Origin of the sequence: Streptomyces sp. SA15, assembly GCF_002291145.1 — a bacterium.
In the GTDB taxonomy this organism is placed as follows: Bacteria; Actinomycetota; Actinomycetes; order Streptomycetales; family Streptomycetaceae; genus Streptomyces.
This window is the reverse complement of the sequence record NZ_NTGE01000133.1, coordinates 56,988-105,040: the sequence shown is the minus strand read 5'-3', so window position 1 is coordinate 105,040 and position 48,053 is coordinate 56,988. Positions and strand designations below refer to the sequence as shown.

At 70.7% G+C, this 48,053-nt stretch carries 42 protein-coding genes, 1 tRNA gene and 4 pseudogenes (1 of these 47 only partly in view); 23 read left to right on the top strand and 24 right to left on the bottom strand.

Going from position 1 to position 48,053, the window contains the following annotated elements; translation table 11 throughout:
• Positions 1-378: 378 nt before the first annotated feature.
• On the bottom strand, positions 379-1,083 hold the full coding sequence (locus CLM62_RS31650; protein ID WP_095753319.1) for a hypothetical protein: 705 nt from the start codon (positions 1,081-1,083) through the stop codon (positions 379-381).
• Positions 1,084-1,201: 118 nt separating this feature from the next.
• On the bottom strand, positions 1,202-3,262 hold the full coding sequence (locus CLM62_RS31645) for an MFS transporter (protein ID WP_095753318.1): 2,061 nt from the start codon (positions 3,260-3,262) through the stop codon (positions 1,202-1,204).
• Positions 3,263-4,321: 1,059 nt separating this feature from the next.
• Here CLM62_RS31645 and CLM62_RS50300 point away from each other — a divergent pair.
• The gene (locus tag CLM62_RS50300; protein ID WP_257004208.1) at positions 4,322-5,440 is read left to right on the top strand and encodes a peptidoglycan-binding protein; all 1,119 of its coding nucleotides are present in this window, start codon (positions 4,322-4,324) and stop codon (positions 5,438-5,440) included.
• Positions 5,441-5,551: 111 nt separating this feature from the next.
• On the opposite strand, the gene CLM62_RS31635 is transcribed toward CLM62_RS50300, so the two are convergent.
• Positions 5,552-6,211, bottom strand: coding sequence for an HAD family hydrolase (locus CLM62_RS31635; protein ID WP_095753316.1), 660 nt, complete (start codon positions 6,209-6,211; stop codon positions 5,552-5,554).
• Positions 6,212-6,391: 180 nt separating this feature from the next.
• Positions 6,392-6,973: a TMEM165/GDT1 family protein gene (locus CLM62_RS31630; protein ID WP_095753315.1), complete on the bottom strand. Its 582-nt coding sequence runs from the start codon at positions 6,971-6,973 to the stop codon at positions 6,392-6,394.
• A gap of 414 nt (positions 6,974-7,387) precedes the next feature.
• On the opposite strand from CLM62_RS31630, the gene CLM62_RS31625 reads away from it, so the two are divergent.
• The 5 genes from CLM62_RS31625 to CLM62_RS31600 all read left to right on the top strand — a co-directional run bounded on the left by CLM62_RS31625 (position 7,388) and on the right by CLM62_RS31600 (position 13,550).
• On the top strand, positions 7,388-8,032 hold the full coding sequence (locus CLM62_RS31625; protein ID WP_095753314.1) for an HNH endonuclease family protein: 645 nt from the start codon (positions 7,388-7,390) through the stop codon (positions 8,030-8,032).
• Between the two features lie 239 nt (positions 8,033-8,271).
• Entirely contained in the window at positions 8,272-10,029 is a 1,758-nt protein-coding gene (locus tag CLM62_RS31615) for an alkaline phosphatase D family protein (RefSeq protein ID WP_095753313.1), read from the top strand.
• Between the two features lie 200 nt (positions 10,030-10,229).
• Entirely contained in the window at positions 10,230-12,119 is a 1,890-nt protein-coding gene (locus CLM62_RS31610) for an FAD/NAD(P)-binding protein (RefSeq protein WP_257004205.1), read from the top strand.
• 90 nt (positions 12,120-12,209) lie between these two features.
• Positions 12,210-12,662, top strand: coding sequence for a DoxX family protein (locus CLM62_RS31605; protein WP_095753311.1), 453 nt, complete (start codon positions 12,210-12,212; stop codon positions 12,660-12,662).
• Between the two features lie 279 nt (positions 12,663-12,941).
• A complete protein-coding gene (locus tag CLM62_RS31600; protein ID WP_179382301.1) occupies positions 12,942-13,550 on the top strand; it encodes a VTT domain-containing protein in 609 nt (202 codons plus the stop codon).
• Positions 13,551-13,701: 151 nt separating this feature from the next.
• Here the strand turns inward: CLM62_RS31600 and CLM62_RS31595 are convergent, their stop codons facing one another.
• Entirely contained in the window at positions 13,702-13,932 is a 231-nt protein-coding gene (locus CLM62_RS31595; RefSeq protein WP_095753309.1) for a DUF2277 domain-containing protein, read from the bottom strand.
• Positions 13,933-14,137: 205 nt separating this feature from the next.
• Between CLM62_RS31595 and CLM62_RS31590 the strand changes: the two genes are divergently transcribed.
• Entirely contained in the window at positions 14,138-15,049 is a 912-nt protein-coding gene (locus tag CLM62_RS31590; protein WP_095753308.1) for a ketopantoate reductase family protein, read from the top strand.
• Between the two features lie 13 nt (positions 15,050-15,062).
• On the opposite strand, the pseudogene CLM62_RS31585 reads toward CLM62_RS31590, so the two are convergent.
• Positions 15,063-15,389, bottom strand: a pseudogene (locus CLM62_RS31585) (response regulator transcription factor); the annotation flags it as partial.
• Between CLM62_RS31585 and CLM62_RS31580 the strand changes: the two are divergent.
• Positions 15,380-15,691: pseudogene (locus CLM62_RS31580) on the top strand (alpha/beta fold hydrolase); the annotation flags it as partial. The pseudogenes CLM62_RS31585 and CLM62_RS31580 sit on opposite strands and share 10 nt — an antisense overlap.
• A gap of 31 nt (positions 15,692-15,722) precedes the next feature.
• Here CLM62_RS31580 and CLM62_RS31575 read toward each other — a convergent pair.
• Entirely contained in the window at positions 15,723-16,094 is a 372-nt protein-coding gene (locus tag CLM62_RS31575; protein WP_095753307.1) for a hypothetical protein, read from the bottom strand.
• Positions 16,095-16,494: 400 nt separating this feature from the next.
• Between CLM62_RS31575 and CLM62_RS31570 the strand changes: the two genes are divergently transcribed.
• Positions 16,495-17,835: an MFS transporter gene (locus tag CLM62_RS31570; protein ID WP_095753306.1), complete on the top strand. Its 1,341-nt coding sequence runs from the start codon at positions 16,495-16,497 to the stop codon at positions 17,833-17,835.
• A 405-nt stretch (positions 17,836-18,240) separates the two neighbouring features.
• Positions 18,241-18,594 carry a hypothetical protein gene (locus CLM62_RS31560; RefSeq protein ID WP_095753305.1) on the top strand — a complete coding sequence of 118 codons (354 nt, stop codon included), beginning with the start codon at positions 18,241-18,243 and terminating at the stop codon, positions 18,592-18,594.
• A gap of 45 nt (positions 18,595-18,639) precedes the next feature.
• Here the strand turns inward: CLM62_RS31560 and CLM62_RS31555 are convergent.
• Positions 18,640-18,711 (bottom strand) — tRNA-Val (locus CLM62_RS31555).
• Positions 18,712-18,789: 78 nt separating this feature from the next.
• Between CLM62_RS31555 and CLM62_RS31550 the strand changes: the two are divergent.
• The 3 genes and pseudogenes from CLM62_RS31550 to CLM62_RS31540 form a co-directional block, all read left to right on the top strand.
• Positions 18,790-19,330 (top strand): annotated as a pseudogene (locus tag CLM62_RS31550) (DUF4097 family beta strand repeat-containing protein); the annotation flags it as partial.
• A 74-nt stretch (positions 19,331-19,404) separates the two neighbouring features.
• Complete coding sequence (locus CLM62_RS31545) at positions 19,405-20,787, top strand: hypothetical protein (RefSeq protein WP_095753304.1); 1,383 nt, start codon at positions 19,405-19,407, stop codon at positions 20,785-20,787.
• Positions 20,788-20,889: 102 nt separating this feature from the next.
• The gene (locus CLM62_RS31540) at positions 20,890-21,117 is read left to right on the top strand and encodes a zinc ribbon domain-containing protein (RefSeq protein ID WP_095753303.1); all 228 of its coding nucleotides are present in this window, start codon (positions 20,890-20,892) and stop codon (positions 21,115-21,117) included.
• Positions 21,118-21,151: 34 nt separating this feature from the next.
• On the opposite strand, the gene CLM62_RS31535 is transcribed toward CLM62_RS31540, so the two are convergent.
• Positions 21,152-21,796, bottom strand: a complete 645-nt coding sequence (locus CLM62_RS31535) for a response regulator transcription factor (protein ID WP_172629395.1) — start codon at positions 21,794-21,796, stop codon at positions 21,152-21,154.
• Positions 21,787-22,929, bottom strand: coding sequence for a histidine kinase (locus tag CLM62_RS31530; protein ID WP_095753302.1), 1,143 nt, complete (start codon positions 22,927-22,929; stop codon positions 21,787-21,789). The genes CLM62_RS31535 and CLM62_RS31530 overlap by 10 nt, the downstream gene beginning before the upstream one ends.
• 132 nt (positions 22,930-23,061) lie before the next feature.
• Here CLM62_RS31530 and CLM62_RS31525 point away from each other — a divergent pair, with 132 nt between their 5' ends.
• A complete protein-coding gene (locus CLM62_RS31525) occupies positions 23,062-23,742 on the top strand; it encodes a DedA family protein (RefSeq protein WP_179382299.1) in 681 nt (226 codons plus the stop codon).
• 37 nt (positions 23,743-23,779) lie between these two features.
• Here the strand turns inward: CLM62_RS31525 and CLM62_RS31520 are convergent, their stop codons facing one another.
• The 3 genes from CLM62_RS31520 to CLM62_RS31510 all read right to left on the bottom strand — a co-directional run bounded on the left by CLM62_RS31520 (position 23,780) and on the right by CLM62_RS31510 (position 28,322).
• Positions 23,780-24,595, bottom strand: a complete 816-nt coding sequence (locus CLM62_RS31520; protein ID WP_095753300.1) for an HAD family hydrolase — start codon at positions 24,593-24,595, stop codon at positions 23,780-23,782.
• Complete coding sequence (locus tag CLM62_RS31515; protein ID WP_095753299.1) at positions 24,595-27,063, bottom strand: phosphoribosyltransferase; 2,469 nt, start codon at positions 27,061-27,063, stop codon at positions 24,595-24,597. Before CLM62_RS31515 ends, CLM62_RS31520 begins: the two co-directional genes overlap by 1 nt.
• Before the next feature lie 65 nt (positions 27,064-27,128).
• Positions 27,129-28,322, bottom strand: a complete 1,194-nt coding sequence (locus tag CLM62_RS31510) for an HpcH/HpaI aldolase/citrate lyase family protein (RefSeq protein ID WP_095753298.1) — start codon at positions 28,320-28,322, stop codon at positions 27,129-27,131.
• A gap of 229 nt (positions 28,323-28,551) precedes the next feature.
• Between CLM62_RS31510 and CLM62_RS31505 the strand changes: the two genes are divergently transcribed.
• Complete coding sequence (locus CLM62_RS31505; RefSeq protein ID WP_095753297.1) at positions 28,552-29,415, top strand: TerD family protein; 864 nt, start codon at positions 28,552-28,554, stop codon at positions 29,413-29,415.
• A gap of 45 nt (positions 29,416-29,460) precedes the next feature.
• Here the strand turns inward: CLM62_RS31505 and CLM62_RS31500 are convergent, their stop codons facing one another.
• From CLM62_RS31500 to CLM62_RS31475, 6 genes are all read right to left on the bottom strand, one after another.
• Complete coding sequence (locus tag CLM62_RS31500) at positions 29,461-30,198, bottom strand: Tellurium resistance (RefSeq protein ID WP_095753296.1); 738 nt, start codon at positions 30,196-30,198, stop codon at positions 29,461-29,463.
• A 96-nt stretch (positions 30,199-30,294) separates the two neighbouring features.
• Entirely contained in the window at positions 30,295-31,443 is a 1,149-nt protein-coding gene (locus CLM62_RS31495; RefSeq protein WP_095753295.1) for a DUF475 domain-containing protein, read from the bottom strand.
• Between the two features lie 60 nt (positions 31,444-31,503).
• Positions 31,504-32,079, bottom strand: a complete 576-nt coding sequence (locus CLM62_RS31490) for a TerD family protein (protein ID WP_095753294.1) — start codon at positions 32,077-32,079, stop codon at positions 31,504-31,506.
• Between the two features lie 115 nt (positions 32,080-32,194).
• Positions 32,195-32,770, bottom strand: coding sequence for a TerD family protein (locus CLM62_RS31485; protein ID WP_095753293.1), 576 nt, complete (start codon positions 32,768-32,770; stop codon positions 32,195-32,197).
• A 113-nt stretch (positions 32,771-32,883) separates the two neighbouring features.
• A complete protein-coding gene (locus tag CLM62_RS31480) occupies positions 32,884-33,342 on the bottom strand; it encodes a peroxiredoxin (protein WP_095753292.1) in 459 nt (152 codons plus the stop codon).
• Between the two features lie 126 nt (positions 33,343-33,468).
• Entirely contained in the window at positions 33,469-33,909 is a 441-nt protein-coding gene (locus CLM62_RS31475; RefSeq protein WP_172629393.1) for a DUF3052 domain-containing protein, read from the bottom strand.
• 375 nt (positions 33,910-34,284) lie between these two features.
• On the opposite strand from CLM62_RS31475, the gene aceE reads away from it, so the two are divergent.
• Positions 34,285-37,032 (top strand): pyruvate dehydrogenase (acetyl-transferring), homodimeric type, encoded by a 2,748-nt coding sequence (aceE, locus tag CLM62_RS31470; RefSeq protein WP_095753290.1) that lies wholly within the window; start codon positions 34,285-34,287, stop codon positions 37,030-37,032.
• Between the two features lie 107 nt (positions 37,033-37,139).
• Entirely contained in the window at positions 37,140-37,877 is a 738-nt protein-coding gene (locus CLM62_RS31465; protein ID WP_095753289.1) for a potassium channel family protein, read from the top strand.
• Positions 37,878-37,943: 66 nt separating this feature from the next.
• Here the strand turns inward: CLM62_RS31465 and CLM62_RS31460 are convergent, their stop codons facing one another.
• Both CLM62_RS31460 and CLM62_RS31455 read right to left on the bottom strand, forming a co-directional pair.
• On the bottom strand, positions 37,944-38,252 hold the full coding sequence (locus CLM62_RS31460; protein ID WP_095753288.1) for a small hydrophobic protein: 309 nt from the start codon (positions 38,250-38,252) through the stop codon (positions 37,944-37,946).
• A 304-nt stretch (positions 38,253-38,556) separates the two neighbouring features.
• Positions 38,557-40,180: pseudogene (locus CLM62_RS31455) on the bottom strand (MFS transporter); the annotation flags it as partial.
• A gap of 132 nt (positions 40,181-40,312) precedes the next feature.
• Between CLM62_RS31455 and CLM62_RS31450 the strand changes: the two are divergent.
• From CLM62_RS31450 to CLM62_RS31440, 3 genes are all read left to right on the top strand, one after another.
• The gene (locus CLM62_RS31450) at positions 40,313-40,954 is read left to right on the top strand and encodes a TetR family transcriptional regulator (RefSeq protein WP_095753286.1); all 642 of its coding nucleotides are present in this window, start codon (positions 40,313-40,315) and stop codon (positions 40,952-40,954) included.
• Positions 40,955-41,036: 82 nt separating this feature from the next.
• Positions 41,037-42,254 carry an alpha/beta hydrolase gene (locus CLM62_RS31445; protein ID WP_095753285.1) on the top strand — a complete coding sequence of 406 codons (1,218 nt, stop codon included), beginning with the start codon at positions 41,037-41,039 and terminating at the stop codon, positions 42,252-42,254.
• Between the two features lie 57 nt (positions 42,255-42,311).
• Positions 42,312-43,175 carry a DUF4429 domain-containing protein gene (locus CLM62_RS31440; RefSeq protein ID WP_095753325.1) on the top strand — a complete coding sequence of 288 codons (864 nt, stop codon included), beginning with the start codon at positions 42,312-42,314 and terminating at the stop codon, positions 43,173-43,175.
• A 7-nt stretch (positions 43,176-43,182) separates the two neighbouring features.
• Here the strand turns inward: CLM62_RS31440 and CLM62_RS31435 are convergent, their stop codons facing one another.
• Positions 43,183-44,199, bottom strand: coding sequence for an aldo/keto reductase (locus tag CLM62_RS31435; protein ID WP_095753284.1), 1,017 nt, complete (start codon positions 44,197-44,199; stop codon positions 43,183-43,185).
• Entirely contained in the window at positions 44,199-44,660 is a 462-nt protein-coding gene (locus tag CLM62_RS31430; RefSeq protein ID WP_095753283.1) for a MerR family transcriptional regulator, read from the bottom strand. Before CLM62_RS31430 ends, CLM62_RS31435 begins: the two co-directional genes overlap by 1 nt.
• A gap of 97 nt (positions 44,661-44,757) precedes the next feature.
• Between CLM62_RS31430 and CLM62_RS31425 the strand changes: the two genes are divergently transcribed.
• Positions 44,758-45,231: a GNAT family N-acetyltransferase gene (locus CLM62_RS31425; protein ID WP_095753282.1), complete on the top strand. Its 474-nt coding sequence runs from the start codon at positions 44,758-44,760 to the stop codon at positions 45,229-45,231.
• Between the two features lie 18 nt (positions 45,232-45,249).
• Positions 45,250-46,071 (top strand): serine hydrolase, encoded by an 822-nt coding sequence (locus CLM62_RS31420; protein WP_095753281.1) that lies wholly within the window; start codon positions 45,250-45,252, stop codon positions 46,069-46,071.
• Positions 46,072-46,236: 165 nt separating this feature from the next.
• On the opposite strand, the gene CLM62_RS31410 is transcribed toward CLM62_RS31420, so the two are convergent.
• Positions 46,237-46,911: a pirin family protein gene (locus tag CLM62_RS31410; protein ID WP_095753324.1), complete on the bottom strand. Its 675-nt coding sequence runs from the start codon at positions 46,909-46,911 to the stop codon at positions 46,237-46,239.
• 73 nt (positions 46,912-46,984) lie between these two features.
• Here CLM62_RS31410 and CLM62_RS31405 point away from each other — a divergent pair, with 73 nt between their 5' ends.
• Positions 46,985-48,053: the 5' portion of a CdaR family transcriptional regulator gene (locus CLM62_RS31405; protein WP_095753280.1), read on the top strand. The gene runs 137 nt beyond the window's last position; the window shows 1,069 of its 1,206 coding nt (coding positions 1-1,069); the start codon lies at positions 46,985-46,987; its stop codon lies off the right edge, out of view.

The window sequence follows — 48,053 nt, the reverse complement described above, 5'->3', positions numbered from 1 at the left end:
ACCGTCGCCGGGTCGCTCGTCGGGGGGACGCCGGTCGCCGGGCCACCCGTCGCGGGACCGCCCGTCGCGGGACCGCCCGTCGCGGGACCGCCCGATGCGGGACCGCCCGTCGCGGGACCGCCCGTCGCGGCGTCGGGGGGACGCCGGTCGCCGGGCCACCCGTCGCGGGACCGCCCGTCGCGGGACCGCCCGTCGCGGGACCGCCCGATGCGGGACCGCCCGTCGCGGGACCGCCCGTCGCGGGACCGCCCGATGCGGGACCGCCCATCGTCCGGTCACGGTCCGGAACCGCCCCGGGAACCGTCGTATCGCCCCTCGACTTGCCCTCGCGCGAGGTGCCCTCGGCGCCCGGGCCCGTCGTCGCGTCCGTCATGTCGCTCAACTCCCCTTGGCGTGACGCCGGTTGAAGCCCCACGGCATGTGGTGGGTGCGGGCGTGCGAGGGGCCGCCGTGGGACCGTACGGCCGGCTTGACGACGGACGTCCGGGACTCCGCCCGGTGCCGGGCCGGGCTCACCAGGTCCTCGAACAGGGCCCGCGCCTCGACCATGGCCTCGCGCATCTCCTCGGTGCCGGCCCGGCCGTCGGCGGCCTGACCTCCGTCCCCGCCCACGCCCACGCCCGCGCGGGCGACACGGTGCACGCGCCGATAGCCGTGCACATGGTCCGCGTGGTGCACGGACAGCGCGGCGAGCTGCTCCTCGTACTGCCCGCCGTCCGGGAAGCCCCGCGCACCGGCCAGCTCGGCGAGCAGCCGGTCCGCCTCGGCCACGGCCTCGCGCGGCGAGTCGACGAAGCGCTCCTGGGCGGCCGTCCAGCGGGCCTCGTACTGCTCACGCTGCCCCGGTTCCAGCGACCGCTCGCGCAGCGATCCGTGCCGCTCCAGGCGCTCGGCGAGCTCGCGCTCGGCGGCCTTGGCGTCCCCGTCGTGCCGGGCCACGGCCCGGTCGTACTCGGGCCCGAAGCGTCGCTTCAGGTTCTGGCCGCCGGGCCCACGCCGGGCCCGCAGGGTCATCAGGACAGCCGCGGCGATGACGACGACCGCCACGATCACGATCAGAGCGATGATCACGCCAGTGGACATGAATGCCTTCCGGGTTCTCGACCCAACCGACTCCGTACGAGCCGGTGCCCCGATCGGGTAGCCGGGGCGGGCCCGCTCAAACGGGGCCAGTACGCCGAGCACTGGTTCCGCGAGCGGCTCAGCTGAGGCGTGGCACCGTGCGCTCTTCGTGCGGGCGTTCCGCGGTCGAGCCGCACAGCTCGTCGTTCAGCTCCTTCACCAGCTGGATCAGGTCGGTGGGGCGGTCCGGGCCCCACCAGTCGCCGAGGAGCTCGGCCAGGGACTCCTCGCGGGTCCGTGCGAGGCGTTCGGCGACCTCGCGGCCCTGTTCGGTCAGGACGAGGTCGAGGCCCTCGCGGAGGGCGAGGTGGCGTTCCTCGAGCTGGCGGGCGGCCTCCATGACGACGGTCAGCGGGACGGTGCTGTGCTCGGCGAGTACGCCCGGCTCGACCTGGCCGTACTTCTTGATCCGCAGCAGCAGCCAGCTCGCGGCGGGCAGGAGGTCGTAGCCCGCCCGCTCGGTGATCGTGCGGTAGATCTCGCGCCGGCCCTCCCGTGTGCCGAGCACGGACAGCGCCCGGCACACCTCGTCGTACGACGACCGCTCCACCGGGTTGCTGGCGAGCGTCTCGGTGACGTCGGGCGCGGTGACCGAGCCGCGCAGCCGGTCCTCCTTCAGGAACCAGGCCAGTACGAAGCCGAGGAGGGCGACGGGAGCGGCGTACAGGAACACGTCGGTGATGGACGAGGCGTACGCCTGTACGGCCGGCGGGCGCAGCGCGGGCGGCAGGGCGGCGATGCCCCGCGGGTCGGCCTCCAGGGCGTCCACCGAGACTCCGGGCGGCAGTTGGGTGCCCCGGAAGGCGTCGGCCAGTTTCTCGCCGAGGCGGCCCGCGAAGATCGTGCCGAAGATGGCGACGCCGAAGGAGGCGCCGATGGACCGGAAGAAGGTCGCGCCGGAGGTGGCGACGCCGAGATCCTCGTACGAGACGGCGTTCTGCACGATGAGGACCAGGACCTGCATCACGAGGCCGAGTCCGAGGCCGAAGACGAAGAAGTAGCTGCTCATCTCGGCGGTGGAGCTGTACCCGTCGAGTTGGTGGAGGAGGAGCAGACCGAACGTGGTGACCCCCGTGCCCACGACCGGGAACACCTTCCAGCGGCCGGTACGGCTGACGATCTGCCCGGAGACGGTCGACGCCAGCAGCAGACCGAGCACCATCGGCAGCATGTGCACACCGGACAGGGTGGGGCTCACGTTCTGGACGACCTGGAGGAACGTCGGCAGATAGGTCATCGCGCCGAACATCGCGAAGCCGACGACGAAGCTGATGACGGCGGAGAGTGTGAAGGTGCGGACGCGGAACAGCTTGAGGGGCAGGACGGGTTCGGCCGCCCGCCGCTCGACGGCCACGAACACGACGGCGAGTACGACACCCAGGACCGCGAGGCCCACGATCTGCGGCGAGCCCCAGTTCCATGTCGTGCCGCCCAGGGAGGCCACGAGCACCAGGCTGGTGGCGACGGACGCGATGAGGAACGTACCGAGGTAGTCGATGACGTGCCGCATGGACTTGCGTGGGATGCGCAGGACGGTCGCGATCACGGCGAGGGCGACGACGCCGACGGGCAGGTTGACGTAGAAGACCCAGCGCCAGCTCACATGCTGAGTGAACAGCCCGCCGAGGAGCGGGCCGAGGACGCTGGTCGCCCCGAAGACGGCACCGAACAGCCCTTGATAGCGCCCGCGTTCGCGCGGCGGCACGAGGTCGCCGACGATCGCCATCGACAGCACCATCAACCCGCCGCCGCCGAGGCCCTGGATGGCTCGGAAGCCGATGAGCTGGGGCATGTTCTGAGCGGCGCCGCACAGCGCCGAGCCGACGAGGAAGATCACGATCGCGATCTGGAACAGCGTCTTGCGTCCGTACTGGTCGCCCAGCTTCCCCCACAGCGGGGTCGCGGCGGTCGAGGCCAGCAGATACGCGGTGACCACCCAGGACAGGTGCTCCATGCCGCCGAGTTCGCTGACGATGGTGGGCAACGCGGTCGACACGATGGTCTGATCGAGGGCGGCGAGCAGCATCCCGAGGAGCAGGGCGCCGATCGAGACGAGAACGTTGCCGGGCACGTGCTCGTCCCGCGCGTCTCGCACCTGTCCGGTCACACCATGCGTCATACCGTGTGCGTCCTCGGCCATGAAGACCTCCCGCCGGTCTCGTTACAACCTCCATCGTGATCGGTGTGACCAGTTATGGCCTGTTGAGTCCTTTTGGAAGCCGGCGTTCCGGGGGCGCGCGGGAGACTGTGTGGAGGAGATCTGCATAATCTCTGGAGTTCGCGGGGGGATGTTCGCGAGGGGAGGGACGAACGCGTGACCGAGCCGAAGGGACACCTGTGCCCGGAGTGCGGCGCACCAAGGGGGGCGGACAACACCCCGTCGTGCGCCTGCGGCCGACGAGCGTCCGACGCCCTGCGCGACGCGCGCACGGCGGAGGCGGCCGCGGCGGAGGACTTCGATCCACTGCGGATACGGCCGTATGTGGAGTTGGCGGCGCCGGCTGAGGGGGAGGACCTGAGGGTCGAGGGCGGCGGGGCCGATCCGGGGGGTGCGGGGCGCGCGGCTGGTTCGGTGGCTGGGGGGCGCTCTGGTGACCCGGCGGGTGAGGGTCTGTCGGCTGACCCGGCGGGTGAGGGTCTGTCGGCTGACCGGGTGGGTGAAGGGGGCGCGGCCGGCCCGGCTGGTGGGGAACGCGGGGCCAACCCGATGACTGGGGGAGGCCCGGCTGACACGGCGGTTGAGGGACGCGCTGTCGACCCGGCGGCCGCGGGACGCCCGGCTGACCCGACGGCCGCGGGACGCCCGGCTGACCCGGCGATGGGTGGGCGCCCGGCCGATCCGACGACCACGGGACGCCCGGCCAACCCGACGATTGAGGGACGCTCAACTGACCAGGCGACTGGGGGTGGAGGCGCCGATCCGGCGCCGGAGGGCAACGGGAGCGGCCCGACACCCGCAGGCAACGGACCCGGCCGGACGGCCGACAGCAACCGGCACATCCAGCTGCCCGGAGTGGGCGAGGCCCATCAGGCTCCGGGCGGGACCGGAGTGGTCGGCGCGCTCGACGTGCCGCCGGCCGAGGCCACCATGCCGCTGCGCGCCGTCGATCCCGGCGCACCGCGTGCCGCATCGCCCTCCGCACGGCGTACCGCGGCCCACGTAGCGTCGCCTGCGGCGCCGCCCGCTGCAACGCCTGATGTGGACGCCACCGTCGCGCTTCCCCGCGTAGAGGGCACCGACACGCGTCCCGCTGCGGACGCCACCGCCCAGCTCCCCACCACGCACGCGCCCACCGCCCATCACCACACCGACGCGCATCGCGCCACCGACCCCACTACGGCGCTCCCTGTCACGGACGCGACCTCCTCACGCCCTGGCACGGACGCCACCACGGCGCTCCCCGCTGCGGACACCACCGCCCAGCTCCCCACCACGCACGCGCCCGCCGCACACCCCACCACCCGCCCCAGCCCGGACACCGCTTCCACGCACCCCGGCACGGAGGCCACCACCGCGCTCCCCGCCATCGACGCGACCTCCGTGCTCCCGACCCCCCTGGCACCCCCGGCGGCCGGGCCCAACGCCACCGGCCTGCCTCTCTTCGAGGCGGCCGGTGGCACCGGCGCCGCCGGATCCGCGTCCACCGCCTCCGGACTCACCGTCTCCGGACCCACCGGGCACGACGAGCGACCCCGGCGCCGACGCCGTACCGCCCTGCTCGGCGTCGGTGGAGCCGTCGTCGCGGTGGTGGCGGCCGCCGGGCTGGCGAGTGGGCTGTTCTCCTACGAGACCCCGTCGCGGGAAGGCGCACCGCCGGAGGACGTACGGGCGGCCATCCCGGCCCCCTCGACCAGCGCGGCGTCCGTGTCCCCGTCCCAGGAGACCCCGTCCGCACCGCCGACGTCCGCCTCTCCGTCCCCGTCCGCCAGCACCAGCCCGTCACCCTCCGCATCACCGTCGGTGTCCGCGACCAGCGCCTCGCCGACCCCCACCCGGTCGGCCGAACCGACGCAGACCCCGACCAGCTCCCCCGGCGGCGGCCCCGAGGCAGGCGGCGGTTCGGCGGAGGGCGCCGAGGACGGCCGCCAGGGCGCTCCCGTCCTGCGCCGCGGCGACCAAGGCCCCGAAGTCACCGAACTCCAGCAGCGCCTGCGTCAGCTGTACCTCTACAACGGCGAGATCGACGGGAACTTCAGCACCCAGGTCGAGGACGCCCTGCGCAACTACCAGTGGTCCCGTGGCGTAGGCACCGACAACCTCGGGGTGTACGACCACCCGACCCGCACCAGGCTCGAGTCGGAGACGAAGGAGCCGTAGGAAACGCCGTAGGAAACCTGGCGCCCCCAGGGCCTGTTGCGAAAGTCCCGCCTGCCCACGACGCTCTAGGGGCGGACGACGGAACTTTCGCAACAGGCCCTACCTGCGCACCTAGCCGACATACACCCGCATCGTCCCGTCCCCCAAAGCCTCCACCCGCACCTCCCGCAGATCCCCCACCAGCGCGTCCGGCCCATGGAAACCGGCCCTCGCCCCGACCCCCACCACCCGCATCCCCGCCGCGCGCCCCGCCTCGATGCCCGCGCCCGAGTCCTCGAAGACCACGCAGTCGGCGGGCGTGACGCCCAGTTCGGCGGCGCCCTTGAGGAAGCCCTCGGGGTCCGGCTTGCTCGCGCCGACGGACTCGGCGGTGACGCGGACGTCGGGCAGGCCGAGGCCCGCCGCAGCCATCCGCGCCGTGGACAGCGGGACGTCGGCGGAGGTGACGAGCGCGTGCGGCAGCCCGCGCAGGGAGGCGAGGAACTCCGGCGCACCGGGCACCGCGACGACGCCCTCCATGTCGGCCGTCTCCTCGGCCAGCATGCGCGCGTTGTCCGCGTAGTTCTGCTCCATGGGCCGGCCGGGCAGCAGCAGCGCCATCGAGGCGTACCCCTGCCGGCCGTGGACGACCTTCATGACCTCGTCGCTGTCCAGCCCGTGCTGCTCGGCCCAGCGCCGCCAGATCCGTTCGACCACGGCATCGGAATTGACGAGGGTGCCGTCCATGTCCAGCAGGAGGGCGCGGGCGGTGAGCACGGCGGTGGCCGTCATCGGCAGCTCCAAGGCGCGAGAACAAGGGGTACAGGTGGCCCTCGTAGGAACAAGGTGGTCCCGCCCGCCGGTCAGGGAAAACGGGCGGGGCCACTTTGTTCCCTCACGGTACAAAACCGGGCCGCATTACGCCACCGTCTCCCGGAACAGTTCACTCACCGTTCAGCTCAGCCGGCGGACTCAACCACTGACGGCCTCCCACAGGCTCCACACCCCGAGCCCCAGCATCAACAGCGCCGCGACCTTGGTGATGAGCCGCAACGGCACCTTCTTCATCAGCGCCTTTCCACCGACGATGCCGAGCCCGGCCACCGCCCACAGCGCCAGCACCGCGCCGAGGCCGACGGAGAGCGGGTCGTCGTAACGGGCCGCGAGGTTCGCCGTCATGATCTGCGTGAGGTCGCCGAATTCCGCGACCAGGATGAGCATGAACCCCGCCCCGGCGACCTTCCAGAAGGACTGGTTCTCCGGCCCCCGGATCTCCTCTTCGCCCTCGTCCTTCTTCATCAGCAGCATCGCGGAGCCGCCCAGGAAGAGCACACCCGTCAGCGCGTGCACGATCTGCTGCGGCAGCAGCGTCAGCACGCTGCCGGCCGCGACGGCGAGGGCGACGTGCAGCGCGAAGGCGGCGGCGACGCCGGCGAAGACGTACGAGGCGCGATAGCGGGTGCCGAGGACGAGCCCGGCGAGCGCGGTTTTGTCCGGCAGTTCGGCGAGGAAGACGACGCCGAAGACGAGCGCCGTCACGCTGAAGCTGATCAAGGGTTCCTCAATCGGTAAGGGGCTGCCCCACCGAGAGTCTCCGCGAAGTCTCCACGACCGCCTTTGCGACACCTCGGCACGGCAGCACACTCGGCGCCCGTGCCGTACGGCACGGGCGTGCACTGCTTGCCGAAGGTCTCGCTGGCCGATCCGTAAAAGGATCCGCCTCCGGGCGCCGGCTCAGGCGAGCTGAGCAGTATGTCGACGGTCCGGCGAAGAGCTACTCCCCTTCTGCGCCGTCCATCGTACGGGAAGCCCCGCGCCGGAAGCCGTACCGGAACCCACACCGCCCGAACACTTGTCGTGTCATGTACGCGTCATTACCTTCTAACCCCACGCACACCTCCCCGCAACACGGCCCGGCGAGCATTCCCTCGCTCGCACCGCAACGCCCCACACCCCAAGGGAGTTCGCATGCCGAAGTTCTACGCGCGTCGACGGTTCAGCATACTGGCGGCGCTCACCGGAGTCATGGCCTCGGTCGCGGTTTTCAACAGCCCGACCGCCTCCGCCGCCCTCCCCACCCCGGTCAGCGCCACCACCGCCCGCACCTACCTCGCCTCGCTCACCGTGGCGACCGAGGACCGCACCGGCTACAACCGTGACCTCTTCCCGCACTGGATCACCCAGTCCGGCGCCTGCAACACCCGCGAGGTCGTCCTCAAGCGCGACGGCACGAACGTCGTCCAGGACTCCTCCTGCGCCGCCACCAGCGGCAGCTGGTACTCCGTGTACGACGGCGCCACCTGGACCGCCGCCTCCGACGTCGACATCGACCACCTCGTCCCGCTCGCCGAGGCCTGGGACTCCGGCGCCGACAGCTGGACCACCTCCCGCCGCCAGTCCTTCGCCAACGACCTGACCCGCCCGCAGCTCATCGCCGTCACCGACAACGTCAACCAGGCCAAGGGCGACCAGGACCCGGCCACCTGGATGCCGTCGCGCACCACCTACCGCTGCACCTACGTGCGCGCCTGGGTCCAGGTGAAGTACTACTACGACCTCTCGGTCGACTCGGCCGAGAAGAGCGCGCTCACGAACTACCTCGCGAGCTGCTGACCCACCCGCTTTCGCCAACTGTTGATCTCAGGTTCCGCAAACCGTGACCTGCGGAACCTCCCCGCTCACCTCCGTCGTTCCGTACCGTACGGGGCGATGGCGGAGGGTGAGCCGAAGGGGCGCGCCGGTGTCGAGACGGCGAACGCGCGGAGGCCCGAAGGGCTGAGCACGTTCGCCGTCTCGACACCGGCTGAGGCGCCCCGGAGGGGAACCCGACCAGAGAAAGGGCGGGTGATCACGTGGCGGAACTGCGCCTGGGACCACTGCTGAGATACGCGGACGGCTCGTCCGCGACCGTCTGGGTCGAGACGAGCCGTCCGTGCGCCACCGAGGTGCGCTGCGCGGACGGCGCCGGCGGCGAGATGCGCACCTTCCAGGTCGAGGGCCATCACTACGCCCTCGTCCCGGTGACCGGCCTCACCCCGGGCACGACACAGTCGTACGAGGTCTTCCTCGACGGCACGCGCGTGTGGCCGCTGCCCGACTCGCCGTTCCCCGACTCCGTCATCCGCACCCCGGCCGACGGCGACCCCGTCCGCGTCGCCTTCGGCTCCTGCCGCTGGGCCGCCCCGCCGGCCGACGAGAAGGACCCGGTCGGCCCAGACGCCCTGGACACCCTCGCGGCCAGGATCGCCGCCGACCCCGGTGGCGAACGGCCGGACGTCCTGCTGCTGCTGGGCGACCAGGTGTACGCCGACGAGACCTCCAACGCCACCCGCCGCTGGCTGGCCGCCCGCCGCGACCTGAGCGACCCGCCGGGCAGCGAGGTGGCGGACTACGAGGAGTACACCCGCCTCTATTACGAGTCCTGGCTCGACCCCGAGGTCCGCTGGCTGCTGTCCACCGTGCCCAGCTGCATGATCTTCGACGACCACGACGTCATAGACGACTGGAACACCTCCGCCGCCTGGCTCGCCGACATGCGGGCCACGGACTGGTGGCAGGAGCGGCTGCTGAGCGGCCTGATGTCGTACTGGGTGCACCAGCACCTGGGCAACCTCTCGCCGGATGAGCTGGCGGCGGATCCGCTGTACGCGGCCGTGCGCGAGACGCCTGACGGCACGGACGCGGTGCGCGCCTTCGCCGCCGGAGCCGACGCCGACCCGGCCTCGGTCCGCTGGAGCTACCGCCGCGACTTCGGCCGCGTCCGCCTGCTGATGGTGGACACCCGGGCGGCCCGCGTCCTCGACGAGGAGAGCCGCTCGATGCTCCACCCGGGCGAGGCCGAGTGGCTGCGCGAGCAGGCGCTGGACAAGCCCGGATCGTACGACCACCTCCTCATCGGCACCTCTCTGCCCTGGCTGCTGCCGCACCTGGTGCACGACGCCGAGGCGTGGAACGCGGCGCTGTGCAGGGGCGAGAAGGGCGCCCGCTGGGCCCGCTTCGGGGAGGATCTGCGGCGGCGGGCCGACCTGGAGCACTGGGCCGCCTTCCCGGCGTCCTTCGACGCGCTGGCGGCGCTGCTCGCCGAGGCCGGCACGGGGCCGGACGCGCCGGCGACGGTGCTCGTGCTGTCCGGGGACGTGCATCACGCGTACGTGGCCGAGCCGAAGTGGCCTGCCGGTTCGGCATCCGGTTCTTCTTCCGGTTCTTCTTCCGGCTCGGCATCCGGCTCGGCTTCCGGTTCTTCTTCCGGCTCGGCATCCGGCTCGTCTTCCGGCTCGTCTTCCCGGCCGCCTTCCGGGCCGCCGGACGCCCGCGTCCTCCAGCTGACCTGCTCCCCCGTCCACAACTCCATCCCCCTGTCGATCCGGCTCGGCTTCCGCTTCGGCTGGAGCGCGGTGGCCCGCGCCCTCGGCCGGCGCTTCGCCGGGCACGGCGGCTGTCCGAAGCCGCCGGTCGACTGGCGCCGGACGGGCGGGCCCTGGTTCGGCAACCAGCTCATGACACTGACGCTGCGGGGGCGTTCGGCCCGGCTGCGGCTGGATCAGGCGCGCGAGGTCCGGGACGGGAAGCCGCGGCTGGTGACGGTCACGGAGTCCGATCTCGTCCCGTAATCCGCCTGTTGGGTCCGTTTGTTGCGCCCGTGACACGAGATGCTCGTGACGCGTCCCACAGTCCTGGTCCCCCGGTCTCGGCTCCCCCCACTCCCGACGGCATGATGAGGCGGACCGTCCGCTTCCCGTGGGCGGTCTGCCGCCCCCCTCGGCCACCAGCCGGCTCCGCCACGCGCCCCCCACGCCCGGGAGTAACACCCTTGCCCGCACCGACCACGGACCACGTGCCCGTCTCCGTCGCCCTGGTCGGCGCCGGCCCCCGTGGCACCAGCGTTCTGGAACGCCTCTGCGCCTCCGCGCCGGAGCTCCTCCCGCCCGGCGTACGACTGACGGTCCACGTCGTCGACCCGGCACCGCCCGGCCCCGGCCGCGTCTGGCGCACCGCTCAGTCGCCCGAGTTGCTGATGAACACCGTGGCCTCGCAGGTGACCCTGTTCACCGACGACAGCGTGGACTGCTCGGGCCCGATCCGGCCGGGCCCGAGCCTGTACGAGTGGGCGGCCGGCGCGCTGGGCGCGGACGCGTACCCGACCCGCGCGCACTACGGCCGGTACCTGGAGTGGGTGTTCGCGCGGACGGTGCGCGAGGCGCCGCCCGCCGTGCGCGTCGAGACGCACGCGGCACGGGCCGTACGGCTCGACGACGGCCCCGACGGCCGCCAGTCGATCGCCCTCGACGACGGCCGCACCCTGCCCGGCCTGTCCGCGGTCGTCCTCGCCCAGGGCCATCTGCCGGTGGTCGCGGACACCACCGGGCGGCGGCTCGCCGCGTACGCCGAACGCCACGGCCTGTGCTACGTCCCGCCCGCCAACCCGGCCGACGTCGACCTGACCGCCGTACCGCCGGGCGAATCGGTCCTGCTGCGCGGCCTGGGCCTCAACTTCTTCGACCACACGGCCCTGTTGACCACCGGCCGCGGCGGCCGTTTCGTCGACGGCGGCCCGGGCCTGCGTTACCTGTCCTCCGGCCGCGAGCCGCGCCTGTACGCCGGTTCACGGCGCGGCATCCCGTACCAGGCGCGCGGCGACAACGCGAAGGGCCCCTACGGCCGTCACCTCCCGCTCGTCCTCACCGACGAGGTGATCGCCCGCTTCCGCAAACGCGCCGACTCGGGCGAGGCCCCGGACTTCCTCGCGGAGATATGGCCGTTGGTGGCGAAGGAGGTGGAGACGGTCTACTACGAGGCGCTGGTCCGGGCTCCCGGCTTCAGGGACCGGTTCCTGGCCACCGCGCACGGCAGCGTTCAGGAGGCCGCCGTACTGGACGAGTTCGGCGTGCCGAGGGCCGACCGCTGGTCGTGGGACCGGATGTCCCGCCCGTACGCGGGGCAGGACTTCGCCGGCCCGGACGCCTGGCGGGACTGGCTGCTGGCGCATTTGCGCGAGGACGCCGCCCAGGCCGCCCTCGGCAATGTCGCCGGTCCGTTGAAGGCGGCCCTGGACGTGCTGCGGGACCTGCGCAACGAGTTGCGGCAGATCGTCGATCACGGCGGGCTGGCGGGTGCCTCCCACCGGGATCATCTGGACCGCTGGTACACCCCGCTCAACGCCTTCCTGTCCATCGGCCCGCCCCGGCGGCGCGTCGAGGAGCTGGTCGCGCTGGTGGAGGCGGGTGTGGTGGAGGTGCTCGGGCCCGGTCTTGAGGTCCGCGAGGAGGACGGGGCGTGGGTGGCGCACTCCCCCGACGTGCCGGGCTCCGCCGTACGCGTGACGACGCTCATAGAGGCGCGGCTTCCGGAACCGGATCTGCGGCGGACGGCCGACGATCTGCTCGCCGGGCTGCTGAAGACCGGCCAGTGCCGGCCGCACACCGTGGACGGGTACGAAACAGGCGGACTGGACGTGACGGAGCGGCCGTACCGTCTGGTCGACCGTCAAGGCCGCGCGCATCCAAGGCGGTTCGCCTTCGGGGTGCCCACGGAAGGCGTGCACTGGGTGACCGCGGCGGGGGCCAGGCCAGGTGTGGATTCGGTCACGCTTTCGGACGCGGATGCGGTGGCGAGAGCGGCTCTACGTGCGGCGGCGGCTGAAACGGAAGGGCAAGGAGAGGCAAACCAGTGGCCAAATGTTGAACTTGAAAGCATTGGTTAGGGACACCTAACGTGGGTGGCTCACTCGGTTCTGTCCCCAGACCGGTCCACCACCCCACGGACCGGCCCATCCGAAGGAGTACCCCCCACCATGACCGCACGCCTCAACAGCGCCCAGCCATACGCGCTCGGCCTGTTCCGGATCGTGATCGGCCTGCTCTTCGTCTGCCACGGGGCCGCCAAGCTGTTCGGTGTCCTCGGGGGCGCCGACGGTAACGGCGGCACGGTCGACACCGGTACCTGGCCCAGCTGGTACGCGGGTGTGATCGAGCTGGTCGGCGGCTCGTTAGTGCTGCTGGGTCTGGGCACGCGGGCCGCCGCGTTCATCTGCTCGGGCTCGATGGCGTACGCGTACTTCAAGATGCACCAGACCAACGCGCTGTGGCCCATGGAGAACGGCGGCGAGTCCGCGGCGATGTACTGCTGGGCCTTCCTGCTGCTGGTCTTCACCGGCTCCGGAGCCCTCGGCGTGGACCAGTTGCTCGCCAAGCGCTCCACGGCGACGGAGAAGCGGGCGGCGGAACACAGGCCGGTGGCGGCCTGATCCACGGCCGCCCCGCGCCGTTCTCGTGACGGCTTGGGTCTCATGACGGCTTGGGCCTCATGACGGCTTGGGCCTCATGGCGGCTTGGGCCTCATGACGGCTTCGGCCGGGTGAACATGCCGTGCCGAACACACGAGCCCCCCGTGAATCTCCTGCCACACCCCACGCGTACGCTGTATGGCTGTTATGGGCCGCTCCTGCCGCTCTCCCGCGACATCGCGGCAAGGCCGGGTTCCGGCGGCCACGGGGGATCACGGGGAGCTTGCGGTGCTGGAAAGTATGGAGAGTGTGGGGCTGCTGACCGGCAGCCCCTGGATCTACGCGGCGGTGGCCCTCTCGGTCCTCCTCGACGTTTTCGTGCCGGTGCTGCCCAGCGGCGTCCTGGTCATCACGGCCGCCACGGCGGCGGCCGCGGGTTCCGGTGCGGCGACCGGCCAGGTCCCGAACGAGGTCCCCGACATCCTGGCCCTCATACTCTGCGCGACCACCGCGTCCGTGCTGGGCGACCTGGTGGCGTACCGCCTGGCCTGGCGCGGCGGGGCCCGCCTGGACCGCGCGATCGCCCGTTCCCGTCGGCTGACCACCGCGCAGGAACGTCTCGGCACGGCCCTCGCCCGCGGTGGCGGCGCGCTGGTCGTCCTGGCCCGCTTCGCCCCGGCCGGCCGCTCGGTCGTCTCCCTCGGCGCCGGCGCCGCCCACCGCCGCGCCCGCGACTTCCTCCCCTGGTCCGCCCTGGCAGGCCTCTCCTGGGCCGCCTACAGCGTCGCCCTCGGTTACTTCGGCGCCCAGTGGCTGGGCACGACGTGGCTGGCGACAGGGGTGTCGGTACTGGCGCTGTTCGGGGCTGGGGCGGGGGCGGCGTATGTGATGCGCCGGCAACCTGCCTAGCCCGCGGGCAGTCGTGCCTCCCCAGTGCCTTAGGGGCCTGGGGGACCTCCATGGGCGGCGCCCGTTCCAAAGAGGGCGGCACCCCGCAAGCGCCGGGCTGCGCGAACACCCCCCAGCACCAACGCCAGGCCACCGCGAACCCCGCCCCGCGCTACCCGGCCTTACGCCCAGCCACCCCCCGCACCTCCAGCCCGGCCAGCAACTCAGCCGTAGCCTCCGCGATCACGTCCACGGCCCGGTCGAACACCTCCTGGTTGTGCGCGGCCGGCGCCCGAAAGCCGGACACCTTCCGCACGTACTGCAGGGCAGCGGCCCGAATCTCTTCCTCCGTCGCCTCCTCGGGCAACACAGGCGGACGAAGCGTCTTGATACTGCGGCACATACGACCAGTCTCGCTCCCAGCGGCGAAGACCGCCTGGGAATACCCCCAACCGTCCGCGCAATTGTTCCGAGCATGACCACCAAGACCACCGCCCAAGATCTGCGTCAGCGGCGGCAGCGGGCTTCCGTCACCCTCTGACGCCCTGCGATGATCTTCCCCGAGGCGGCCACCGTCCCGGGGCCGACCGACGAGAGGAACCCGCATCATGGCGTCCGACGCGTACGACGAACTCACCGTGGCCGTCCTCGGCCCCGGCGGCACCGGCGGCCTGCTCGCCGCACTCCTGTCCCGGGCCGGGCACCGGGTGATCTGCCTGGCCGGCGACGAGACGGCCCAGGCCCTGCGCACGGACGGAATCCGGGTCCGCAGCGGGCAGTTCGGCGACTTCACGGCCCGCGTCGAGGCGGACACCGCGCTGCGCGAGCCGGTGGACGCCTGCCTGGTCGCGGTCAAGCACACCTCCCTCGACGCCGCCCTCGACCGACTCCCGCCCGAGACCCTCGGCGACGGTCTGGTCGTACCGCTCCTGAACGGTGTCGAACACCCGGCGACCCTGCGCGCCCGCTACCGCCCGGACCGCGTCGCCCCCGCCGTCATCCGCGTCGAGTCGACGCGTGTCGCGCCGGGGGTGATCGAGCACGGCAGTCCCTTCGCCGAGGTCGACCTGGCCGGCGACGACGTGCCCAAGGAGCGCCTCGACGCCCTGGCGCAGGCGCTCACGGCCGCCGGTCCGACCACCCGCGTGCTGGCCGACGAGTCGGCGGCGCTGTGGGCGAAGATGTCGTTCCTCGCTCCCTTCGCGCTCTTGACGACCCGTCACGGACTCCCGCTGGGAGACGTACGCACGCACCACCGCGAGGAGTTGACGACCCTGGTGGAGGAGACGGCGGCGGTGAGCGCCGCGTGCGGCGGCCCGGCGGACCCGGCCCAGGCGCTCGCCCGCTACGACGCCTTCCCGCCGCAGATGAAGTCGTCGATGCAGCGCGACGCGGAAGCCGGCCGCCCGCTCGAACTGGACGCGATCGGCGGCGCGTTGCTGCGCGCGGCGGCGCGACACGGGGTGGACGTGCCCGTGACGGCCCGCCTGATGAGGGAGTTGACGGACGCCGGGCACTGACGCTCCGCGTGCCCTACCCGGCGCGTGTCGGTCGGACGAGGCCGGTCTGGTAGGCGATGACGACGAGTTGGGCGCGGTCGCGGGCGCCCAGCTTGGTCAGAGCGCGCTGGATGTGGGTGCGGACCGTCAGCACGCTGAGGACGAGTTGCCCGGCGATCTCGTCGTTGGACTTTCCCTCGGCGGCCAGGGCGGTGACCTGTCGTTCGCGCGGGGTGAGGTCGTTCAGGCGCTCCGGGGGTGCCAGGAGGGCGCCGGGCGCCGGCGCGGTGAGGAAACGGGTGATGAGGGCGCGGGTGGCGCCGGGTGAGAGGAGGGCTTCTCCGGCGGCACGTCTACGCAGGGGAGTTCGAGCGCACGGGACTCACCGGCGCGCTCAACCGCTACCGCGCCATGGACCACGACTGGAAGGACCTCGCCGGTTTCGCCGGCGCCCCCGTCACCCAGCCGTCCCTGTTCCTGGGCGGAGCCCTGGACGCCTCGACGACCTGGCTCTCCGACGCGATCGCCGCCTTCCCGACGACCCTGCCCGGCCTGCGCGCCTCGCACATCCTCGAAGGCTGCGGCCACTGGATCCAGCAGGAACGCCCCGAGGAGGTCAACCGCCACCTGCTCGACTGGCTGACCTCCCTGCCGACCGTCTGAGCACCGCCGCCCGTGTCCCGACGGGCGGCTCTCAGTACTTGGTGGGGAACAAGGCGAGCCTGGCCTTGCTGCCGGAGACCCACTTCACCCAGATCTTCAGGTTGTTGAACTTGACCGTGCCACCCGGACTGGTGCTGCCGCTCAGATACCCTCCGCCCGTGGTGGTGGCCGACATCTTCACGGCTCCGGAGCTGATGTGCGTGATCTTCAGCTTCCCGAACCCGAACTTGCGGCTGTCGACCTTGATGGTCTTGGGCGCCGACACAGTGCCCTCGCACCGCCCGTCGTAGCAGGGTCTCTGGGCGGCATGCGCCACCGGCGTCATCAGGCCGAACCCCAGTGCGCCCGCCATGGTCAGCGTCGTGGCGGTCGTCGCGGCTCGCCTGCGCATACCCGTACTCATCAGTTGGACCTCCTGTTGTGGGGGATTCCCGCCCGGCATTGGTAACCCGCCGGTCCCGGGACCGCTCCCGTGGCGGCAGGCTGTCCTGTGCCACCGAACCTTGAGCGCATGCCGGCGAAGTTTGAGTGGCGTTGAGTCACTTCGGCCGTCCGCCCCGGCATCAATCGTCTTTCCTGCCCGGCCGCCGAAGGCTAGTGTTCGGGTGCAGCGAGTGACCCACGAGGAGTTGCAGACATGCCCGGTCGTCCGAGCGCGCGTTGACGTTGTAGGCCGTGATCGGCCTGTCATCGCGTGCTGCCCTTGATGTTGCGGCACAGCGAGCCTTCCCCTGCCTGAATCGCGGGCGCACCTGGTGTGCGCCGGGTGATGGGCCTCGTCGTCGGCAATCCAAGGGATCTTCGTGCCGTCCGCTTCCTCCGCCGTATCCGATTCCAGTCGATCTGTTCCGCCAAGTCTGTGGCGGGATCGCGACTTCCGCAGACTTTGGGTGGGTCAGACGGCCTCCCAACTCGGCGAACACACCACTCTGATCGTTCTCCCGCTCTTCGCCGTCCTGACGCTCAACGCCGGCGCCGGCGAGTTGGGCGTCCTCCGCGCGGTGGGGCAGGCGCCGCTGCTGTTGCTCTCGCTCTTCGTCGGCGCGTGGGTGGACCGGTGGCGGACCCGCACGGTGATGGTGGTGACGGACGCCGGCCGGACCCTGATACTGGGCGCCGCCGCCGTGGCCGGTCTCCTCGGGTGGCTCGGTCTGCCCGCGCTGCTCGTGGTCGCCTTCGCCGTCGGGGCGCTGTCCGTGTTCTTCGACGTGGCCTATCAGGCGTCTGTCGTACGACTGGTGAAACGCGATCAGTTACTGCGGGGCAACAGCGCGCTCGAGGGCAGCCGGTCCGCGGCGCAGATCGGCGGGCCCGCCCTCGGCGGTGCGTCGGTGTCACTGCTGTCGGCGCCGATCGCTGCTGCCTTGAGCGCGTCGTTTTTCGCGCTGTCGTTCCTGTCGATCCGGCGGATCCGTCGGACCGAATCGATCCCGGAGCGCTCGGAACGTCCCCCGCGGGTATGGCGGCGGATCCATGAGGGCCTCCGCTTTGTCGTCGGCGACACCTCGCTGCGGACCGTGTGCCTCGCCTCGGCGGCCTTCCAATTCTCCTTGGCGGCCATGATGACCGTCTATCTGCTCTTCCTGCCGCGGGAACTGCACTTGTCCGGCACCACCGTCGGGCTGGCGCTCGCGGCGACGGGGCCGGGCGCGCTGCTGGGCGCGATGCTGGCCGCCCGCCTGCCGAGCCGGTTCGGATACGGCCCGGTGCTCGTGTCCGCGGCCGCACTCGGCGACGGCGTGTTCCTGTGTGTGCCCGCGCTGCACGGCTCCTCTGCGGTGACGGTTCCCGCGCTCCTGGTGATCAACTTCGTGTTCGGGACCGCCGGCCAGTTGGTGAATGTCACGGTCATGGCGGTGCGGCAGGCCGTCACTCCGGATGACATGCAAGGCCGCACGGCCGCGACGATCACGTTTGTCGGCATGGGGATGGCCCCGCTCGGCTCGCTGCTCGGCGGGTTTCTCGCGATGGAGTGGGGGCTGCGCACCAGCCTCCTGGTGACGGCCGCAGGCATGATGTTGTCCCCGGTGGTGATGGCTTTGTCCCCGCTCGCCCGCCTGGGACGGGCGCTTCCGGCCCTCGCAGAACCCGCCGGCGACCCACGACGCGCAGTCCAGCGGCGCCGGGCAGCAGGGCACCGCTGAGCCGGCGGCAGCCCTTCGCCCTCCATTCCTGACTGCCGACGCCCCCGTCGAGCAGGGCAAGTGCGGCGTGTGGCTGTGTCACCGGGGCGATATCGGCGGCCGTCAGCTTGCCCTCGTAAGCCAGCTGCACAGCGGTCTCCTCACCGAGTCCAGCCAGTGCAACCGCCTGCGCATGGCTGAGGTCCTCGCGGCTGGCGAGCGTTGAGGCGACATCGGCGTCCGCGATCTCGTTCAGCCGGTTGACCAGCTCTGCCGGCAGCGCCGGGCTGGCGGCGAGCCCGCACAGGACATGGTTCGCAGGAGCATCCTGCCCGGAGGGTGATCGAAGTCGCTCAGTCACACCCGTTCGCATGAACCACCGGAAGGAACTCGCCACCCAAATTCGAACAGGCGTAGCATTGCGCCGTGGCTACGACCTATGACTTTCCGAGTGACCTCCTCGCCGGTCAGGAGGAGCTGCATCAGGTCCGGGCCGAGCTGTCGGCCCTGCTCAAGCGGCTCCCCTGGTCGGTCGAGCCGCTGGACGGTTTCAGTGACGCGGGCGGCTGGCGCAAGGTGGAGCGCCCCGCATCCCCCGGCTGGACGGCCGACGAACAGGCCGAGGTGGAGAAGCTGCGGCAGCGCGAGCACGAACTCGCGATCTTCGTCAGCGGCCACCGCTTCTGGACGGAGGTCGCGACGGCGGAGCGCGTGGACGCCCGGATGCGGCTGAAGCACGCGCACGAGGCTCGAGAGCAATCGGAGGAAGCGAAGTCCTGAACCGAGAAGACCCCGGCCACGATCGGCCGGGGTCTTCTCCTGGTGTGGGCGCGGACGGTTTCGAACCGCCGACATCCTGCTTGTAAGGCAGGCGCTCTACCCCTGAGCTACGCACCCGAGACAAGTCGACAGCCTACCTTGCCCGGGACAGTGCCCCGCAAACCCGTATCGCGGGCCGAGTGCGGGGGTTGACCCCGGTGGTCGGTCGCCGTCGCCAAGGACCCGAAGGTGACCTGGTCGATGAAGGGCGGCCGGCTCGTCCTGCGGATGACGTGCTCCGGCGTGGTCGTCGACTGCGCGGCCAAGCACCGGAACGACGTGCCACGCGGTGTCGCAGTGAAAGTCGAGGACGGTGACGGCAGCGTGCGCGCGGGGCTTCGAGTCGCCGCTGAGCATCCGTACGGGCGACGGCTCCGTCCGCGTCACCGACTCCACCGGCCCGCTGGAGCTGCGTACCGGCGACGGGTCCGTGCGCACCGAGGTCTCCTCGCGCCGGGTCCGCACCCCCACCGGGGACGGTTCGGTGCACCTCGAACTCGGCGCCGTACCGGACCTTGTGGAGTCGCGCAGCGGCGACGGATCGGTGACCGTCGCACTGCCCCGGGCCACTTACCGCGTGACGACCGAGACCGGCGACGGCGTGCAGGACGTGTCCGTGCCCCGGGACGACTCCAGCTCCCACGTGGTGTCCGCCCGGAGCGGCGACGGCAAAGTCATGGTCCGAACAGCGAACTGACCGGCCCGTGTGTTCGTCCTTAACCGGTGGGAGAATGACAACCGGGCAGGACGACCACAGCACGGGAGAGGGATGTGACGGCGACACCATCGCAGCCGTACTCGCCGTTGGTGCCGCGCGCACCCCGCTCCGTGCGCCCCGCGCTCCGCGACACCCTCACCCTGATCGGCCTGCCGCTCGTCGTCGCGCTCGCGCTGCCCGCCGCCTTCGCCGGTGGCGGCACCCGGCGCTGGTTCGGCGGGCGCGCGGAGAGCCAGCGGGCCGAGGCGCAGGCCGCGAAGGACGCCGCCGCGGCCGCCTTCTATGAGCTCGACACCGCTCAGCGGGATCTGCGGATCTCGATAGAGACCATCACGGCCGTCGACGACTCCCCCGCCGCCCGGCGCGCGGTCGCCGACTTCCAGGCGCTGGGGCAGCGGATCGACGAGGCCAGTCACCGCTACATCCAGGCCGTCGACGCGCACGACCTCGACCGGGACGACCTGGAGGCCTCGGCCGCCGCGCAGGCGCGCACCGCCCTCACCGGGGCCAAGGAGGAGCTGGGGCGGGTCAAGCAGGACCTGGACCGGTTCACGGCCGGGCTCGGGTCGCTGCTCGGCAAGGCCGAGACCCAGCTGGCCCGGCTCGCCCCGGCGGTCGAACGGGCCAGGCAGGGGCTGCTCGCCGCGTCGAACGCCCTCGATGCCGTACGAGGATCGGGTCTGAAGGCGGACGATCTCGCCGCCCGCCTCGCCGCCCTCGCGCCCGAACTGACCAAGCTGAACCAGGGCGCCGGAGCGCACGGCGTCCCCCAGACGCTGGAGCGTGCCGAGCGGGTCGCACGGGAGGCCGAGGCGGTCCGCGTGGAGGCCGAACGGCTGCCGGAGCGGGCCGCCGAGATCGACCACCGGCTCGTCTCCCTGCGCACCCGCGCCCAGGCGCTCACCACCCGCGCCGGCCAGGTCGAGCCGGTGCTGAGCGAACTGCGGCGACGGTTCACTGTGGCCTGCTGGCAGGATCTCCAGCATGTGCCGGAGCAGGCCGCGGAGAGCGTCGCGCAGGCCGAGGTGAAGCTGCGCGAGGCACAGGCCGCACGTGACGAGCAGCGGTGGCCGGACTCGACCGCCCTGCTGTCGACGGTGCGGGCACTGCTGAACACGACCGACGAGTCCGTCTCCGCCGCCGGGGACCGGCTGCGCCGGCTGAACGCCGTGCAGAAGGACCCGCAGCAGGAGGTCGACCGCACCCGCTTCGCCATCCGGGACGCCCAGCGACTGGCCATGGCCGGCCGCAACACCCCCGACCCCCGCCACGCCCGCCCGCTGGACGACGCGGTCGCCCGCCTCGACCGCGCGATCGGCACGCTGGACGGCCGCCACCCCGACTACTGGCACTTCCTGACGGAGACGGAAGCGGTACGGCAGGCGGTGGCCCGGGTCGTGACCCAGATCCGCGAGGAGCGCGGCGCCGGGCACTGACCGGCACCGGCACCCGTCCTACGGTGCCACTGGCCTACGACGGCAGTGGCCCACGGCAGCGGAAGCCTACGAAGGACCGCGCACGCCGGTTAACCTGTGCGCATGCCTCGCTACGAGTACCGCTGCCGGACCTGCGGCGACACCTTCGAACTGAGCCGTCCGATGGCGGAGTCCTCCGCCCCCGCCGACTGCCCCTCGGGCCACGACGACACGGTGAAGCTCCTGTCGACGGTGGCGGTCGGCGGCTCGGCCTCCGCGTCGGCCCCGGCCCCGGCGCCCCGGGCGGGTGGCGGCGGGGGCGGCTGCTGCGGCGGGGGGTGCTGCGGCTGACGGCCGACGGCCGCCCGCCTCGTCTCCTCCTGGTTCAGCTGCCCAGGTAGCGCAGCACGGCCAGCACCCTGCGCGAGTAGCCCTCACCCCCTGCCAGCTCCAGCTTGTCGAAGATCGCGTTGATGTGTTTCTCGACCCCGCTCTGCGAGATGTGCAGCCGCCGCGCGATCGCCGCGTTCGTGTGTCCCTGCGCCATCTCGGCCAGCACGTCCCGCTCCCGCGCGGTGAGCCGGCCGAGCAGGTCGGTGTGCGTGGTGCGGCCGAGCAGCTGTCGTACGACCTCGGGGTCGAAGGCGGCGCGTCCGCGGGCCACACGTTCCAACGCGTCCAGGAACTCGTCGACTTGGACCACCCGGTCCTTGAGCAGATAGCCCACCCCTTCCGAGTCGCCGGTCAGCAACTCCGTCGTGTAACGCTTCTCCACGTACTGCGACAGCACCAGCACACCGACCCCCGGCCAGCGCTCGCGGATCTCCAGGGCCGCGCGCAGTCCTTCGTCGCTGTGCGTGGGCGGCATCCGCACGTCGGCGACGACCACGTCCGGCCGGTCCTCGGCGACAGCCTTCAGCAGCAGCTCGGCGTTGCCGACGGCGGCGATCACCTCGTGTCCCTCCTCCGCGAGCAGGCGGACGAGGCCTTCTCTCAGCAGGGTCGAGTCCTCGGCCAGGATCACGCGCATGGCAGCTCCGCGGTCACTACGGTGGGCCCGCCCGGCGGGCTGGTCACATCGAGGCGGCCGTCGAGGGCGGCGACGCGCCGGGCGAGCCCGAACAGCCCGCTGCCCCCGGCGTTCGCCCCGCCGTGGCCGTCGTCCTCGACACACACGTACACGAACGCGTCCTCCGCTCCCACGGCCACGGTTATCCGGCTCGCCGCCGCGTGCTTGACCGCGTTCGTGACGGCTTCGCAGACGACGAAGTACGCGACCGTCGCCACGGCCCGCTCCGGCTCCGCGGTGAGGTCGTACTCCACCCGTACCGGCACCGACGTCCGCTCGGCGACCGTCTCCAGCGCCGCCCGCAGGCCGGCCTCGTCCAGCGTCGTCGGATAGATCCGCCAGGCCACCTCGCGCAGCTCGTCCAGGGCCCGGCCGCTCTCCTCGTGTGCCTGTCTCAGCAGCCGGTCCAGCCGGTCGGGGTCCTGGCTGCGCCGGGCGCGGCCGATGAGCATGCCGAGGGCGACGAGACGCTGCTGCACGCCGTCGTGCAGGTCGCGCTCGATGCGGCGCCGCTCGTCGTGCACCGCGTCGACCACCGCCGCCCGGCTCGCGGACAGCTCCTCGATCCGCCGCTCCAGTTCCTCCTGGTGGCGGGGGCCGAGGAGACGGCGCGCCAACCGCCCCTCCAGCTCGGCGACTCCGTATATCCCCTGCACGGCGAGGAACAGCAGGAAGAGTCCGCCGAGGCTGGTGACGGTGATGGCCCAGGGGTACCGGACGTCACCCGGCAGCAGCCATGCGTACGTCCACAGGGAGCCGTACGCGAGGCCGACCGCCACCGACAGCATCACGACCGCGCCCAGGAGGCCCAGGGCCCAGCGACAGGCCACGTACCGCAGGGCCTGCACGTCCTGGTACGGGGGCGTGACGTGGACCCGCAGCCAGATCCTCAGCCGGGCGCGCTCCAGGTCCGCCAGTCTTCGCGCGCCCGCGAGAAAGAGGGGGAGCACGGCGCGACGGCCGGACGGCCAGGCCGCGACGGGCGCCAGGGCCAGGCCGGCCAGGAGGGTGAAGGGCAGCTCGACGGCCGCCGTGGCGGCTCCCATGATGAGCCCCACCGCGCACCGCGTCCCACGTCGTGCCATATCTCGCATGATCGCGAGGCTAGCCGGGCGGAAGGTGCGTGCACACTGCGGAAAACCGCAATTCCCGACTGAGGTGAACCGCAACGGACCGTGCGGTTTTCCTCAGGGATTCTTCAGCCGCGATTTTCTACCGTGATCGACATGACAGCCATCGCAGCGCGGACGGCCGCGGCCGGGGACCCGGCACCGCAGTGGATCAACTCCCTCATGGACACGCTGGGCGCGCCCGGCGCCGGTATCGCCATCGCCCTGGAGAACCTCTTCCCTCCCCTGCCCAGCGAGGTGATCCTGCCGCTCGCGGGATTCGCCGCGAGCACCGGGCAGATGAGCCTGCTCGCCGCCCTGCTGTGGACGACCGCCGGTTCGGTGATCGGCGCACTCGCGCTGTACGGAGTCGGTGCGCTGCTCGGCCGTGACCGTACGGTGGCGATAGCGGGCCGGCTGCCACTGGTGAAGGTCTCGGACATGGAGAAGACGGAGGCGTGGTTCCTGCGGCACGGGACCAAGGCGGTGTTCTTCGGCCGGATGATCCCCATCTTCCGCAGCCTGATATCGGTGCCGGCGGGCGTGGAGCGGATGCGCCTGAGCGTGTTCCTCGGCCTGACCACGCTGGGCAGTGCGATCTGGAACACGGCGTTCGTGATGGCGGGTTACGCGCTGGGCGACAACTGGCCCGAGGTCACGCACATCGTCTCCACCTACTCGAAGGTGGTCCTCGTCGTGGCCGCCCTGGCGGTCCTGGCGTTCGTCCTGATACGGGTGCTGCGGCGGCCGGGGGCGGGCCGCCGCAGGCGGGAGCGGGACATGAGCCCACACCCGTAGACCAGAAGTCGACAGGTGCGGGCACCGACCCGGCCGCTCAGGCCACCCCCTGCCGCACCACGCGCAGGAACTCCCGCAGGATCCGCTCCCCCGCCAGCACTCCCCGCTCGGGCAGGGCGCTGATCGCCGGAGCGGTCCAGCCGACGTCCGCGAGTTCGCCGTGGCCCGGGCGCCAGCCCTGGTCCGCGGCGAGGAGCAGGTCGGCGTCGAGGAGGGAGTCGCCGGCGGCCAGGGTGAGGTCGGCGCCGGTGCGGCGGGCGACCTCGTGCATGGCCGCGCTCTTGGTGAGCGGCTTGGGGACGGCGTAGAGCTTGCGGCCCTGGAGGGAGACCGTCCAGCCCCGGTTCTCCGCCCAGACCGCGAGTTCCTTCACCCAGTCCTCGGGGAGCAGTTCCCGTTCGACGACCAGGTAGGCGAAGAGGTCCTCGGCGATCCGGTGCTTGCGGACCCAGAGCGGGTCGGCCGTCGTCATCAGGTGCTCGCGCACCTCGTCCAGCGGCGCGCACTCGTCGGCCAGCCGGGCCGTCACCCGGGCGTGCCAGTCGAGGTCGGACACGCCGTCCACCAGGAGGTGACCGCCGTTCGCGCAGATCGCGTACTTGGGCTCCAGGCCCGGGAGGCTGATGCGCTGGTACTGCTTGCGGGTCCGGGTCGTCGTCGGCACGAAGACCGCCGCGTCGCCGAGGTCCGTGAGCAGTGCGGCCGCCGTCTCCGTCAGGTACGACAGGGGCTTGCTCTCGTGCACCTCGACGCACAGCAGCCGGGGCGCCCGCGCGTCCGGCATGGTCAGCGCGAGGGCCGCGGAGGAGTAGATGAGCGTACGGTCGAGGTCGCTGGCCACCAGTACCGGCATCAGACGGTCACCGCCTTGCCGTCGGCGCCGGTCGCGCCCCGGGTGTACTTGGGGTGGATCAACCCGACGCAGGTGTAGGGGAGTTCGGTGACCTCTTCCACCGGGACACCTCTCTGTTCGGCCAGCAGGCGGACGTGGTCCAGGTCGGCGCCCGCTCCGGCGCGAGCCAGGATCTTCCACGGCACGCGGCGCAGCAGCACGCGCGTGGTCTCGCCGACGCCGGGCTTGACGAGGTTGACGTCGTGGATGCCGTACTCCTCGCTGATGCGTTCGACGGCCGCCCAGCCCTCCCAGGTCGGGGCGCGCTCGCCGGACAGCAGTTCCTTGGCCTGTGCGTCGACCGCGTCCTCGACCTCCGGGAAGCGGGCGGACACCGCGTCGAGGAACGCCACGGACACGTCCGTGCCGGCGAGTTCGCGGTAGAACTTCGCGCCGTGGAAGTCGTGGGGCCCCACCAGGTCGGCGCGGAGCACCGTGCGCGATATCAGGCCGGACACCGTCGAGTTGAGGCAGGCGGAGGGGATGAGGAAGTCCTCGCGGGTGCCGTAGGTGCGGACGCAGGAGCCAGGGTCGGCGAGGACCGCGATCTCCGGATCGAAGCCGGTGATGCCGTCGGAGGCTTCGAACTCCTCGAGAGCGTCGGCGAGTTCTCGGGTGATGGCGCCCTTGCCGGTCCAGCCGTCGACGAAGACGACGTCCCGCGGGTCGTGGTGGCCGGCGAGCCAGCGCAGCGCGTTGGCGTCGATGCCGCGGCCGCGCACGATCGACACGGCGTAGTGCGGCAGGTCGAGGCCGTGCCGGTACTGGGCCCAGCGGCGCATCAGGATGCCGATGGGGGTGCCCGCGCGGGCCAGCGACACCAGGACGGGCCGGGGAGACCGCTCGGCGAGCACGAGCTCGGTGACCGCGCCGACCGCCTGCGCCAGCCGTGCCGCCGAATCGTCCAGCGCGGCGTGGAAGAGCGCCTGGTACTGCTCGCTGGGCTGGTACTCCACCGGCAGCGACTCCGCGTAGTGCGCGCCGCCGCTCTGGATGGCCTCCTCGCGCTCCTCGGTCGGCGCCTCCAGCGTCACGTCCGAGAGGTCCTGGAGCAGCCAGCCGACCTCTTCGGGCGCGTACGAGGAGAAGGCGGGGCCGCGCAGGGGCTCGGGCAGCATGGGGAGGGGCCTTTCGGGGGCGTACAGCGGCTCGGGGACGTATGACGGGACGACCGCCAGGACGACCTGCGGGGTGTGGGCGGCCAGTTGGGCGAGCAGTCCGTCGGGCGCGTGCAGCGCGGGGGTGTCCGCGACCGAGTCGACCACGGCGACGACCGCGTCGAAGCCGCCGCCGGCGACGTTGTAGGCGTAGCGCTCGCCGGGGCCGTCGGCCGGGTCGTCGTGCGCGGGGAAGACGAGGCGGCTGCGTATCGCGTAGCCGGGGTCGTCGACGGCGAGGACGGGTGAGCGGGTGGTGGTGGAGTAGCACACCTCGGCGCCGACGGTGTCAGCGGTGTCTGCGAGCTGCTCCAGCGCGCGGGCCAGCCGCAGCGGGGCGTACATCAGCTCCTCGAAGCCGAGGACGAGCACGCGCCGGGCGCCCGGGGGCAGCGCCTCCGCGAGCCGGGCGGCCATGGCGGGGAGGGCGCCCTCCAGACGCTCGCGGTGGGCGGGCGTGAAGCCGTGCCGTCCGCCGTCGGGCAGCCCACGGGGCCAGCGCAGCTCGACTCGGGCCATCTGCCCGTAGGACCGGGTGGAGGGCATCGGCGGGGACTCGTGCCGGGCCACCAGTTCCTGCCCCTTCTCCAGCACGCCCTCCGGGAGCCGTACGGTCCCCGAGGCGGCCGCCACCAGGTCCACGCGGGCGCCGATCTCCCGCGCGAACTCCTCCAGCCGGCCCGCGTCCGCTGCCGAGCGCATGTCGACGAGGGCAACGACCACGTACCGGCGTCGCGGATAGCGCTCGTGCAGGGCACGAATGGTGTTCAGGACCGTGTTTCCGGTGGAGAACTCGTCGTCGACCAGGACCAGCGGCCCGTCGCCGACCAGCAGCGCCGGGTCCTGAGGCAGCAGCAGGTGGGAGGTGGCGTGCGAGTGGGACTCCTCGAAACCGCCCGCCGTCGCCACACCGGGGACCGGGCGGCGGGTGGAGTGCAGGTAGGGGGCGAGGCCCAGGCCGTCGGCGACGGAGTGACCGAGGCCGGTGGCGGTCTCGGCATAGCCGAGGACGACCGCCGTACGGGCCTCGTCGGTGCCCAGCAGGTCGCGGACGCGGCGGCCGAGGGCGAAGCCGTGGCCGTAGACCACGGACGGCGACTGCGGTACGTGCTTGCCGAGCACGTTCGAGACGAGCAGGTGCGCCCGCTTGGGGTTGCGGCGCAGCGCGAGCCCCAGCAGGTCGGTCAGCTCGTCGTCGCCCACCAGCTCGACGCCGAGCCGTTCGGCGACCCAGCTGCCGGACCAGACCCCGTTGTTCACTGCGTAGTTCATGCGTCCCTTGGTATTCAGCGGGTATTGAGCGCCATTCGGCGACGGTCGCCCATGTTCGGCGATGTTCAGTCGGGGATTCCGGCGGCGAGCAGCTCCACGAAGCCGATGTCCTCGTTCGCCACGCCGAAAACCTCGGCGCGCAGCATGGTCCGCTCGGCCCATGCGCGATGCGGCTTCACTTCATTCATTTTGTTCGTGTAGGCCGACCTGAGCACACCCCCGCCGCAGCGTTCGGGCCGCAGGATGTCCTGGGCGTCGCTGAACTCCTCGTGACTGACCACCGACAGTGCGTGCACCGGCAGCACGTGGGAGGGGTGGATGCAGGTCTTGCCGAGCAGGCCGTTGGCCTGGTCGAGGGTGATCTCGCGCAGCAGCCCGTCCATGGAGTGCTCGATGAGCGCCTCGCGCAGTTCCTCCGCCTGCCCCTCCAGGAAGGGGCTGCGGCGCAGCTGGGGCTTGAACATACGTTCCTGCACGCGGAAGTACTCCCAGACCGGCCCGGTCACCGTGAAGCCGGTGCCGTCGGCCCGTCCCAGCATGTTCACCACGTCGGCGATCACGGAGGCGACGATCTGGACGTCGTAGGCGGTCATGTCGGGGGCTCTGCGCAGGCCGTACGAGGAGCAGAAGTCGGTCACGCCGAGGCGCAGGGCCAGCACCCGCTCGCGGTACTTGTCGATGGCGCGGAAGATGCCCTCGAGGGTTTCCACGCGCGACTCGCGGTACAGCAGCTCGGGCGACTCCAGCACCGGCATGGCGAACAGCCGCCGCCCGCTCTCGGCCTCGGCCGTCGTGAGCGACTCCAGGAAGGGGATGCCGCGCTCCTCGGTGAACTTCGGCATCACGAATCCGGACAGCAGCCGGGCGGCGGGGCCGAGTCGTCGTACGAGGTCGGGGATCTGCTCGGGCCCGCGGACCCGGATGAACAGCAGCGGCAGGTCCAGCACGGCGGCCTCGCCCCGCCCGTCCAGCCCGGCCCGTTCGGCGAGGGCCGTGAACTGTCGTACGAGGTTCTCCTCGGCGTCCGCGACGTCCTCGTCGCCGATCGAGTCCTCCAGGCACAGCACCATCGAGACCACGCCGCGTCCGGTCTGCTTGACGATGTCGTCGGCGAGCCGCGGCCGCGTGGCCGGACTGTAGAGCGTGGCGCCCAGGGCCACGGAGAGCAGCCGGGACGGGGAATCCGCGGTGAACCGGCAGGGCTCCTGGTGGAAGAGGCGCTGCCGCACCTCAGGGGCGATGTGCCCGAAATGACGCATAGAACTCCCCCGTGGTGGCTGAACGACCCCTGTGATCCGTTCGCAGGTGGCCGGTAATAGTACGTAGGGATCCATGTCTGGGGTTCCCGTCGGGCATGAATTTCAGGTAACGCGGACAAGCACAGCCAAGCACGTCCAAGCACAGCCAAGCGTAGGCAAGCACGCCCAAACACGCGGATCGGCTCCCCCCGCATTGTCGTGACCAGGACCGAGAGGGCAGGATGATCGCATGACGCACGCGATGCTGAAGGGGTCGAACGTCCCGCTCGAAGCCACGACGGTACGCGCCGTGCTGCGCTGGGCGCCCGGGCCGGGAGTCCCGGACGTCGACGCCTCGGCGCTGCTCCTCGGCCCCGACGGCCGTGTGCGGTCCGACGAGGACTTCGTCTTCTACAACCAGCCCCGGCACCCCTCCGGCAAGTGCTGGCGGCTCGGCAAGAAACGCGTCGCCGAAGGTCCCACCGACACGATCCAGACAGATCTGGCAGGTGTCGAGCCCGACGTCAGCCGGATTCTGCTGGTCGCTTCGGCGGAGGGCGTCACCTTCGACCGCGTACAGGGCCTGCGCATCCTGCTGTACGACGCGACGGTCGCCGACGGTGAGCCGCTGGCCTACTTCGACGTCAAGCCGGAGACGGGCGAGGAGACCGCGCTGATCTGCGGTGAGCTGTACCGGCGCGGGGAGGGCTGGAAGTTCCGGGCGCTGGGCGAGGGCTATTCGAACGGGCTGCAGGGCCTGGCCACCGACTACGGCATCTCGGTGGACGAGTCGGAGGGCGCCGAGGAGCCCGCGCAGAGCCCGCCCCCCACGTCCGTCCAGACCACCCCCGCCCAGCCGCTGCCGCCGGAGCAGCCGACGGGGGTCCCGGCGCAGCCGGCGTACGGCTACCCGCAGCAGACGCCGGCGACGCAGCCGGCGTACGGCTATCCGCATCCCACCAGCCCGCCCGCGTACGGCTACCCCCAGGCGCCGGCCGCTGCGGCTGCCGCCACAGGGGCGCAGGGCGGCTACGGCTATCCGCCGCCGGTCACGGCCGCACCTGACCAGGAGTTCCGGATGCCGCCGCAGGGTCCGCAGTTCATCGGGCGTTAGAGAAGCGGGCGTCAGAGAAGCGGGCGCCGGAAAAACGCCACAGCCTCAACGCTCCGCCTTCGCCTTGTAACCCCGCCCCCACTGCAACCCCCATCCGTACAACCGGTCCAGCTCCGCCTGGAACCCGTACACGAACTTCACCTCGCGGCGGACCATCATCTCCCCCTTGACGTTCTCGATCATCACGACCGCGCAGGAGCGGGCCTGGGGGTGTCGCTCGTCGAGATGTATCTCGATGCGCGGGCCGTTGCTGGGGTACAGCGTGACGATCGCGTGGGTGCGGTCGAACGCGGGGGTCTGGTCGTAGATGTAGACGAAGACCAGCAGCCGTTTGATGGCGTCCCGGTGGTCGAGGTTGACGTAGAGCGTCTCACCGGACGCCGAACCGAACCGGTCGTCCCCGCTGAGCTTCACGTACGGCGGTCCGTTGGCGTCGCCGAGGTAGCCGCCGAGCGGTTGGACCACGCCCTTGGTGCCGTCCTGGAGCTCGTACAGGACGCCCAGGTCGAGGTCGACGTTGACCATGCTCTGGCTGTGTCCGAGGACCTCCGGCGGCTTGAGCGCCTTGAAGGGGTGCCGCAGCAGGCTCTCGCGCTGGGACCCGCCGATGTCGGACGTCCGCATCCGCCAGTTCAGGTTGACGCGCAGATGGCCGGTGGCCGCGCCCTGCTTGGTGAGGGAGACCTGGCTGTGCCGTTTGGTCAGCTCGATGGAGTTCGTCGCCGCGTTGCCCGAGTCGAACTCGGCCGCCCGACCACGCCAGAGTCCGTCCAAGAAGCCCATTCCCGCCCCCACGTTCACTCGACAGACAGGCGGGGCGGCCGGAGGACACATCCTCGTCGGCCGCCCCGCACAGAGCGTTCCTCACTCGCGGGGGTGTCACACCCCGGATGAGACCTCAGTCTTCTCGTCCGGGGAGCCCGCCGCTTTTCCCTCGGCAGCCGCCAGTGCCCGGTTGCGGCGCACGGAGGACCAGAAGGACCAGGCGATCAGGATGACACCGATGCTGCCGGTGATGAGCTCGTGGATCTCGTACTGGATGGTGACCAGGAGGATCACGGCGAGCGCGCCGATCGCGTAGTGCGCGCCGTGCTCCAGGTAGACGTAGTCGTCGAGGGTGCCCTGGCGGACCAGGTAGACCGTGAGCGACCGGACGTACATGGCGCCGATGCCGAGGCCGAGGGCCATCAGGACGATGTCGTTGGTGATGGCGAAGGCGCCGATCACGCCGTCGAAGGAGAAGGACGCGTCCAGGACCTCGAGGTAGAGGAACATGAAGAACGCGGCCTTGCCGGCCAGGACGACCGCCGAGCGTGGCTTGCCCTCGCGTACCGCAGCTTCCTCCGCCTCGTGCTCGCGTTCCTCCTCTTCTTCGAGCTTGTCCTCGAAGTAGCCGGAGAGACCGCCGACGATCATGTACGTGATGAGACCGCCGACACCGGACAGCAGAACCGTCTCCGCCTTGTCCGCGCTCCCGGCATGCAGGTGGGCGTGGGTCGCGAAGGTCATCGCGGAGATCAGCAGCACGATCAGCGCGATACAGACCGAGAGCATGTCAACCTTGCCGAGCTTGGCCAGCGGCCGCTCGATCCAGCCGAGCCACTTGATGTCCCGGTCCTCGAAGATGAAGTCGAGGAAGATCATCAGCAGGAACATGCCACCGAAGGCCGCGATCGCCGGGTGGGCGTCGGTGACGAGCTGCTCGTAACGGTCCTTGTCGGTCAGCGCGAGGTCGACGGCCTCGATGGGGCCCATCGAGGCGCTGACGGCGACGATGACGACAGGAAAGACCAGCCGCATACCGAATACGGCGATCAGAATGCCGATCGTGAGGAAGATCTTCTGCCAGAAGGCGGACATCTTCTTCAGGATTCCGGCGTTGACCACTGCGTTGTCGAAGGACAGCGAGATCTCAAGGACGGAGAGGATCGCCACGATACCGAAGGCGGTCCACCCCCCGATGAAGACCGCCGCGACGAGGCCGAGCGCGGTGACCGCGAACGACCAGCCGAAGGTTTTCAGAACCACTGGCTACCCAATCCCTTGTGTACGGGGTGTACGGGTCTCCCCCGCGCGCCGTACCCGGCTTTACGAAACATTGACTCCGAAGTCTAGAGCGATGCCCCTCAGCCCCGACGCGTACCCCTGGCCCACCGCCCTGAACTTCCATTCTCCCTGGTAGCGATAGACCTCGCCGAAGATCATCGCGGTCTCGGTGGAGGCGTCCTCGCTCAGGTCGTAGCGCGCGAGTTCCTGGCCGTCGGCCTGGTTGACCACGCGGATGAAGGCGTTGCTGACCTGGCCGAAGGTCTGGCCGCGCTCGTCCGCCATGTGGATGGAGACAGGGAAGACGATCTTGTCGCACTGGGGCGGGACCTTGGAGAGGTCGACCAGGATCGACTCGTCGTCGCCCTCGCCCTCACCGGTGAGGTTGTCGCCGGTGTGCTCCACCGAGCCGTCCGGGCTCTTGAGCTGGTTGTAGAAGACGAACCACTCGTCCCCCAGCACCCGCCCGTTGTTGCACATCAGGGCGCTGGCGTCGAGGTCGAAGGGTGCTCCGGTGGTGGAGCGCGCGTCCCAGCCGAGCCCGATCATCACCTGGGTGAGGTCCGGTGCGGCCTTGGACAGGGAGACATTGCCTCCCTTGGCGAGCGTGACGCCCATGCTGCTGGTCCCTCCCCGAGACGGTGCTTCTTTGGTTGTCCTGCGCGTCCGGCGCCGCACGCAAACCGCACGGCGCCGGACGGTGAGCCCCTTCGGACGTCGGTCGAACGTCGGCTCAGACGTTCACACCGAAGTCCTGCGCGATGCCGCGCAGGCCCGAGGCGTAGCCCTGGCCGATGGCGCGGAACTTCCACTCCGCGCCGTGCCGGTAGAGCTCGCCGAAGACCATGGCGGTCTCCGTGGAGGCGTCCTCCGAGAGGTCGTACCGGGCGATCTCGGTGCCGCCGTCCTGGTTGACGACGCGGATGAACGCGTTGCGCACCTGGCCGAACGACTGCTGGCGGTTCTCGGCGTCGTAGATCGACACCGGGAAGACGATCTTCTCGACGTCGGCCGGGACGCCGGCGAGGTTGACCTTGATCTGCTCGTCGTCGCCCTCGCCCTCACCGGTGAGGTTGTCGCCGGTGTGCTCGACCGAGCCGTCAGGGCTCTTGAGGTTGTTGAAGAAGACGAAATTCGCGTCGTTGCCGACCTTGCCCTCGGCGTTCGTCAGCATCGCGCTGGCGTCGAGGTCGAAGTCCGTACCGGTCGTGGTGCGGACGTCCCACCCCAGACCGACGATGACCGCGGTCAGGCCCGGGGCCTCCTTGGTCAGTGATACGTTGCCGCCCTTGCTGAGGCTGACTCCCACGAGTCCTCCATTGGTGTCCAGGGGCGGGGAGCCCCGCCGTGCGTTTCCTGTCGGATCAACGACTCGATCCTAGTGACGGGTTCCCGTACCACGCAGGCCTTGGAACCGAACAATCACAGGGTGTCGAGCGCCTTGACGTACTCGTTCAGGTCGCGCGCGTCCGGCAGACCGTTGACGACGGTCCAGCGCACGACGCCCTCCTTGTCGATGACGAAGGTGCCGCGCACCGCGCAGCCCTTGTCCTCGTCGAAGACGCCGTACGCGCGCGAGGTCTCGCCGTGCGGCCAGAAGTCGCTCAGCAGGGGGTACTCGAGGCCCTCCTGCTCGGCGAAGACGCGCAGGGTGTGGATGGAGTCGTTCGACACGGCGAGCAGCTGTGTGTCGCGGTCGGAGAACTCCGGCAGATTGTCGCGCAGCTCGCACAGCTCGCCCGTGCACACGCCGGTGAAGGCGAAGGGGTAGAAGAGCAGCACGACGTTCTGGTGGCCGCGGAAGTCGGACAGCTTCACGGCCCTGCCGTGGTTGTCCTTGAGCTCGAAGTCGGGGGCCTTCTCGCCGACCTGGATCGCCATCTCGTGGATGTCCCTTCGGTGGGGCTGTTCGGGTGAGACCACCCTACGCAGCGATCACCGGGGACCATCGGACGGGCTGGGTGAGGCGGCCGAGGTCGCGTACCCGGCCCGTCCGGCGTTCTGTGGCTACTTCTTCTTGGTGGCTGCGGCCTTCGGCGTCACCAGCCGGCTGCCGCTCCAGTCCTTGCCGACGCTGACGCTCTTCGACGCGGAGAGCCCGGCGGTCGTCGCGGCTTCGGAGATGTCGCTGGGCTCCACGTAGCCGTCCCGGCCGGTCTTCGGCGTCAGCAGCAGGATCGAACCGCCCTCTTCGATGTACGTGGTGGCATCCACCAGCGCATCCGTCAGGTCGCCGTCCTCGTCGCGGAACCACAGCACCACGGCATCGGCTACGTCGTCGTAGTCCTCATCCACAAGGTCGCTGCCGATGACTTCTTCAATGGCCTCGCGGAGTTCCTGGTCTACGTCGTCGTCGTAGCCGATCTCCTGGACCACCTGCTCGGGCTGGAACCCCAGCCTGACGGCAGGGTTCGTCCGCTCCTCCGCGTGGTCCGCGGTCGCGCTCACGGGTTGCCTCCTGATCATGTCTTGGTGAATAACTCAGCCACGCGCGTGCGCGAAGCATTGGCCGTAGTCCACACGGGCGGGGCGGATCGCGCAAGTACCCGGCCGTTCAGACCGCCGAAACGGTGACGTTCCGGGCCGTGTCGCCGCAACTCGAGGCATGCCGCCACGACCCGACAGTGATGCACACCACACCCTTCTGCCCCGTTTGTGCCTTTGGGAACCTTCCGTGGGTACCGGACGCTTTACGAAGGACCGGTTACCTCACAGTAGAGATGACGTTTACGCCCCCGAGGTACACGATGGGGAACGGTGCAGGCACAGCGCAAACCCCCGAGAACACCTCGAAAAGCAGCCCTCTGACAGGTAAGGAACAGCGTGGCTTCCGGATCCGATCGCAACCCGATCATCATTGGCGGCCTTCCGAGTCAGGTTCCTGACTTCGATCCCGAGGAAACCCAGGAGTGGCTCGACTCCCTCGACGCCGCCGTGGACGAGCGCGGCCGGGAGCGGGCCCGTTACCTGATGCTCCGGCTGATCGAGCGGGCCCGCGAGAAGCGCGTGGCCGTGCCCGAGATGCGCAGCACGGACTACGTCAACACCATCCCCACCAAGAGTGAGCCGTTCTTCCCGGGCAACGAGGAGATCGAGCGGAAGATCCTCAACGCCACTCGCTGGAACGCCGCGGTGATGGTCTCGCGCGCCCAGCGGCCCGGCATCGGCGTAGGCGGCCACATCGCCACCTTCGCCTCCTCCGCCTCGCTCTACGACGTCGGCTTCAACCACTTCTTCCGCGGCAAGGACGAGGGCGACGGCGGCGACCAGGTCTTCTTCCAGGGCCACGCCTCCCCCGGCATCTACGCCCGCGCGTTCCTCCTGGACCGCCTCGGCGAGCAGCACCTGGACGGCTTCCGGCAGGAGAAGTCGAAGGCGCCGTACGGGCTGTCCAGCTACCCGCACCCGCGGCTGATGCCGGACTTCTGGGAGTTCCCGACCGTGTCGATGGGCCTCGGCCCGATCGGCGCGATCTACCAGGCGCGGATGAACCGGTACATGCACGCGCGCGGGATCGCCGACACCTCCAAGTCGCACGTGTGGGCGTTCCTCGGCGACGGCGAGATGGACGAGCCGGAGTCACTGGGCCAGCTGACCATCGCCGCGCGCGAGGGCCTGGACAACCTCACCTTCGTCGTCAACTGCAACCTCCAGCGCCTCGACGGCCCGGTGCGCGGCAACGGCAAGATCATCCAGGAGCTGGAGTCGGTGTTCCGGGGCGCCGGCTGGAACGTGATCAAGCTGATCTGGGACCGCACCTGGGACCCGCTGCTCGCGCAGGACCGCGACGGCATCCTGGTCAACAAGATGAACATCACGCCGGACGGGCAGTTCCAGACGTACGCCACCGAGACCGGCGCGTACATCCGCGACCACTTCTTCGGCGACGACCAACGGCTGCGCACGATGGTCGAGGGCATGACCGACGACCAGATCCTGCACCTGGGCCGCGGCGGTCACGACCACCGCAAGATCTTCGCGGCATTCAAGGCGGCCGTCGAGCACAAGGGGCAGCCGACGGTCATCCTGGCGAAGACCATCAAGGGCTGGACGCTGGGCCCGAACTTCGAGGGCCGCAACGCCACGCACCAGATGAAGAAGCTGACGGTCGACGACCTCAAGCACTTCCGCGACCGCCTGCACCTGCCCATCTCCGACAAGGAGCTGGAGAGCGGCCTGCCGCCGTACTACCACCCGGGCCGGGACTCCGAAGAGATCCAGTACATGCACGACCGCCGCAAGGGCCTCGGCGGTTACGTCCCCACGCGCGTCGTGCGCTCCAAGCCGCTGGCGCTGCCGGACGACAAGACGTACGCGACCGTGAAGAAGGGCTCGGGCCAGCAGTCCATCGCCACCACCATGGCGTTCGTGCGGCTGCTCAAGGACCTCATGCGGGACAAGGAGATCGGCAAGCGGTTCGTGCTGATCGCACCGGACGAGTACCGCACGTTCGGCATGGACTCCTTCTTCCCGAGCGCGAAGATCTACAACCCGCTGGGCCAGCAGTACGAGGCCGTGGACCGGGACCTGCTCCTCGCCTACAAGGAGTCGCCGACCGGGCAGATGCTGCACGACGGCATCTCCGAGGCGGGCTGCACGGCTTCGCTGATCGCCGCCGGCTCGGCGTACGCGACGCACGGCGAGCCGCTGATCCCGGTCTACGTCTTCTACTCGATGTTCGGTTTCCAGCGCACCGGCGACCAGTTCTGGCAGATGGCCGACCAGCTGGCGCGCGGATTCGTACTGGGCGCGACCGCGGGCCGTACGACGCTGACCGGTGAGGGTCTCCAGCACGCCGACGGCCACTCGCAGCTGCTCGCCTCGACGAACCCGGGCTGTGTGGCCTACGACCCGGCGTACGGATTCGAGATCGCGCACATCGTCCAGGACGGTCTGCGCCGGATGTACGGCGGCTCCGAGGAGCACCCGCACGGCGAGGACGTCTTCTACTACCTAACCGTCTACAACGAGCCCATCCAGCACCCGGCCGAGCCGGACAACGTCGACGTCGAGGGCATCGTCAAGGGCATCCACCGCTTCTCGGCGGGCACTTCGGGGTCGATTCCGGCGCAGATCATGGCGTCGGGTGTCGCGGTTCCGTGGGCGGTCGAGGCCCAGCGGATCCTCGCCGAGGAGTGGAACGTCCGGGCCGACGTCTGGTCGGCGACCTCGTGGAACGAGCTGCGGCGCGAGGCCGTGCGGTGCGAGGAGTACAACCTGCTGCACCCGGAGGAGGAGCAGCGCGTGCCGTACGTGACGCGCAAGCTGGCCGAGGCTCAGGGACCGTTCGTGGCCGTGTCCGACTGGATGCGATCGGTTCCGGACCAGATCGCGCGGTGGGTGCCGGGGACGTACCAGTCGCTGGGCGCGGACGGCTTCGGCTTCGCCGACACCCGTGGGGCGGCCCGTCGCTTCTTCCACATCGACGCGCAGTCGATCGTGGTGGGGGTGCTGACCGAGCTGGCGAGGGAGGGCAAGGTGGACCGCTCGGCGCTGAAGCAGGCCATCGACCGGTACCAGTTGCTCGACGTCTCGGCGGCGGACCCGGGGGCGGCGGGCGGCGACGCGTAGCGCTGCGTAGTGCTGCGTAGTGCTGCAACACGCTGCACGGCTTGAGCGGCGGAGGGTGGTGGGGCCTGGTGGCCTCACCACCCTCACCGTTTCTTTACGATGCGGTCATGAAAGAGCAATCGGCGCAGGTGCGTTGGGAACAGCGCACCCAGCGGCCCCTGCTGGCGCTGGCCGTGGTGTTCGCCGTCGCGTATGCCCTGCCCATAGTGGACAGTTCGGCGAGCCGGTCCCTGACGCGTGCGTGCACGGTGGTCGAGTGGATGGTGTGGGGGGCGTTCGCCGTCGACTATCTGGTGCGGTTGGCGCTCGCGCGGGACCGGCGGGTGTTCGTACGGACGCACTGGCTGGACCTGTGTGCGGTGGTGCTGCCGCTGATCCAGCCGCTCAGGCTGCTGCGGCTGGTGTCGACGCTGGTGCTGGTGCAGCGGCGGGCGCGGATGGCCTCGCAGATCCGGCTGACGACGTATGTCGGTGGGGCCGTGGTGGGGCTGTTGATGTTCGGGTCGCTGGCGGTGCTGTCGGTGGAGCGGGAGTCGCCGGACGGGAACATCCATACGCTGGGTGACGCGGTGTGGTGGTCGTTCACGACGATGACGACCGTGGGATACGGGGACCATGCGCCGACCACGGGGCTGGGGCGGATGATCGCGGTGGGGCTGATGCTGTCCGGGATCGCGTTGCTGGGTGTGGTGACCGCGAACATCGCCGCGTGGTTCATCGCGCGGTTCGAGAAGGACGATGTGGAGGAGCGGCGGCAGACGGAGGCGATCCGGATGCTGACCGATGAGGTGCGGGCGCTTCGGGCCGAGGTCGCGGTGTTGCAGGAGCGGTCGGCTCGACACTGACGGAGCCTTACACGAAGGTGGGCCCCCGGTCGTCCCACCGGGGGCCCTTCCCTCACTCGCCCCGGGTCAGAACATGCCGTTGCCCGGGGTTGCCGCTCCGGCCAGCCAGATGACCGCCAGGAGCGTGTCGATAGCGCCCAGTACGAGGGCGACCAGGGCCGGTGCGGGGCGGTTGCCCGCCCAGGTGCGGCCCATGGCGAGCCAGCCGCAGACGATCGCCACGGGGCCGAGGATGATCCCCAGCACGAAGAATCCGGCGATCGCGCAGATGACTCCGATGATTCCGAGCGTCGCGCGATCCGGCCCGGTCCGTGACCACGTCCGGCCACGTGAGCGGGGGTACCTGCGCGTTCCGTGTCCGAAGCCCGCCATCATCAACTCCCTGAACCCCTTGGTTGATTCGGGTTCGTTCCGGGTTCGACGAGGCGAGTACCCCCGCTGCGATTCCCAATCCTCCGACAATCCTCCGACAATCCCTCCGACAATCCCTCCGGCCTTGCGGCGCGCCGCCCCCCTCCGGCAGCGCGCCGCAGCACCGGCCGCCCTCCATGTCCTGGGCAGGCTCCCGAACTTGCCTGGGGAACATGCCGTACGGAGGGCTTGGCACACTCTGGCCCGCGACGCCTGCCGAGCGGGAGGGAACCTTTAGCTTTGTCACCCGGATAGGGGAACTCCAGGCCCCTCTCCCGGAGTTCGGCGCCTCAGATGTGCCCGACGCCCGCGCCCGCCTCCGCGTTCTCGCCGCGCTTGGTGAGCATGGCGACCAGGACGGCGACCACGGCGACTCCGGCGGCGACCAGGGACGCCAGGCTCATGCCGGAGATGAAGGTGTCGTGGGCGACATCGTTGATCTTCGTGACGACCGCCTCCGGCGTGCCCGGTGCGATCGGCGCCACGCCGACCTGGACCGCCTCCGAGGCCTGGTGCTCCTGGGCCGCCGTGAGCGGCGGGAGCCCCGCGTCCTTCCAGTTGCCCGCGAGGTCGCTGTCGACCTTGGAGGCCATCACGGCGCCGAGGACGGCCGTACCGAGGCTGCCGCCGATCTGCATAGCGGCCTGCTGGAGACCGCCGGCCACGCCGGACAGCTCCATCGGCGCGTTGCCGACGATGACCTCGGTGGCGCCGACCATGACGGGTGCGAGGCCGAGGCCCAGCAGGGCGAACCAGACCGACATGATGGCGCTGCCGGTGTCCGTGTCCAGCGTGGACATGCCGTACATGGCGATCGCGGTGAGCGCCATGCCGCCGGCCAGCGGGACACGGGGACCGAACTTGGTGATCATCGCGCCCGCGAGCGGAGAGCCGACGATCATCATCCCGGTGAGCGGGAGCAGGTGCAGGCCGGCGTCGATCGGGCTCATACCGTGCACGTTCTGGAGGTAGAACGTCACGAAGAACAGGCCGCCCATGAAAGCGATGGCCATCAGGACCATGAGCACGACACCCGCGGAGAGCGGGACCGAGCGGAACAGCGCCAGCGGGATCAGCGGCTCCTTCACCTTCGTCTCCCAGAAGGAGAAGAGCGCGAAGCCGACGACCGACACGACTATGAACGTCCACGTCTTGCCGTCGCCCCAGCCCCATTCGGGGGCCTTGATGAGCGCCCAGACGAGGCAGAACATCGCGGCCGACAGCAGGGCGATGCCCAGGATGTCGAAGGAGCGCGGCGCGTTCTCCGCGCGGTGGTCGAGCAGGATCATGACGCCGAGGACGACGGCGAGGATGCCGACCGGCACGTTGATGAAGAACACCGACTGCCAGTTGACGTGCTCGACCAGGACACCGCCGAGGATCGGGCCGCCCGCGGTGGAGGCGCCGATGACCATGCCCCAGATGCCGATGGCCATGTTGAGCTTCTCGGCCGGGAAGGTGGCCCGCAGCAGGCCGAGCGCGGCCGGCATCAGCAGCGCGCCGAACAGGCCCTGCAGGACGCGGAAGGTGACGACCAGCGCGATGCTGCTGGACAGGCCGATGGCACCGGAGGCGGCCGCGAAGCCGACCACGCCGATCAGAAAGGTCTGGCGGTGGCCGAACCGGTCACCGAGTTTGCCCGCGGTGATCAGGGAGACCGCGAGGGCGAGGAAATAGCCGTTGGTGATCCACTGGACCTCGGCGAAGGTCGCGCCCAGGTCCTTCTGGATGGCCGGGTTGGCGATGGCCACGATGGTGCCGTCGAGGGCCACCATCATGACCCCGACCGCCACGGTGATGAGGGTGAACCAAGGGTGGCCGCGCAGCCCGGTGGCCGGCGAGCCGTCCGACGGGAGTGATGGTGCCTTGTCCCCCGACCCCGTCGTGTCGATGGTGGTCTGACTAGTCATGCGGTCGAGGCTAATGACAGCCACTGACAGTTGACAAACCAATTCACAAGTCGGTAACTGACACGTCACTTACAGATAGTCTGAACTGGGCAAACAGTTCGAAGGAGAGGAACCATGGACACGGCATCGCCACCGGGTCTGCGCGAGCGCAAGAAGCAGCGCACCCAGGACGCGCTGCTGCGGGCCGCCATCGAACTGTTCGCCACCCGCGGCTACGAACAGACCACCGTCGATGACATCGCCGAAGCCGTCGACGTCTCGCAGCGCACCTTCTTCCGTTACTTCGCGAGCAAGGAGGACGTGGCGTTCTTCGTGCCGCGGATCGCGGAGTCGCACTTCGTCGAGGCCCTGCGCGGCCGCCCGCCGCACGAGGCCCCGCTGGAGGCGATGCGCCGGGCCGTCCTGGAGAGCTGGGACACCATCGGCGAAGCCATCGAGCGGGTGGTGCCGCTCGAACTCCACATGCGCACCTATCGGATGATCGAGTCGTCGCCCGCCCTGCTCGCCGCCCACCTGCGGCGCTCGGCGGAGCTGGAGGAGGAGACCGCGCGCATCATCGCCGCGCGCGAGGGGCTCGACGTGGACGCGGACCCGCGGCCGCGCCTCGTGGTGGCCGTCTTCAGCGGCGTGGTCCGGGTGACCGAGCGGATGTGGTCGGTGGGGGAGGATTTCAGCATGGAGGCCATGCGCGAGCTGACCGCGTCGTACCTCGATCAGGTGGGTCCGCCGCTCCTGGGGAACTGGCGTACGACGTGAGATCCGCGTCACCGATATCGAAACGTGATCCGTACCACTCGGTTAACGCGAGACCCTGTCGTTCTCCTAGTGTGTCCTTTCAGTGACTTCCTTCGATACCTCTCCGCAACTGAACGTCTGGCGCGCACTGCTCGCGCTGGCCGTCGTGTTCGTGATGCTGGCGACCACCGGCTGGACCGCACTGCGCACCCAGCGGAGCACCACCGCCCTGCAGTCCTCGCTCAGCGAATGGGAGGACGGACGCCTCCACGGGCACCGGCTGCCGGACCCGGACGCGGCCCCCGGCCTGCTCTCCCGTTTCTTCGCCTCGCTCACCGCACACGAGCGCACGGATCTCGCCCGGCGCTACCCGCTAGCGGTCGGCAACATGAACGGCGCCCCTGTCGAGTTGCGCTACCAGGCCAACCGCATCGCGCTCGGGCAGGCCCGCAAGGTCGAGCTGAAACGCATGCACGACACCCGGCTCACCCCGGACGGGCAGCGGGAGGCGGGCCGCCGTATGCACCGCTACGAGGCGCTGTTGACCAAGGGCCGCCGCATCCTCGCCTTCGACCCCGCCGGCCAGGGCCGGGTCGCCGAGGTCTTCGGCAGCCTGAACAAGGCCGAGCGGGTCTCCGTCGTCGTCCCCGGCGTCGACACCGACCTGCTCACCTTCCAGCGCACGTACCGCAAGTACTCCGCGCCCGTCGGCATGGCCGAGTCCCTGTACGCCGCCGAGCGCGCCGCGAGCCCCACGACGCCTACGGCAGTGATCGCCTGGGCCGACTACACCGCGCCCGACGGACTCGGCATCGACTCGGCCACCGCGATGCGCGCGGCGGAGGGCGCCGTCCGGCTGAACGCGCTGCTGCGCGGGCTGCCCGGCAGCTCCCCCGTCTCCCTGTTCTGCCACAGCTACGGCTCCGTGGTGTGCGGCCTCGCCGCCCGCACGCTGCCGGACCGGGTGGCCGACATAGCGGTGGCCGGAAGCCCCGGAATGCGTGCCGCGACGGCCTCCCACCTGCACACCTCAGCCCAGGTATGGGCGATGCGGGACGCCGACGACTGGGTCCAGGACGTGCCGTACCTGGAGGTCGGCGGGTTCGGCCACGGGGCCGACCCGATGTCCTCGGCGTTCGGCGCGCGAGTGCTGTCGGCGCGCGGCGCGGACGGGCACAGCGGCTATTTCGAACCGGGCACGGAGAGCCTGCTGAACTTCGCGGAGATCGGCACTGGCGCATACCGCTCGGTGCACTGCGCGGGCGATACGGCGGCCTGCCGGGAGGGTTTGTCCGACACGACGACGGCCGGACGCGCGTAGAGGCGCAGGAACTGCGGTCTGTACGGGGAGGGGACGAAGGTGCTCGTGCCGCATACGATGAGCCGCATGGGTGACGTACTGGCCGGATTTCATGCCGCCTGGGAGTTCGAGTCCGACTCCGTGCTCATCCGCTACGAACGGGGGATGCGAACACCCAAGCTGTTCCAGGCGCTCGGCGAGCGCCGTGTCCCGCTGTCGGCGCTCTCGGGGGTGACGCTCACCCCGGGCAGGCGCGGGACCGTGGTGCTGCGTGCCGAGCCGAGGCCCGGCGCCGATCCGCTGATGGAGGCGGCCGCGGGGCAGCTCAAGGAGAGCTCCGATCCGTATCGGCTGGTGCTGCCGGCCGACAAGGAGACGCTCGCCGAGTACTACGCCGACGAACTGCGGGCGCAGTTGAGCAAGGCGGGCGACGAGCCGGCCGAGCGGTTTCTGGTGCCGGCGCCTGAAGTGCCGTTGCAGTTCAAGGCGTACGACGGGAAGGCGTCCTTCGACGGACGGACCGTGCACTACCGGTGGTTCTGGACGGGGGCGTCGTCGGCGAAGTGGAAGGCCGGCGACCAGAGTTTCCCGGTCGCCGACCTGACGGGCGTCGAGTGGCGGTCCCCCGAGGTCTTCGAGGGGCATCTGCGGTTGCTGCGGCGCGATGTGGCCGCGCCGCCCGCGCAGGCGGATCAGGATCCGGCGGCTGTGGTGTTCGGGCTGGGGTACGGTCCGGTGCACGAGTCGCTGCCGTTCGCCGCGGCTGTGCTGGCGGCCGTACGGGAGTCCGGGGCGGTTCCCGCACTGCCCTCCGGAGGGCCACGCCGGGACCCCGCCGACATCGCCGAGCGGATCCGTCACTTGGGAGAGCTGCACCAGGCCGGGCTGGTGACGGACGAGGAGTTCTCGGTGAAGAAGGCGGAGTTGTTGGCGGAGCTGTAGAAGGCTCCTACTCCCTGCCTGCGGAAGCGAAGGACATGTCGGGGTAGCGCGTGCCCGCCACCTGTGCCGCGATCGGCTCCAGCAGGGCCATGTCCTGCGGGCTCAGCGTGATCCTCGTGGCCGCCGTGTTCTCCTCGATGCGGGTGACCTTGCGGGTGCCCGGGATCGGGACGACCGGCAGGCCGTGCATCCGTGCCTGCTGCTGTACCCACGCCAGCGCGATCTGCCCGAGCGAGACCCCGTGGGCCTCGGCCACCTTGCGTACCGGCTCCAGGAGGGCCGCGTTGGCGGTCGCGTTGTCGCCGGTGAAGCGGGGGTGGGTGCGGCGGAAGTCGTCCGAGGTCAGGTCCTTCTCGGCGTTCACGAAGGTGCCCGCGAGGAAGCCCCGGCCCAGCGGCGAGTACGGCACCAGGGCCACGCCCAGTTCACGGGCCGCCGGCACCACGTACGCCTCGATGTCCCGGCTGAACAGGGACCACTCCGACTGCACGGCGGCGATCGGGTGCACGCCCTGCGCGGCGCGCAGCTCGTCGGCCGTGACCTCGCTCAGACCGAGGTGCTTGACCTTGCCCTCGCGCACCAGCTCGGCCATCGCGCCGACGGTCTCCTCGATCGGCACGTTCACATCGCGCCGGTGCATGTAGTAGAGGTCGATCACATCGACGTCCAGGCGCTTCAGGCTGGCCTCGACGCTCTGGCGGATGTACGGCCGGTCGTTGCGGATGACCCGTGTCGTCGGGTCGTCCGGCGGGATCGACAGGGCGAACTTCGTGGCGATGACGACCTCGTCCCGGTGCGCCTTGAAGAAGGGCGAGAGGAACTTCTCGTTCTCCCCCGCGCCGTAGGCGTCCGCCGTGTCGTAGAGAGTGACGCCGAGTTCCAGGGCGCGCTCCAGGGTGGCCCGCGACTCGCCCGCGTCCGTGGGGCCGTACGCGAAACTCATTCCCATACAGCCGAGGCCTTGTACGCCGACCTCGGGGCCACCGTCGCCGAGCTGGACCGCGGGGATCTTGCTGTCCGTCATCAGGACCTCTCCGACGCCAGGGCCCGCCCGGCGTCCGCGTAGAAACCGATCTTCCGGTCGAGGAAGGCGAGCGTGTCCTGAAGCTCGGCCATCCGGGCCAGGACGTCCTGGCGGGTCGCCTTCAGCAGCTCGAACCGGTCGCCGTAGGTGTGGTCGCCCTCGCGCACCAGATCCGCGTACCGCACCATGTCGGCGACCGGCATGCCCGTCAGCCGCAGCTTGCCGACGAGGTCGAGCCAGTCGAGGTCGCGGTTGCTGTAGCGGCGCTGCCCCGTGTGCGAGCGGTCTATGTGCGGCATCAGGCCGATGCGCTCGTACCAGCGCAGCGTGTGCGCGGTCAGACCGGTGATCGCGACGACCTCGCTGATCGTGTAGCTGTCCTGGCCTTCCGGACGCCGCCCGGCCTGCTGCGGGGCGGCACAGCTGTCGGTCCTGGTACCCGTGGTCTCCATCACCGTCATGGCCTCAACGCTAGGACCTTGGAGTGCACTCCAAGCAAGCGGAACCGGTAAGAAATCGGCAGGACACGTCACAAGGTGCCTGACTAGCGTGCGGGACATGAGTCTTGTACGACGTGCTGCGGCCGAGGACGCGGAGGAAGTGCTGCGTCTGCGCCAGGTGATGATCGATTCGATGGACCGACCGGATGCCGCGGACACGGCGTGGCACGCGGAGTCCCTGCCGGCCCTGCGGGGCCGACTGGCCGAGCCCGACGGGGACTTCGCGGCGTTCGTCGTCGACCATCCGGAGCGGCCGGGGTCGCTCGCGGCGCTGGTGGTCGGGACGATCGACTACCGGATCGGGAAGGCCAGCAATCCGCGCGGGCTGTCCGGGTACGTCTTCAGCGTCGCCACCGACCCGGACGCGCGGCGCCGCGGGTACGCGCGCGCGTGCATGGAGGAACTGCTCGCGTGGTTCCGCGAGCGGGGAGCCGGACAGGTCCTCCTCACCGCCTCCAAGGAGGCCGAGCCGCTGTACGCGGCCCTCGGCTTCGTCCGCAAGCCGGACCCCGCGATGGGACTGGTGCTCTGAGCGGCTTAGGCTCGACGCATGTCCTTGCAGAGCCTCGCGTTGATCGAAAACTGGCCGGTTCCCACCGCGGCGGCGGGTGTGGTGCGGGCCGACGGGACGGTCCTGGGGACCCACGGTCCGGTCGGGCGGCGTTTTCCGCTGGCCTCGGTCACCAAGCCGCTCGCCGCGTACGCCGTTCTCGTCGCGTACGAGGAGGGGGCGGTCGACCTCGACGAGCCGGCCGGGCCGCCCGGGGCGACGGTGCGTCATCTGCTCGCGCACACCTCGGGGCTGGCCTTCGACGAGCACCGGGTGACTGCGGCGCCCGGGGAGCGGCGGCTGTACTCCAACGCCGGGTTCGAACAGCTCGGGGACCATATCGCCAAGGCGACGGACATTCCGTTCGGCGAGTATCTGCGGCAGGCGGTGCTGGAGCCGCTGGGTATGGCCTCGACGACTCTGGAGGGCTCTCCCGCGAAGGACGGCGTGTCGAGTGTGGAGGACCTTGTGCGGTTCGCGGCGGAGGTGCAGGCGCCGCGGCTGCTGGATCCTCGTACGGTCGCGGAGGCGATGTCGGTGCAGTACCCGGGGACGAAGGGGGTGCTGCCGGGGTACGGGCACCAGAGCCCGAACGACTGGGGACTGGGGTTCGAGATCCGGGACGGCAAGTCGCCGCACTGGACGGGGGCTTCGTCTTCGTCGCGTACGTTCGGGCATTTCGGGCAATCCGGCACGTTCCTGTGGATCGACCCCGACGCGGGCGTGGCGTGCGTGGCGCTGACCGACCGTGCCTTCGGACCCTGGGCGATCGAGGCGTGGCCGGTGTTCACGGATGCTGTGCTGGCGGAGTTGCGGGGCTGAGGTCGGCGGGGGGTACCGCGGGGGTTTTTCGCCCCCTCCGCCCCTACCCGTCCCGTCCCTGGGGGCTGCCGCCCCCAGACCCCGCTTCGGCCCAAAGGGCCTCGTCCTCAAACGCCGGACGGGCTGGATGATGCGGACCGGCGCCGAAAGTTCGCCCGCTCGTCGTCAAAGGCCGGACGCGCCGGAGAGCGCCGTCATCTCCCACATCAGCAGTTCCGCTTCCGTCACCCCCACCGCCTCCAGATCCTTCGCCTCCGTGATCCGCGCCGCGTCACCCGGCCCCAACCGCTCGTCGTCCAGGCCCACTTCCCCCCGTACGACGTGCACGTACACGTACACCCCGTCCGGCACCGCCGTCCGCTCCCCCGCCGTCAGGCGCCGTACGTGGAGCATCGCGCCCGCCTCGGGGACCGCGTACGGCGTCGAGTCCGCGATGCCGTGGACGATCTCGTAGGAGGGGTCGCCGCCGGGCTCCAGCGGGGCCAGCCACATCTGGACGAAGGTCAGGGGGGCCGGGCCGTCGTTGCGTTCGACGTGCCGGACGCCCGCCGCGGAGCTCAGGCGCTGGACGTCGCCGGGGCGTACGACCGTCTCGTGGCCCGTGGAGTCGCGGTGGGTCAGTTCGCCCTCGACCACCCACGTCACGATCTCGGTGTGACTGTGCGGGTGCTCGTCGAAGCCTGCGCCGGGGGCGAGCCGCTCCTCGTTGCAGGCGATCAGCGCGCCGAAGCGGAGGTTGTCGGGGTCGTAGTGCGGGCCGAAGGAGAAGGCGTGGAGGGATTGGATTCCGGTCCCCGGGTCGCCGCCTGGGTAGCGCTGCGTGGCGCGCCGTACGTCCATCACGTGGACCACCGTAGCCCTCACCTGCCACCCGGCGACGCGCACTCCCGTCCGGATAAGGCAGTCTTGTCCCGTGCCCGAACCCGAAACCCGCCGCAACGGCTCCACAGCGCCCGACGTCCACGCACACACCGCGACCCTGAAGCGGCTGGAGAAGTCGTCCGGCCGTCTCGCCGCGCAGGCCATCGCGCGCATGGACGAGACGCTGCCGTGGTACCGGGCGATGCCCCCGGAGAACCGTTCCTGGATCGGGCTCGTCGCGCAGGCCGGTATCGCCGCCTTCACCGAGTGGTTCCGGCACCCGGACGCCCCGCAGGCCATCTCCACCGATGTCTTCGGGACCGCGCCACGCGAGCTGACCAGGGCCATCACGCTGCGCCAGACCGTCGAGATGGTGCGCACCACCATCGAGGTCATGGAGTCCGCCATCGACGAGGTGGCGGCTCCGGGGGACGAGGGCATCCTGCGCGAGGCGCTGCTCGTGTACGCCCGGGAGATCGCCTTCGCCACCGCCCAGGTGTACGCGCAGGCCGCCGAGGCACGCGGTGCCTGGGACGCGCGGCTGGAGTCGCTCGTCGTGAACGCCGTGCTCAGCGGCGAGGCCGACGAGGGGGCCGTCAGCCGGGCCGCCGCGCTCGGCTGGAACTCGCCCGAGCATGTGTGCGTGGTGTTGGGCACCGCTCCCGACGGTGACAGCGAACTGACCGTCGAGGCCATCCGGCGGGCCGCCCGGCACGCCAAGCTGCAGGTCCTCACCGGCGTGCTCGGGACCCGGCTCGTGGTCATCGCGGGGGGCAGCGACAATCCGCTCGCGGTCGCCAAGTCGCTGATCGGGCCGTTCGCCGCCGGGCCGGTGGTGGCGGGTCCCGTCGTACCCGATCTGCTCGCCGCGACCCGCTCCGCGCAGGCCGCGGCCGCCGGGCTGAAGGCGTGTTCTGCCTGGCAGGACGCCCCGCGGCCGGTACTCGCGGACGATCTGCTGCCGGAGCGCGCGATCGCCGGTGACCCCGCGGCCCGTGAGCAGCTGGTGGAGGAGATCTACAGACCATTGGAGGAAGCCGGCTCCGCGCTCCTGGAAACGCTCTCCGTCTATCTCGAACAGGCGAGTAGTTTGGAGGGGGCGGCCAGGATGCTCTTCGTCC

What these genes read in the sequence shown, in the direction of transcription:
- CLM62_RS31650 (WP_095753319.1), bottom strand. Translation starts at nt 1,083, where the DNA reads ATGTCCACTGGCGTGATCATCGCTCTGATCGTGATCGTGGCGGTCGTC.
- CLM62_RS31645 (WP_095753318.1), bottom strand. Translation starts at nt 3,262, where the DNA reads ATGGCCGAGGACGCACACGGTATGACGCATGGTGTGACCGGACAGGTG.
- CLM62_RS31635 (WP_095753316.1), bottom strand. Translation starts at nt 6,211, where the DNA reads ATGACGGCCACCGCCGTGCTCACCGCCCGCGCCCTCCTGCTGGACATG.
- CLM62_RS31625 (WP_095753314.1), top strand. Translation starts at nt 7,388, where the DNA reads ATGCCGAAGTTCTACGCGCGTCGACGGTTCAGCATACTGGCGGCGCTC.
- CLM62_RS31605 (WP_095753311.1), top strand. Translation starts at nt 12,210, where the DNA reads ATGACCGCACGCCTCAACAGCGCCCAGCCATACGCGCTCGGCCTGTTC.
- CLM62_RS31600 (WP_179382301.1), top strand. Translation starts at nt 12,942, where the DNA reads ATGGAGAGTGTGGGGCTGCTGACCGGCAGCCCCTGGATCTACGCGGCG.
- CLM62_RS31595 (WP_095753309.1), bottom strand. Translation starts at nt 13,932, where the DNA reads ATGTGCCGCAGTATCAAGACGCTTCGTCCGCCTGTGTTGCCCGAGGAG.
- CLM62_RS31590 (WP_095753308.1), top strand. Translation starts at nt 14,138, where the DNA reads ATGGCGTCCGACGCGTACGACGAACTCACCGTGGCCGTCCTCGGCCCC.
- CLM62_RS31575 (WP_095753307.1), bottom strand. Translation starts at nt 16,094, where the DNA reads ATGAGTACGGGTATGCGCAGGCGAGCCGCGACGACCGCCACGACGCTG.
- CLM62_RS31540 (WP_095753303.1), top strand. Translation starts at nt 20,890, where the DNA reads ATGCCTCGCTACGAGTACCGCTGCCGGACCTGCGGCGACACCTTCGAA.
- CLM62_RS31535 (WP_172629395.1), bottom strand. Translation starts at nt 21,796, where the DNA reads ATGCGCGTGATCCTGGCCGAGGACTCGACCCTGCTGAGAGAAGGCCTC.
- CLM62_RS31530 (WP_095753302.1), bottom strand. Translation starts at nt 22,929, where the DNA reads ATGCGAGATATGGCACGACGTGGGACGCGGTGCGCGGTGGGGCTCATC.
- CLM62_RS31525 (WP_179382299.1), top strand. Translation starts at nt 23,062, where the DNA reads ATGACAGCCATCGCAGCGCGGACGGCCGCGGCCGGGGACCCGGCACCG.
- CLM62_RS31520 (WP_095753300.1), bottom strand. Translation starts at nt 24,595, where the DNA reads ATGCCGGTACTGGTGGCCAGCGACCTCGACCGTACGCTCATCTACTCC.
- CLM62_RS31515 (WP_095753299.1), bottom strand. Translation starts at nt 27,063, where the DNA reads ATGAACTACGCAGTGAACAACGGGGTCTGGTCCGGCAGCTGGGTCGCC.
- CLM62_RS31510 (WP_095753298.1), bottom strand. Translation starts at nt 28,322, where the DNA reads ATGCGTCATTTCGGGCACATCGCCCCTGAGGTGCGGCAGCGCCTCTTC.
- CLM62_RS31505 (WP_095753297.1), top strand. Translation starts at nt 28,552, where the DNA reads ATGACGCACGCGATGCTGAAGGGGTCGAACGTCCCGCTCGAAGCCACG.
- CLM62_RS31500 (WP_095753296.1), bottom strand. Translation starts at nt 30,198, where the DNA reads ATGGGCTTCTTGGACGGACTCTGGCGTGGTCGGGCGGCCGAGTTCGAC.
- CLM62_RS31490 (WP_095753294.1), bottom strand. Translation starts at nt 32,079, where the DNA reads ATGGGCGTCACGCTCGCCAAGGGAGGCAATGTCTCCCTGTCCAAGGCC.
- CLM62_RS31480 (WP_095753292.1), bottom strand. Translation starts at nt 33,342, where the DNA reads ATGGCGATCCAGGTCGGCGAGAAGGCCCCCGACTTCGAGCTCAAGGAC.
- CLM62_RS31465 (WP_095753289.1), top strand. Translation starts at nt 37,140, where the DNA reads ATGAAAGAGCAATCGGCGCAGGTGCGTTGGGAACAGCGCACCCAGCGG.
- CLM62_RS31460 (WP_095753288.1), bottom strand. Translation starts at nt 38,252, where the DNA reads ATGATGGCGGGCTTCGGACACGGAACGCGCAGGTACCCCCGCTCACGT.
- CLM62_RS31450 (WP_095753286.1), top strand. Translation starts at nt 40,313, where the DNA reads ATGGACACGGCATCGCCACCGGGTCTGCGCGAGCGCAAGAAGCAGCGC.
- CLM62_RS31440 (WP_095753325.1), top strand. Translation starts at nt 42,312, where the DNA reads ATGAGCCGCATGGGTGACGTACTGGCCGGATTTCATGCCGCCTGGGAG.
- CLM62_RS31435 (WP_095753284.1), bottom strand. Translation starts at nt 44,199, where the DNA reads ATGACGGACAGCAAGATCCCCGCGGTCCAGCTCGGCGACGGTGGCCCC.
- CLM62_RS31430 (WP_095753283.1), bottom strand. Translation starts at nt 44,660, where the DNA reads ATGACGGTGATGGAGACCACGGGTACCAGGACCGACAGCTGTGCCGCC.
- CLM62_RS31425 (WP_095753282.1), top strand. Translation starts at nt 44,758, where the DNA reads ATGAGTCTTGTACGACGTGCTGCGGCCGAGGACGCGGAGGAAGTGCTG.
- CLM62_RS31420 (WP_095753281.1), top strand. Translation starts at nt 45,250, where the DNA reads ATGTCCTTGCAGAGCCTCGCGTTGATCGAAAACTGGCCGGTTCCCACC.
- CLM62_RS31410 (WP_095753324.1), bottom strand. Translation starts at nt 46,911, where the DNA reads ATGGACGTACGGCGCGCCACGCAGCGCTACCCAGGCGGCGACCCGGGG.